This window comes from Brotonthovivens ammoniilytica, assembly GCF_025566885.1.
GTDB classification, from domain to species: Bacteria; Bacillota; Clostridia; order Lachnospirales; family Lachnospiraceae; genus Brotonthovivens; species Brotonthovivens ammoniilytica.
In genome coordinates this window covers 477,290-534,960 of the sequence record NZ_JAOQJQ010000001.1, presented here as the reverse complement: position 1 = coordinate 534,960, position 57,671 = coordinate 477,290, and the positions used below count along the sequence as shown (strand labels likewise).

Genomic DNA, 57,671 nt, shown 5'->3' with positions numbered 1-57,671 from the left:
TCTTCCAAGATTAAAAGCAGCCGAATAGCTGACATCAAATATCCCATTTTCAGAATCGTATATCATTCTGCCATCCGCTGTGAATTTCTCTTCTCCGTTGATTTCGTCATACCTTTCTGAATGATACGGCAGTAAAGGTCCATGATAGAAGGAAAATGTCTTCTCTCCTGTACGCAGGGCATGCGGTTTAAGCTCCTTGTCTTTCACTGTCCCGGAATGTTTTGCCAAACCATTTACCAGGGATACAAATGACTTATCTTCTGTTTTTTCTGAATAGACATTCCAATGATAAATAGAAATAAAGCGTACGAAATCACATTCATCCGGAATCTTTGCATTTAGATACCCGTCCACCGAGACAAGATGAACAGTGCTTTTCATCGTCTTATCCTCAGAAGATGGAATAAATCGGTTTGCTATGACTGTAGAGAACCATCCATCCTGTTTTGCAATTGAATCCTCTGCAGCGGATAAATCAACAAATTTGGAGTGGGCAAGCCACGGGAGGTCTTCCGCATCTGGCATAATCGAATAATAAGTTTCTTTTGGAATGGTAAGTATATGAATATTATCATCATCCCTGCAGCATGTGGCTGTTTTCTCTTTGTATGGGAAGAATACGTTTCTTTCTTTTAAGCCTTTCAACGTTTTATACTTAACATCTGTTTCTCTTGAACCTTCATCTTCTGAAACAACAATGAGTGCAGTCCAGGGAACTCTATGTCCATTAATATCTTCCATCCAACGTTTTATCCACGGATATGTTTTATTTTTCAAAACAATAAATGGCAGTACTCCTGCAAAATCCCCTTGCTGTTCAAACGCCGGATACACGCTGAACACCTCATCCACAGCCATTGTTTCCGTGTTTACAGCAACATAAAAATCCTTTTTTACTGAAAAAGTATCCTTTTGCGGCAGAGTAACCGTCTGGATTCCCTCTGCAATATATTTTCCTTCTTCAAGCCCCGGAATACAATTGTCCGCCAGTTTAAATTCCTTTTCATTTTCTCCCACAGATATCCTCCTTTCTGCATGCTTTCACTTTATCCTATAAAATCAAGATATCTTCAGATAACCAGTTTTCTGCATTTTCCGCAAAAAGCTGTATATCAACACTTTCTGTAATTCCATTCTCTTCTAGAAACTTTTTCCTGCGCCCTGCTAATCCGGTCTCAGCTTCATTTTCTGTAAATCTGTGAATTGAATCTTCCCAGGACAGATGCATCCTCACGTCCTGCAAGAAGCAGTAACAATGAGAAAACTCCAAGGTATTCTTTTTATACAGCTCCTCCAGGGAAATATACCGTGTTCTGGGAAACAGCTCCGGCTGCCCTGTCTTTGTATGAAGCTGCAGTAAAACTCCACACACTGCTGCTTGTACTGCAGACTCCTCTTTTAGACTGCCGCCTGGTCCCGGTTCACGTTTCCACAAAGCTGCCGGGACATTTCGGGTCAAAGGCGTTTTTATAAATCTTTCTTCCAGATCTCTTCCACTGCTGTCACTAATTTTAACTTCCATTTCTGCCTGCAGCGGAACACTGTTTACAGGACGGATATTCCCGTTTTCCGGTATTTGTGAACTAAGAGAGACCGCAAAAGAACTGCCGTCAATAATATCCGCTCCATCCAAAGCTTTGCCAATGCTTCCATCCACCACCAACGTAAGAATATCCGTATCACCGCTTCCGCCATCCCGTCTTTTGTCTGCTTTGTCTGTTAAAAAAGAGTCCTTAAAATTATTCCAATCCATTGCCTCTTTTGAATGATCCTTTCCGGTTGAAAAAGAAATTGTAAAAGAGATGATGAACCAGGAAATATGGACTCTGCCCTGCACCTCAGGTCCCCACAGAGTAAGTTCTGCCGCCAGTTCTATAGAAAACGTTTTGTGGATAAACCACCAGTCTATCCGATAGGAAGCTCCAATGGTTACACCAATGGATGCCCTATAAGAAAACGGTTTCCACGCCATGATAAAATCTGCGTATGCGATAAACCAGGCCTTCAAATTTCCCTGGGAATAAACTGCACTTAGCTTTCCTCCTGCCATGACTGCCCCTGGAGTAAGCGCAAAATATAGTTCTCCTGATATCTTTAAATATGAATCTACATTCCAATCCAGTCCCAGCCGGGGAACCACCGGATAATATTCCGGCTTTTGAAAGGCCGGATGATATCCCCCTAGTGTAACCACAAAATCACCACTGTACTCACTGTTATCAAACCAGAAGTATGCTGCAAAACCGCCGGACAATCTGCAAGAACGGCAAAATATATATGACTCTGAAGTCAACTGTGCTTCCACACTGATAACTCCCTTAGATGGATCATAATTGGCTTTTACGGCAAGCTGGGCCTTCGCAATGGGCGCCGCAGATACATTAGGAGGAACAAAAACCTCAGCAATCCCAAGTACACCCAATTCAAAGTGATTTCCGAAAGAGACATCCAAAAGCAAAAAACCATGGATCATCTTAAATGAGGTAAACTTAACTCCCACAGTCAGGAATTTTTGTTTCTCCTGGTCTTTTATATATTCCTTAAGATCGCTCAAATTCTTCTGGTTAAAGCCAGAAGATGCGGCTGTAATCAGGGGATATTCGGGTACCTCTTCAATCCCCGGAAGTACAAGCTTTTTGTTGTATCCAAATCCCAGCGCCAAACCTGTTACAAAAAAGGCTGGCGGTCCTCCTATTGGTGCCGAAATTGCAAGATATGCCATGAGAGAACCAGAAGAATATTCCCCAATTGCTTCAGCGGTCAATGCTTTAAATTTTATCAGCATAGAACCAGCATAAGATATTGTCTTATCCTCCTGTGTTCTTGAGAAGCTCCCTCCAATGGCAAGCGTACCATTATCAAATGCAATTCCAAACCCTGAAAGATAAAACTTAATATCAGAAAGCTTCGTAAGATCCGCTCCAACACCTGCCCCTGTCAGTACAAAAGAAAATGGGGAAACATTAAGCGCAGCATCCAGAAGAATCACAACTCTTTGTTCATCCAGTCCAATACCGATTTTCGGTATCGTCAATATTGCAAAGGTTTTATCAATCGAGAACCATTTTACAGTCTCTGCCACACCAGAAGCAGTCATAAGATTTCTCTGCTGGGAAGTGTCCGGCTGGTAAAGTTCAAGCCTGCAGGCAGTTCCAAATACCATACACCCCAACATGACCCCCTGCTTGGAAGAAGCCCGTATTTCAAAATCTTTCACTGAGAAATCCGAGGTTTCTGCCAACAGCGGCCTGACTAGTTCTCCGGCAAGAGGCAGTTCAAGCATATTGACCGAAACCGAAGGCGCTGTTTTATAAGAGACATAAAAACCATTTTCATCTCCAGATATTATTTCCGCTGAAATCTCACCGGCGCTTGTATTGACCATGATACAAAACACCTTTTTTGTGAAATTATACTTCAGTTCTAACTCAAATACAGAGAATTCTTTCACAAACTCCGGCAGATGTTTTGTATCGATTCCAAATTCATCTGCTATTTTCTGAAACGTCAGATCCGTAAATTCTGCATTTCCCGAAATAACAAATCCCTCTTCTTCTTTCGACACAAGCAACGCTATTTCCGTTCCACACACAGACAAATCTGCTGTTATTTCAAATGACAGCGGTGTGTCTGCAGAAGATAAAATTTCCAGAGTAAACGCCTGAATAGAAAATTTATCTGATATTTTCAGAATATTTTCCAGGGAAACATATGCCAAAAGTTCGCTGTCTTTCGATTGGTAAGAGACAATAGCTTTTCGAATGCTGACTATAAGCAGTTCCTCAGGAAATGCCCCAGGGTCATAGTTTTCTGAAAGCTCCTGTGCAATTTGTTTCAAAAACGCTCCCAGACTGTAAGCATTTTCTGAATATGCTGCGGCTTCAAAAGAAAATGAACCGTTCTCATAATATGTACCAGACAGATAGAAGGAAAGTCCGCCAAATGACAGCGCTCCGGATATTAAAACATCGTCGAACCTGCCGTCTCGAAAGTCAAGTGCAAACGAAACATCTTCTATCGCTGCTTCTCCCTTTCCCAGACAGAACTTGTACATATCCTCTGCAAATAAATACAGTGAATAATTCCCTCCTGCAGCATCCAAAGTCATTTCCATGTCATTTAGTTTTATCTCCGGGAATTTTATATCCTTTGCAAACAACTCGGCAGCTTCTGCAAAATTCAACACAGAATCCTTTGCAAGCTGAGCTTTTATGATCTGATTTGATCGATAGGAAATATCAAAAACCGTTTTTCCCAATGTCCATTTCCCCAGAACCGTATAATCAATCTGTCTGTATCTGCTGTCAAATGGATATTCTATTGCAATTTCAAAATATGGCTGAAGTGTAATCTTATCATCGAAAATATTCCACGGATTTTCCGCCGTAATGGTGAAGTTAAGATGGCGGAGTGCCACATCATCCATGGAAACCGTCATAGAAATATCTCTAAGTCCCAAAGAACCAAAAATACTCTCTTCATCCGGAAGGACAACTGAAACCGGTATGACATTATCAATTCCCAGAAGTGAAAAAAGATGATTCATGGTAAGGATTTTACCATCCCTGTACACACCGCTGATATACAATAATCCACTTGCAGGCGAGATAACTATCGTTACAGCTATTGTGTCTGTTCCGCTTCCAATTTCAGCCAGAGCAAAAACATATGGATCCGAGAAATCTCCTTCCAGAATACTTTTTATTCCAAGCCGATCTATGTGAACTGCAAGCCGATCTGTAATCTTAATCTCAATATCTGTTTTTACTATTCCAGTAAAGTCAAATCTATCCTCATCTTCAATTACTGTACAGGAAATCTCCTGAATATCTTTTACCGGCGTAATCATTCTAAATGCTTCCCAGAACCGTGCATCTGATACGGACATGGCAGTAAATGTAAATCCGCTTTCATCTAGACTGCCATTTTTTATATCCGTAAAAGTAACTGCAGCTAAGAATGGTACCTTTTCTGCTCCAAGCAGAAACATCGGAAGACCAGAAAAATCCTCCGAAAAACAGTATGTCTCTGTTGATAAGATTTTCTGGTACAGACCAATAAGCTTTTCAGATGCCCCACTGCTGCAAACCATCTGTTGGGGGACAGGGGCTGGAGAATGAAATGTCCGAACATTCAGATTCGAATAACTGCGTATTACCATGCCTTGGAAAGCCTGATCATACAGCGTTTTTTGTGACTGAGGATCCACAATCACAGGCTTTGACCATTGTGGAATTTCATAATCCTTTCTTTCAATCTTCTCTCTCATCTGATCGATTTGCATATCCAGCGCCTGTATAGCTTCCATCGGTTCAAGTTCTTCCTTGTAATACTTATGCTTAATCTGAGCCATAATGCGTACGGAATTTACAATACCAGTCATATTAGGGCCGCCATCAGGATATAATTTCAGTGTATCAAAGGAATCTTCGTAAGCAGACACAGGAGCAAGAATCCACTGCCCCTCATATTCGATGTATCCACTCCTTGTATTTTGAACCTGGGTGCTAAGCTTACCATTTACCTCATGAATCCCCAGAGAATATGCCGCTTCGTAGGTTTCCGCAAGCGTATGTACCCCCGAAATCCTTTTATCATAATATAACCGCCAGAATGAGAACATAGTAGGAAGAATAATAAAACTTACCGGTATGTCCTCTGCGCCAACCTTTATATATTTATTGAGACGACTCGTGTAAAACTCAATGATTCCAGTGGTATGGCCTGACGGGCCTGCCCAAAGAGGCATAAGATAATGCCGGTATGTCATTGTTGCAATATGCTTTTCATCTCGATTCCAACTCCAAAGCAGCGCTTTTTTCTTTTCAGTAATGACAAGCTCCGGGATAAATTCTTTTCCTGCTGCTTCCCTGATGTCACACTTTACCAAAAAATTTTGATCCTCTAAAAAAGCAAGATCTTGCACAGCTGCTAAGGAATACCGCGTAACAACAGCACTGCCTTCTGCTTTTCTTATATAATTAATGAACATTGCGCAACGCATAGTCGGCGGAATTTTTTTAAATTGCTCACGAGCATTTTCTATTATTTGACACACAATTGGATCTTCTGGAACAACATAAACCAGTTTACTTTTACTTTCAATTGCGTCTTCTAATAGTTGAACAAATGCTGACCATTGATAGTCTTTTTTTAATGTTTTCAGATTTGGCAAATAGAAATAAATATATTCTGTATAAATGAAATTGAAGTGTTGTTCCAATGAGATTTTTGGCAGAATTTCACGAATCAACTGTCTCTGCGCTTGTAACAGCTTAGGAGATGAACACAATTCCAAGGCATAGATTTTCTCCAGTTTTTTTGTGGCCCAAGTAGAAATTTCCCCTATAATGGCTCTTGCAAGCTCCATCATGTCCCTGCAGATTCGAACTTGATCCCGGCTGGACTTCATCAGATTTTTAAGCCCTGCACTTCTAGGAACATCCATCATTGCCTTGATCTTGCCTTTTGTTTCTTCATTCATATATTGGGCAGGGAATGAATCCCAATTTTTTAAATATTGATCTTCCTTCGTCTGGGGTCTCATACCTGAACTGACTAGTATATTTCCAATCATGGGATGTGCCCAAAAATCAAATATATTATCAATCACAGGATGAAACTTATGTTTCCCATCATGATAAGCCTCAAAAATATCAATTCGATACTGTGTTTTAAACTGACAATTGATATTAATACAGAGCGGATCTGTCTGCGCTTCATAAAACACAGCTTTTTTGAGCTCATCAAGATTTATAAATTGAATTATTGAATCGGGCAAAACACAGCATGCCTCATTCCATGATATGATCTGAATATTACTCTCAGTAATAACTTCCGTGGAGACCAGAGGAATGGAATATGGTTTTTGTTCTTTCAAACGATTTATCATAAAAAATATCATGAGAGACCTCCATATCTGTCTTCTTTTACCATACATACGCCAATGTTTCTATAAACGATGTAGTCTCCTGGCTGAAACATACTTCACTTCCTTTCTGATTGAATCCGAAAACTATTTTCAGACCATATTATTATATTAACCATTTTTTCAAAAAATTGTAATATTTTTCCAAAATTTATATTTTTTATATATTTCACAAATTTCAATCATAGGGATGTTGTATATTCTGAATATGGAAAAAAATTCCTGTTTCACAACAAACTCCCTTAAAACCCCTTAAAAAACGGACAGAAGCCATTTTCTGACTGCTGTCCGCAAAAAATCCAAACAATTATTTTAAATTGTTTCTGCTGTAATTTTGTATTAATCTGCCCACATTGGACATTACCGAAAATCGATCTGCCGCAAGCTGTTCCTTTAAAGAAGTTTTTTCAAGGAAGAAAAATTCTGTATCCGCTACCTCCTGTAACATCCTCCCCTTTAGCAGTACAACAAATATACTCAATATTCCCCGGATCAGCAGCGATTCACTGTCAACAGTAATCTGAAGTCTTCCTCCATCTTTTCCCAGCAAAATCCATGCCTCTGACTGACATCCTTTGATACGGTTTCTTTCCATTCGATCTCTATCGCTGATAACAGCAGTTTCTCCTGCCAGTTCTAATAAAAATTCATACTGCATCAACCAGTCATCTAGATCATTAAAAACTCTGATAAATTCATTTTGCATTTCATTTATCGTCATTACTTTGTCACACTCCTGATTATAATAAAGGAATCAGCATATCCGTCAGTTCCTGAACAGTTTGTATCTCGGGTGTCTGTTCTGCCGGCAGTTTTACACCCAATTTGTTTTGAATATCAATAAACAGCAGAATTCGTTTAGATAAAACTGCCGGTGCACTGCCACACATCCCCGGTTTATCCATATCTTTTAATTCAGAAACCGAAATATGCATAGCCTTTGCAACATTAATCCGGACCATTTCCGTAATATTATCCGTTACCTCATGGTCTTCTAACAGCATCTTGTATGCAACAAACTTGCGGATGCTGTCTGCAATAGCATAACGGTCAGATATAGAAAGTATTTTTAACCTTTCCAATTGGAAATCTGCACTTTTTTTTGCATCAATCAAACGATTCGCCATTTCATCTATGAACATATTTTCTATGCCTCGACAACTTCTAACCCGACAGATTTTGCAAATAACTTCAATTCATCAGCACAATCACCGTATGTAAGAGGTATATGCTGTCCGAAATCAATCTGTTTCTCATAAAAATCCCGATTGTCTTTTACCTGGAAAATAACTGTATGTGTGCAATTTGGGCATGATTTATAAGCTCCCCCCATAATCGTTCCCTTTGCAACGAATAACTTGCTGCAATCCGGAGAGAGACGGCACATTGTGATTACCTGTCCTTTATCTTCTTTAAAATCGTTGCGCATAGTTGCACCCCAGCCGGAATAAGCAAAGGGCTGTATGCCATAGCTGCTGTCTGGGCCATCCAGACCACGAAGTTTTCGATTGGACACGGAATGAAAAGTAAACATCAAATTCTGCTCACTTTCAATATTCCCCTCTTTCCAGTCATCATTAGGCAGATCTTCCTGAGTCAACGGTGAATACGGTGCTCTTGCAATGCCATGATCATATACCATTGGATTTGTTTCTCCCATATAAGTAGAACATCCGGAAGCATTTGTAAGAAGCTGCATGGATAGTGCTGCAATGGCATCCGCTTCACAGGCAGAAGGAATGCCTATTTCATTGTTCAAAGAATGTGTCAGGCAAAATGTTACTTGTTCTTCATTTGCCCGTCTGGTTGCACAAAACTGAGGACATGGTGCCACAAATGCATTACAGTCATATTTTTTCAGAAACTTTTGTACTATATACCACATTCGTACAGAAATCAAAATTTTGTCTCTTTGTAAGCCAACTTCGTTGGCTCCCTCAATTAATTCATCTGTAATTTTTTCGATTTCCTTTTGGTCTTCCTCTGTAGGATTTAACCCCATACGTCCCGGTGTTGTATGATTAGCCATTGGATCCCCCGGCCGGAACTGATCCAGGATTTCATGAATATTCACAGCTCTAAATCTGGTTCCCAGAATGCGTGTCACCTCATGCTGATTATAAAATGCATTTGACGTAATATCACTTCCTGCTACTTCTCCCATTCGTACAACTTGAAGTATATTTGTATGCGCCATAACTTTTCGAAGACGAAGAGCATGCATTTGCTTAACAGCATCCTCCCAATAGAAATTTGTATATCCTTCTTTTCCGTGAGCCCGCACATGAGAGATCGTCCTTGCATACATACAGCAGGTTTGAGGCTGTATCATTACTGGCTTATTTGTACGTTCTGCTACTTCCACAACAATGTCACCCCGGACCATCTGCAGTGCAAACAGATATAAATCTACATTCTCATTATCTTTTGTAATTGTTTCAAACATTTCTTCTGAATAAGTCATTTCATCATCACGAACAACATAAATAGGATCCATAATATGAATCAGAGGATCATTCTCAAGATGTGCATTTACATCCTCAATAAAATATTTAGACATTTGGGCCTGTGCCATGGACTCAAACTCCGGTGTCAACTGTTCCGTTGGTGCCATACGGCATGGTCCCTCAAAAAAATAGTTGTGTACAAGGGCCAGATATACTGGTCTTACGTTCAGCTTCATTTGAATACCTTTTTTCATTCTTAATACCTCTTCCTTTCTCTTGGTCAACAGTGTCTTATTTCACGATTCCCCCAAATAACTTGGTAACTCTATTAAAACATAGAACATTTATCAGAATAACATACGGATCGTATGAATATTTTTTTATATCTATTGATTTTTTAGACGATACGTCCTATACTTCAAGCAAATATCGTAATACTTTTTAAACTTTACATTTTCCATACTATTTGACAGACATGTTTCACACAAGAATAAAGGAAGGTACATATTATTTATGAAATTAAGCATGTGGATCCTGCATGAATGGCTAAAAAAATACAACCCTGAAAGCAGCATCAAGGACAGCAGGTTAAATATCAGTTCTGTCCGTCTATTTTCACCTGACATCACTATGGACAGCAGCATTCTTTATATAGGCTGTGCAGAAGACTTTTCTCAACCGAAAAATTTCGGTACACTCTGTATACACGGAAACGATACTATACATCTGAAAACCGTCCGAAAGGAAGAAGTTTTAAATGCCCTCCTGCAGGCATTTGATTTCTACTCACAATGGAATGATCATATGTTAGAAATGATTTATTCCGGTCAATCAGCTTCTGATTTGCTTGCTTATACAGAAAAACTATTTCCATACCCGGTTTTTCTGCTGGATTCCAATCAGAGTCTGCTTGCCATGTCTCTGAATACAGATTACAAAACGAAAAACACCCAGTGGGAAAACCTGAGAGAATTTGGCCATTCCGATATCAATTTAATTCTCGATTTTAATGCAAATCATTCCTATGTTTTTCAGTATACCGGACTTTATCATCTGAAATACACAAATTTCGCAGACCATCCTGCTTATTTCTATAATTTCTTTATTAATGAAAATCTGGTAGGACTTGCCGGGCTGGTAGATGATGAAGATAAGTTTTCCAGAGGAATACTGGATGTATTTATCCTGTTATGTCAGTATTTTGATCTCTGGTTTCAGACTCATGCCCAGGAACAAAATACATTATTATTGGAATCCGTCCTTCACCAGGCATTTACCGAACAGCCCTTTGATTCAGATTCCCTGCAAATTCAATTCGAGCGCATGGGCTGGCCTTCTGGCTGCCAAAAACTTTTAATTGTTCTGGAAAATATTTCAGAACAGTTTAATCTGAATAACCAGTTTTGTAGAATCATCAACCATTCTGTCCCTGACTGCTACGCCATATTACACAATCAAAATGTATGTATATTGTGCGGCTGTTCCTCTAGAACAGATCTCCCCATCAGCTGGAAATTAAGAAATTATATAAAGAGCGGAAATTACTATGGATGTTATAGCGATACATTTACAGATTTCAAAAACCTACATGACTACTTTTGGCAGGCATTTGTTACAACAGAATTCTGTCAAAAAAAGCCCGGGCATTTAGCCTCTTACAGAGAATTTACTCTAACATACGCTTTCTCAATTATTCACCGATATATGGATATCCGTTTTGTCCATCCCGAGGTATTGCTTTTACTGGAATATGACCGGGCACACCATACAGAATTCAGCAAGACTCTTCACGCATATCTGAGGTACGAACGGTCTCCGGTTCGAACTGCCGAATATCTGAATATTCATCGTCATTCTCTGGGATACCGTCTAAAACGTATTTATGAATTATGTAATTTTGATCTGAACAATGAAAAAGACAGACTGCATATCTTAAATTCTTATGCATATCTGTCTGATTTTGAAAGCAGCCGGCTGCTTCAATAAGCTGTCCGGCTGCCTTCTTCTTTTACCTTTTTAAATTTTAAATACTATCCATCCCAAATTAACACCATTTACGCAGCATAGCCACCGACTTTTCCATAGCCTGTGCCAGTATATGAATTTCTTCTCTGGTATTATAAAAGGCCGGGGAAAAACGAAGAAGGGATTCGTATCCCAATTTTCGCAGAACAGGCTGGGCACAATGATTTCCCGACCGGGCGGCAATCCCAAATTTGTCCAGGACACTGGCCAGATCATAAGGATGCACTCCATCTACAGAAACGGATACTACACTGTTCTTTGGCTGTTTCCCACCTATAACAGTGACTCCTTCCATCCCGCGCAGGGTCTCCTCCAGCTCATCCGTCAGTTCCTTTTCCCAGGCCGCTATCTCTTCCAGTCCAATTTTGTTCATATACTGCATAGCTTCAGCCAGCGCAATATCGCCTGCATAATTTGGTGTCCCCGCTTCCAGACAATAAGGCACTTCCCCAAAGGTAGTATCCTTAAGATCAACAATATCCACCATTCCTCCGCCAAAACGTACCGGCTGTATCTCTTTTAGATACTCTTTTTTTCCGTACAGAACCCCTGTTCCCGAAGGTCCCAGCATCTTATGTCCTGAAAAAGCTAAAAATTCACAGTCCAGCTCTTTTACATTCATACCTCCGTGACGCATCGCCTGGGCTGCATCCACACAGACCGGTATGCCTTTTGCATGTGCCATAGAAATAATCTGCTGCAAAGGCAGTATCGTTCCTGTTACATTTGAGATCGCTGTTACAGATAAAATAACTGTTTGTTCGTCCAGCTCCTTTTTCAGCCTTTCCAGATCTAATACATCTCCTTCTACAGGGATGACTGTAAATGTACCACCGGCCCTTTTCGCTGCCTGCTGCCATGGAACATAATTTGAATGATGCTCAAACTCAGTTACCACTACTTTTTTTCCAGGTCCCAGACGCGGAAATGCATATCCTGACGCCAGAAGATTCAAACTGTCTGTGGCCCCGCTTGTAAATATAATCTGCCTGGAATCATCGCAGCCTATAAACTCTGCTGTTGTCTGCCTTGCTGCCTCATGCGCCAGAGTAGACTGTTCGCTTAAATAATGAATTCCGCGGTGCACATTGGCATTTTGATGACAATAATGAGAGGTCCAGCACTCCATCACCTGTCTTGGCATCTGTGTTGTTGCGCCGTTATCCAAATAAATTAACGGCCTGTGATTGACCGTTTCACTCAATATGGGAAAATCTTTTCTGATTTCTTCTGTATTCATATCATACCGCCTTTTATGTTTCCGATCTGTACCGGAAACAATTTAATTCTTTACATATGATATCATTTATGCCCGCTGTGCGCCAGCATAATTACAGATTCTTTCAATCAACTTTAACATTCCGTGAAATCGATCTGTTGAAATCTGAGACCGGATTGATGTACGTTCTAAAAAATCCAGCCGGGCATTACAGATTTCCTCTGGATATCGTTTATCAAAAAGCTTTGCTATAACTGCAGCAATTCCCTTTACAATTAAAGCTTCACTGTCTATACGCACCCGAACTCTTCCATCCTCAAAGGATAATACAACCCAGAGCCTGGCCTGACATCCTTCAATCAGGTTTTCCCGTATCTTTTCCTCCGAATATACTACAGGCATATCTGCTGTCAGACCCAGAAGACATTCATATTGTATCATCCAGTCCTCAAGAGAGTTAAAATCCCGGATAAACGCTTCCTGCTCTTCTTCAATTGATATACAATCACATTCCGCCACTGTCTGCCACCTCACTGTGATTCTCTGTATAAAATCTCATCCCTCATGTATTTTTCCGTCTTTCTCTGTTTTTGCTGACAGCTCAAACACTGCCCTTGCAATCAGCTTCGTATCTGTTAATTTCGCTGTCACCTCTCTGGGAAAAGAAATCCCCATCAGCTTTTGTATTGCCATTAATAAAAGAATTTTTTTATTCATTGCGGATGTCGTCCCTTCGCAGGAGGCTTTACTGTCAGCTTTAAAAGCATCTTTTCCAGTCATCTGAATGGTTTTTGCAACACTCATCTGTGCCAGTGTATCCAGGCTGTAAATATCATGACAAATGCCATATAATGAATATTTACACAATATAAACTGATATAGTATTTCATGAAGGCTCTGCCAGTCGGTAAAATTACCGGCTGACAGTATCCTGGCATATCCATCTGCTTTCTTTTTGCAGGACAGCAGATCATCCATATTTTTAATCATTGACATTTCTATTTCTCTTTCAACTGTTTTGTCAAAGCCTCTGCCTGCTCTTCCGTCATAAAATCACGATTATATTCATGTTCATTGATAAACAGGACAAGAATAACAACACCAACAGATGCAATCGCAGCAATCACATAAGACATCCTCAGACTTCCGGTAGCATTCAGGACATTTCCATTTACCATAAAACCAAAAGATGAAACCAGCGCCTGAATGGGAAAAAGTACGCTGTTTACTTTTTTAAATCCGTGACGTCCAAAAACAGCCGCCGGCAGTGATGTAGTAAAATTTGCACTTCCTCCAAGAGCCAGCGCAAACATAATCAGGAATACAATAACCAGTGCAGGAATTTCTGTTACTTCCAGTAATAATGCCGCGGCATACCAGATTCCAAAGAAAATCATTGTCTTTTTCGTTCCGATTTTCTGATCAAGAGCACCTATAATCCAGGAACCTGCAATCCCTGCAAAAGCAAGAATTGTCATAATTTTTACAGCCTGAGCCTGTGTAAATCCCACCTGCTGATTACGGACAACCAGCTGGGTAATAATAATTGTAGAAACAAACTGGAACCCCCCGGATGCCACGGCTACCAGCCAGAATGTTTTTTTCGAAAAAAGTTTCTTTACGGTCCAGCCGCCGTCATCATCGGTCTCGCTGTTAAAATACTGCGAATGATATTCTTCATCAGAAACATTATCCGGATTCACGCCTCTCTCCTGGGGTGTATTCCGCATAAGGAAAAGCCCCATAACTGCAAGAACAATGACTAAAACCGCTGGAATTACCACTGCATTTTTAACTCCAAGTCTGACCACTAAAATAGTAATCAACGGTACAAAAAATCCGGTGGCCATATTGTGTCCCATGGTGGTATATCCCATAACGATTCCTTTTTTCTTTGGAAACCAGGATGCTACCAGTGCTCCCCCCGCAATATATCCTGCGCTCATGGCACCAATGGTACAGACACACAGGGATATCCCATATTGTACCAGACTTCCTGCATGACCCATTCCAAAGTAACCAATTCCCGCAAGAATCAGACAGATAAAAGATGTCATACGGGCACCGATTTTCCGGTTGACCCATCCGAGAATAAAGAAGAAGATAACCCCCACCATAGCTGCAACTGTTCCCATATTCAGAACATTTCCTGCGGGTATCCCCAATCTTTCCGCAACTGCAGGAGCAACAATATTAGAACTGTCATTTACCATGCCCGCATAAAACCAGAACATTAACAGACAGTAAATAATCGTTCCCCACCCTTTACCAAAACCAAATAATTCACTCATATTCCGTTTCATTTTCACACACTCCTGTTTCTTCTCATAATAAGGACTCTGATCAGCAGATTCCTCATGTTTAAGCTTTCGCTTTCAAATTATGCAGTTACTACTTCCATGCCAAGGCACTCTCCAAGCATTTGCAGTTCTTTTACATAATTACCGAATGTAATGATCATGTGATTTCCAAAGTTGATCTGTTTATAGAAGAAATCTTCCTGATTTTCTACAGCAAAGAATACACCTTCATCACAATTCACCCGGTCATAACCGGAACCTGCCACTACTTTTCCCTTTCCCACAAAAAGCCGTTTTGCATCCGGAGCAAAACGCATAAGTGTAATCTCCTTTCCGGCATCCTGAGAGAAGTCATAGCGGATCGTAGCCCCAAATCCACTATATGCAAAAGGTGCAAGACCATAAGAAGATTTTTCTTTCCCATATCCGTGCATATTTCTGTTTGGTGTCGAATGAAATGTGAGATACAGATTTTCCCTTTCATCTGTTATATGCTTCAAATCCTCATCAGAGAATCCCTGAAGCGGAATCATCTTTCCGTCTTTATACATTACAGCATTGGTATTTCCCATATAAGCAGCCTGGTGTGAAAGACTTTCCATTACAGTCATGCCAAGCAGGGCATTGATATCAAATTCGCAGGCAGAAGGAATCCCATTTTCATTATTTAAAGAATGTGTCAGACAGAAAGTAATCTTTTCTTCATTGAGCCGTCTGGTGGAACATGCATCAGGACATGGAATCGTAAATGCATTACATCCATAAACATCCAGCAATTTATTCACAAGATAATATGCTTTTACGGAGGAAATAACCATGTCCCTTTCCATACGTACCTCGTCTGCACCTGCAATCAGTTCATCACTGATTTTTTCAATTTCTATCATATCTTCCGGGGTAATATTATAGGCTTTACGTCCCGGCAGCGTCGGATTTGAAGCCGGATCCACCATATGGAGCTGATCAAACAGCTCATGTACATTCAGATAACGGAACTGTACCCCCAGCTTTTCTGTTACGTAGTTTAAATCTACAAAATTATCCGATGAACTGTAAGAGCGGGAAGAATTAAATCTGCTGGCAAGTAAAACTCTTGTAGATGCCAGAACTTTCCGTGTCCGAAGCACTTTCATATGTACAGTAAGATCCTCCCAGTTACGGTAAGCATAAGCTTCAAATCCTCTGTTACGTACTGCGGAAGTGTTCACTGCCGCTTCACAGCACTGGTAGGGCATTACAGCCTGGGGTTTATGATAGCGCTGTGCAAATTCCACATAAATATCACCACGCCCGATTCCGAAAGAAAACAGATAGAAATCAACATTTTCAATTCCTTCCGCCATTTTTTCAAACATCTCTTCCCGGCTTAAAAACCAGTCATCACGCTCAACATATATAGGCTCTAACAGATTAACTTCTTCTGGCATATGCTTCTTTACATCTTCTTTAAACTGCTTGTAAAGTTCCATATTTGCCATAATATCATAATCTTTTTCCAGCTCCTCTCCCTGGCCAAAACGGCAGGGCCCCTCATACCGGTATTGATGGATCAGACCAATAAAAATCGGTCTTACATTCAGCTTAACATCAGCTAACTTCTGAATCATATTCTTATTCTCCTTTTTTACAGACCCAATGCTCTGTTTAATTATAAAAGTGATTATAAGAATAAACAGCAGAATCGTAAAACGAATTTCCCGCATAACCTGTTCACAATTCTGAATGTTAATAAGAAAATCTTTAGATTCACAAAAAAAACCTTCCTTATATTCCATTTATGAATATTGTTATTCCTTTATTTCCAGGTATCATTTGAATACTGCAAAACTAGTACATACAAAAAAAGACAACATTGCATATCCGTATTTTTTCCGATATAATTGACTAATCGACAGAATCATATTTGGGGGAATATTTATGTATCAGCAGGGTTATTTTCATATTAGTTTACAACAAATCTACTATTTTATTGAGGTTACAGACTGCCGAAGTTTCAGTATAGCAGCACGAAACCTGTATACAACCCAGTCTACCTTAAGCAAATCTATTTCCGCTCTGGAACAGACCCTTGATGTACAGCTTTTTATTCGAAATAATAAACGCCTGCTTCCTACAAAAGCCGGTGAACACTTTTATGAAAAATGGAAAAAAGTATTGATGGATATGGAACAATCCATTAACGAATGTCGAATCCTTCAGGGGGGACATTCTCATTCCCTGTCTATCGGCGTTTTGGACACTCATAAAACAGAAGATTTTTTACAGCCGGTTTTACTTCAGTTTCGGCAGAAATATCCTGAAATAACAATTACTGTTCATGCCAGTTCCGCACAGGATGTGCGCAAACAATTATTCAATGACAGCCTGGATCTGATTTTTACAGTTTTGTATGATATTGAGCAGCTAGATCCCAAAGAGTTTCAGACATTCCTTATTGACGAATGCCCCCACAATGTCTGTATGCTTAAAAGCAATCCTTTGGCCAAAAAAGAATATTTGGAACTAGAAGACCTGAAAAACAGCCGCTTTGTAATAGTCTCTCCTATGTATGTTCCTACTTACAGCGGTATGATTGAAGATCTTTTTGCCGGCACGGGCATCCAGCCGTGTTTTTTCAAGCACACAAACAGTGCCAATGCTCTTCCTTATAATCTGCTGGACGATTCTGATGTATTTATTTGCGACCGCCACTATAAAGACTATGGAAACCCGTCTTTTGCTTTTCGTCCGGTGATTCATACAAAAAGCGGTATCATTGCTACCTGGAAACAAAATAACAAAAATACCGCATTAGAATTCCTAATCAACGAAATCCGCTTATATTGTAAATCTTCTTATTTATGATATGGTTCTCCATGTATAATCCGATAGCTCCGGTATATCTGCTCTAGCAGTATGACCCGCATCAGCTGATGTGGAAATGTCATTTTTGAAAAGCTTAGTGCATAATCTGAACGTTTCAGCACTGCCGTCCCCAGTCCAATAGAACCGCCAATCACAAAAATAACATGGCTTTTCCCCTGAATCCCAAGATGATTTATCTTATCCGCCAGATCTTTAGAACCAATCATCTTACCTTCTATCTCCAATGTAATGACATAGGCATCATCTTTCAAATATCTTAAAATCCGCTCTCCTTCTTTCCTGCGGATTTCCTCTTCTGCCAAAGCGCTGGCCTGGTCCGGTGTTTTTTCGTCATTTACTTCTATGATTTCCAGTCTGCAGTATTTACGCAGGCGCTTGGAATATTCTGCAATAGCGTCTTTTAAATATTTTTCTTTGATTTTTCCAACGGTAATCAATGTAATTTTCATCACTGTCCTCCATGAAGCTTCTCTGCCCGCCCCGGGCAGAAATATTATTTCACACTTTAAATCTTCTTTCAATCCTGACTTTTTTCTCCTGTGTCCATATGGTATAATATTTTTAGAATCCATCTGATTTACAGATACTAAATAAAATAATGAATGTACGAGGTGAATATTTTGAAACTACTGGAAGAAAAAATCCTTGCTGAAGGACATGCATTGGATGAAAACATTTTAAAAGTGGACAGTTTTATCAACCACAAGGTGGATCCCCAGCTGATGAAAGAGATCGGGAAAGAATTCGCAGAGCATTTTAAAAATCAGGGAATTACAAAAGTAATTACTATCGAAAGTTCCGGAATTGCACCGGCACTTACTACTGCAATCGAAATGAATATCCCTCTTGTTATTTTAAAAAAACAGCCATCTCAGGTGCTTAACCAGGATCTTTACCACACTGAGGTTGCATCTTTTACCAAAGGAACCAGTTATGAACTGACACTTTCCATGCACCAGATCGACGAAAATGATCACGTACTTATTATTGACGATTTTCTCGCCAACGGTGAAGCTGCCACCGGCGCCCTTCGTCTGATTCGAAAAGCCCATGCTACCATAGCCGGAATCGGCGTATTAATCGAAAAGGCCTTCCAGCCGGGACGGAGTAAATTAGAGGAGCAGATGATCCCCGTATATTCACTGGCCCGTATTTCAAAATTAGGAAAAGATCTGATTGAATTTGTTTCTGAGCATCAGGAATAACAGATATCATTTCTTAATAGCAAAAAACGAAATGACCCAGACGGAATCTTATCATTCCCTCCGGTCATTTCGTTTTTTATATGGTTCTGACAATCTCTGCTAGAACCTCCTGATTCTTTATTCACTGTCCGATTCCGGATAATAAATAAAATTTGTCTTTAGCACTTCGCTGGATGCTCCGGTTTTATCATTTACTGCAATTACCGATAAAATATTGTTGCCTTCCGGCATGGTTAACGGCCCCTGATATTTCTGTGATTTTACCGTGGGCTCTGTATCATCCCAGGTGTAGTAAACAGATACCCCATCCGGAACGGAAATCGTAATATCCTTTGCACTGGTAAACTGCCCCCCGTCCGGCGACACAACCGGCATATCCGGTATGGCAAGCTCGATCTGATAAGTTTCCTCCAGCACTTCTGAAAAATCTCCGTTCTGATTTTTACTGACGGCTTTCAGAATCGTTTCCCCTTCCTGACGGATGGGGATTGCCTCATCTGCATATTTTTCCCCGCTGCTGACAGGATCGCTTCCATCCAGCGTATAATAAATTTCAAGCTCCTTATTCTGAACGGACAAATTCAGTTCCATAAAATCATTATAGGTGCCTCCCGCGATATCCACAGACGGAACTTCAATGAGATAATCTTCAAACAGCGCCAGAATCGCCTCATCAGAAACGCCGTCTTTCAGGGCGGTAATTTTCTCATAGGAATCACTTGCAGCATACAATTTTAACAGCTCCTGATACCCTTCCAAAGATGCAGAGTCAATGGCCAGAACTTTTTGAAATTCTGCTTCAGCCTGATCTGTCTCTTTCAGCTCTGCATATATTTTTCCAAGAAGCAGATGGCCCTCTAAAGCATTATTTTCTTTTTCCAGAGCCTTTTTCATAATAGTTTCTGCATCTTGATACATTCCGGTATTGTATTTGATTTCGGCCTTTTTATACAAAGAATCAAAAGAATTCATATGCCTGTACCAGAAACATCCGCCAAGGACTGCTGCAAGACAGACCAGAAGCAAGATCAGCATAAGAATCTTCTTTCTCTTTTTCTTCTGAAACTTCTTATTTCTTTCTTCCTTTTCTTCTAATTCCTGCTCTTCTTTTTCTTTTTGCTGTTTCTTTTTTTCTGCTTCCTTCTGTTCATCCAACAGTCTAGACAGATATTCGTCTTCTAAAATCGTATTCTCTGAAACAATCTGAGCTTCTTTCCCGCACACAGAGCAATATACACAGCCAACTTTAAGTTCTGTTCCGCAATTTGCACATTTCATCAATTATCACCACGTCTATTTCCTACAGATCAACTGAATTAACACAATTGCTCATCAGCATTGCAATGGTCATAGGTCCCACACCTCCAGGCACCGGAGTAATGGCTGACACATGAGGTTCTACCTTTTCAAAATCCACATCCCCGCAGAGTTTCTTACCTTCCATGCGGTGTATCCCCACATCAATGACAACTGCTCCCTCTTTTACATATTCATCTGTAATATATTTGGGTTTACCAATAGCTGCAATCAAAATATCCGCCTGTCTGCAGATTTCTTTCAGATTTTCTGTTTTAGAATGTGCTACTGTTACAGTGGCGTTCTCCCGAAGCATCAGCATGGCCATAGGTTTACCCACAATATTGCTTCTTCCAATCACCACACAGTGCTTTCCTTCTATTTTGATATCTGACCGTTTCAGCAGCTGAATAATACCGGCAGGTGTGCAGGGAAGAAAACCGTTTTCTCCAATCATCAAAGCGCCTGCACTCTGAGGATGAAACCCATCTACATCTTTCGCCGGAGCAATGGCGTGAATAATCTCTTTTTCATCAATATGCTTCGGAAGAGGAAGCTGGCAGAGAATCCCATTGACATCCTCACGGCTATTTAATTGGTGAATCAAATCCAGCAATTCTTCCTGGGTAGTCTCCTGTGGCAGTTCATAAGCCAGAGAATGTATCCCAATGTAAGCGCAGGCGTTTTTCTTATTTCTAACATACACGCTGGAAGCAGGATCTTCTCCCACCTGAATCACTGCAAGAGTGACATTTGTTCCTTTTTTCTCATACTCTGCAGTTTTTTCTTTTAATTCATCTTTTATTTCCTGGGAAATTTTTTTCCCGTCAATTAAATACGCCATTTCCTGAGCCTCCATATTTCTTAAATTTACCTGCGGGATAAATAGCTGCTCCCCGCTTCTCTTAGAAAAGTCCCGTAATTACTCCCTGGTTATCTACATCAATATTATTCGCAGCAGGTTTCTTTGGCAGTCCCGGCATTGTCATAATAGCACCTGTAACCGCCACAACAAATCCGGCACCTGCAGACACATATACTTCACGCACATTTACCGTAAAGTTTTCCGGTCTTCCCAGCTTATTCTGATCATCAGAAAGAGAATACTGGGTTTTTGCCATACATACCGGGAACTCACCCATGCCAAGATCCTCAATCCGTTTCAGTTCTTTATTAGCCGCATTGGAATAGGTAACTTTGTCTGCACCGTAAATTTCTTTTGCAACAGTTTCAATTTTCTCTTTTAAGGACAATTTGCTGTCATAGAGAACTTTAAAATTACTTTCTTTGTTTTCTAAAGTATCCAGCACTTTTTCTGCCAGTGCAATTCCGCCCTGGCCGCCTTTTTCCCATACTTCTGATAAAGCAAACTCACAGCTGCGTTCTTTGCAGAACTGTTCAATAAAATCTGTCTCTTCTTTCGTATCAGTTACAAATGAATTTAATGTTACAACAACCGGAACCTGATATTTCTGCAGGTTTTCAATATGTTTCTCCAGATTTACAATTCCTTTTTTCAATGCTTCCACATTAGGTTCACTTAAATCTGCTTTTGCAACACCGCCATTGTATTTTAAGGCTCTGACTGTGGCAACTAACACTACTGCATCCGGTTTTAAACCTGACATTCTGCACTTGATATCAAAGAATTTTTCTGCTCCCAGATCTGCGCCGAATCCGGCCTCTGTAACTACAATATCCGCCAGTTTTAAAGCGGTCTTTGTAGCCCGCACACTGTTGCAGCCATGGGCAATATTAGCAAAGGGGCCGCCATGAACAATAGCCGGTGTATGCTCTAGTGTCTGAATCAAGTTTGGTTTCAGTGCATCTTTTAATAATGCCGCCATAGAACCTGTAGCCTGAAGGTCATCTGCTGTCACCGGTTTTCCGTCAAAGGAATATGCCACGATCATACGTCCCAGACGTTTTTTCAGATCTTCCATATCATCAGCCAGACAAAGCACTGCCATAATCTCAGATGCTACCGTAATAACAAAGTGATCTTCACGTACCATTCCGTCCATTTTGCTTCCAAGACCTACAACGATATTTCTAAGAACTCTGTCATTCATATCAAGGCAGCGTTTCCATACCACCTGTCTTGGGTCAATGCAAAGATGATTTCCCTGCTGAATATGATTATCCAATAATGCAGCCAGCAGATTGTTGGCAGATGTAATGGCATGAAAATCTCCCGTAAAATGAAGGTTTAAATCTTCCATTGGAACAACCTGTGCGTAACCGCCTCCGGCAGCTCCGCCTTTAATCCCAAAACACGGTCCTAAAGAAGGCTCCCGCAGGGCAAGCACAGCTTTTTTCCCCAGCTTCCCAAGCGCCTGGCCAAGACCGATGCTTGTAGTAGTCTTTCCTTCACCGGCAGGTGTTGGATTGATTGCTGTAACAAGGACTAATTTACCATTTTCATTGTCTTTCATCCGGTCCATCAATTCATCGGAAAGTTTTGCCTTATATTTTCCGTAAAGTTCGAGATCATCCTCAGAAATATTTAATTTCTCAGCTACCTTAACGATGTGTTCCATTGTTGCTTCCTGTGCAATCTGAATGTCTGTTTTCATTGGTTTCCCCTCCTGAAAAGTGATTTAAATTTGTAAGATCTATCTGCAAATGAAATATCTTCATTGTGCATGCATTATACATACTCGTCCACGTACTGTTCAAATTCCTCCATACTCATCAAAACTTTACGCGGCTTCGTCCCCTCTTCCGGTCCTACCACACCGGCCTCTTCTAGCTGGTCCATAATTCTGGCTGCTCTGTTAAATCCCACTTTAAACATTCTTTGGAGCATTCCGATAGAACCTTTTTCTTTTTCTATAATAAACTTTCCGGCTTCTGCAAAATAAGCATCTCTGTCATCTGACGGCGCTGATAAACCTCCGCCGCCTCCCACAGAGGAAGCAGCCGCATGTTTCACTTTTTCTTCAATTTCAGCACTATAGCTTACCTGTCCGTTTTTTTCCGTGAGAAAATCCACCACATCCGAAACTTCTCTGTCCGAAACAAATGCACCCTGCACACGGACGGGCTTTTGATATCCCTGAGGATAAAAAAGCATATCACCTTTTCCAAGCAGCTTCTCAGCGCCGTTCATATCCAGAATGGTTCTGGAATCCACGCCTGACGTAACGGAAAAAGCAATTCTGGAGGGCATATTAGCCTTAATCAATCCGGTAATAACATTTACTGATGGTCTCTGGGTAGCGATAATCAGATGAATACCGGCTGCCCTGGCAAGCTGTGCTAAACGGCAGATGGCATCCTCCACATCTCCCGGAGCCACCATCATAAGATCAGCAAGCTCGTCTACAATAATTACAATCTGCGGCATCTTCTGGGGCTTATTTTCATCCTCAATATCTTTTATGGATTCAATCTTCTTATTATACCCCTTCAAATCCCGCACGTTATATTCCGCAAACTTCTGATAGCGGTCTGTCATCTCAGCAACAGCCCAGTGTAAAGCTCCCGCAGCCTTTTTGGGGTCGGTCACTACCGGAATAAACAAATGGGGAATCCCGTTATATACACTAAGCTCAACGACCTTGGGATCAATCATAATTAATTTTACATCATCCGGGTGCGCTTTGTACAGAATACTCATAATAATTGTATTGATACAGACGGATTTACCGGAACCGGTGGCACCGGCAATCAAAAGATGCGGCATTTTTGCAATATCTGCCACAATCACATTTCCTGCAATATCTTTTCCGGCAGCAAAGGATATATTTGAGCTGTGTCCCTGAAATTCATTGGACTCCACCAGATCACGAAAAGCAACCGTTACATTTTCTTTATTGGGAACTTCAATGCCGATGGCAGCCTTTCCCGGAATCGGCGCTTCCATACGGATATCAGCCACCGCCAGATTCAGCTTAATATCATCCGTCAGCCCTACAATCTTGCTTACTTTAACTCCCATTTCCGGCTGGATTTCATACCGGGTTACAGACGGTCCGCAGGTCACATTTGTGACATGAGCTTTGACTCCAAAATTGGTCAGAGTCATCTGAAGCTTTGCAGACATTTCCTGAAGATGCTGTCTGGAATCTCCGGAAGCATTGGGATCTCCTTTTTTCAACAGAGATACCGATGGAAACTCATAATCATATGTATCCGGTCTAGGCGATGCAATCTCTGAAGAAATTTCACTGATTTCTTCTTTTGAAGTCTCTGCTTTTTGTTTTTTCTTTTGGGGAACAGTCTTTTGTTCTGCTTCCCGGGGCTCCTGTACTGCTTTTTTAGATACCGGCATCTCTCCCGCCACATGAATCACCGGTTCAGAGTTTTGGCCCCAGAGCCCTTCTGACTGTCCTTTACTGATCTCTTCCTTTACAAACTCCGACTGCTGCTGACTGACTGCTGCAATATGATTGTCCATATCCAGCTCATGCAGCGGCTCTGTCTCAAGAGGCGGAAGATCAGAATCAATTTTAAGTTCGCTTATGTCATCTGATTTCCTGCTTTTCTTTTCAGGAGGAATAATCGTTGTGTCCACAGCCACTCCGGATACTTTCTGGTCCATTCTGCGCTTTTTACGGGCTTCCTGTTCTGTTTTCCTGCGCTCTGCCCGTATTTCCTGCTGCTGCTTTCTTTTTGCGGCATCTTCTTTTGCAGTTCGGTATACTCTAGAGCTTCCTTTTTTGATTCCGCCAAAAAAGGAGCGTTCTGTCAACAGTACCCCGCTGATAATCAACACTGCAATGGTGACCACATAGGAACAGGCAAGGCCAAAAGCATTCACAAATACAGAGCCCAGCACAATTCCCAGGAAACCTCCGCCATTCTTTGTCTGTGCACAAAGTTTCACCGCATCAAAGAGAAAAACCTTTTCTGTTCCGTTCATCAGCAGATGAATCAGCACACACAAAAAAACAAGCAGCAAAATGCCTGCCGTCGTCTTCATAATCACCTTTCCGGAATGTTTTTGATTTGCCGTCAAAAACGCACTGATAAAAAACAGCCAGAATGGGAAAACATAGGCCATCAGGCCAAAGGCGCCAAAAAAGAAAGCACTGACGCCGCGTCCAAAGGTGCCTCCTTTTCCTATGTTACAAATAAATATAATAATTGATATTGCTAAAATCAGCAGAAGTATAACTTCACTCCTCAAAGAAAAGGCAGTTCCCGAACCTTTGCCGCGTCCGGTGCCTTTTTTTCTTGAGGATCTCTTTCTTACTCCTGATCTCCTTTTTTTTACAGCCATAAAACCTCCAGCTTAAATTACTGTTTACACAAAAAAGTACCCGCCAACAGATAAGGCCCCCACTGCCAGACAGTATATTGCAAAATATGTAAACTTCTTTTTTCGAACTACTACAAGCATCGTCTTAATACAGATATAACCGACCCCTGCAGCTACTGCCATTCCCACCAGATAATTTCGGATTTCCATAGGCGCTAAAGAAACGCTGCCAAGTTCCTTTAACTGCAGCACCAACGCTCCCAAAATAGCCGGTATGGATAAAATAAAGGAATACTTTACCGCAAACTTCCTGTCAAATCCGCTGATCACACACGCAGCAATGGTTGTCCCGGATCTAGAGAGCCCCGGAAGTGTGGCAAGTCCCTGACAAATACCAATCACAAAGGCATTTGTATTTGTAATGTCCCGTGGCTTTTTATGACCGTCCCGGACACGGTCTGAAATCACCAGCAGCACCGCCGTTATCAGCAGACAGATACCGGGAACCAGTAATATTTCCGAAGCTGCCGTGACAAGATCTCTTCCCACAAAACCGATAATGCCAGTTGGAATGGTGGCAATGATAATCAACAGTACAAATTTTCTGTAACTGTTTCTGATAATTCTATGATAACGTACAGATTCTTTTCCGGAAATATTTCTTATAAATAATATGAAATTTAGAACTACATCTATTACCATTTTTACAAATTCGGCAATCAGACGTATAATATCTTTGTAATATACCACAAACACAGCTGCCAATGTACCTACATGAAGCAGTACATCAAATAAAATCCCTGTGTCAGTCTCAACATGGAATAAAATCTTAAAGATCGCCAGATGTCCGGAACTGCTGACCGGTAAAAACTCAGTCAAACCCTGAATCAGCCCCATTAATATTGACTGTATGAGAGACATAACTTCCTCCCCTTCCTGCAATTTATCTGCATATACCGACTGTGAGGCAGCCGGATTCTGGAGTTATTCTATCACAATTTCTAATAATTGTCATCCGATTCATAAATCATCTGATGTAATTTATTGACTGCCTGGGAAATCCCCCCCACTTCATTGATAATCCCCTCCTGTACAGCATCAAATCCTACCAGTATTGTTCCAAGATCTTTTGTCAGCATACTGGTATTCATCATCATTTCCTCAATGCGGGATTCCTTTACCTGACAATGGTCAGAGATAAAACCTGCAATTCTGTCCTGCATCTGCTTGAAATAATCATAGGTCTGGGGCGCACCGATGATGGTTCCGCTCATTCGCACCGGATGAATTACCATAGTTCCGGTAGGCACAATATAAGAATAGTCTGCTGCCACTGCCAGAGGCACTCCGATGGAATGGCTTCCTCCCAGTACCAGCGAAACTACCGGTTTACTTATAGAGGCAATCATCTCAGCGATGGCAAGTCCGGACTCTACATCTCCTCCCACTGTATTTAACAAAACCAAAAGCCCGTCCACATTTTTATCATCTTCAATCTCAGCCAGCTGAGGAAGTACGTGTTCATATTTTGTTGTTTTACTGGTACTTGGAAGGGTTTCGTGTCCTTCTATCTCTCCGATTACCGATAATAAATGGATTTTATGCTTCTGCTTATTATTATCCATACAAATCTCACCGAATTTCTCAATGGATTCCTGTTTTTGCTGCTGTTCTCCCATACTTATTCCTTTCTTTTAAAGTGTTCCTGTATTTTTAAAAACCCTTTCTTTTCTGAAATAAGTATGTATCATTTTCCAATTTCTATTCAGGAAGCAAAATATCATGTGAAGAGTGCTGTTTCATCCGGCTGGAAACGATTGATACAAAAAAACCCAAAAGAGAATGATTCTCAGCCAGTATCAGACAGAACCATTCTCTTTCGCAGCTTTTTAAATACCAATCAGATAATTATATACATCCTCATAACGTTTCGCGGAATTTTTCCAGGAAAAATCTTTTGCCATTCCACGGTCAATGATTTTATTCCATTCCCGTTTATTTTCAAAAAATACTTTTTTAGAATAATTAATTACATTCAGCATATCTTCGCCATTGTAATTTGTAAAGGAAAATCCGTCCCCGGTTCCTTCATATTCATTGTAAGCCTGCACGGTATCTTTCAGTCCGCCAGTCTCCCGGACAATGGGCACTGTACCATAACGGAAAGAAATCAGCTGTGTCAGCCCGCAGGGTTCAAATGCAGAAGGCATTAAAAATGCATCCGCAGCCGCATAAAGTTTATGGGCAAGATCATCATTATAACAGATATTGGCAGATATTCTGTCTCCATACTTCCATGCATAATGACGGAACATATTTTCATACTGCTCTTCCCCTGTACCAATTACAACCAGCTGGGTATGTTCATCCGCAATGCGCTCAATGGCATAATTGATCAAATCCAGACCTTTCTGATCGGTCAGTCTTGAGATCAGTCCAATCATATATTTCTTTTTATCTACAGTTAATCCTAACATTTCCTGCAGTTTTATTTTATTCTGAAACTTCTTTTTCCTGAAATTTTCTACTGAATAATTGGTGAAAATTTTCTGATCTGTCTGGGGATTGTATATCTCGTAATCAATGCCGTTTACAATTCCCTGCATATCATAATGTCTTGCAGACAGCAAACCGTCCAGTCCCTCGCCATAATATGGTGTCTGTATTTCATTGGCATAGGTCTCGCTGACCGTTGTAATATAATCTGAATATACAAGTCCGCCTTTTAACATGTTAGCGTCCTTTTGAAACTCCAGCTTATCAGGGGTAAACAAACGTTCTTCCAGCCCGCTGATGCCTTTTACATACTCTGCATCCCAGACCCCCTGAAATCTCAAATTATGAATGGTTGTAATTGCCTTCATTCCCCAAAAGAACATATTTCCCTGAAATTCATTTTTCAAATACACTGGTATCATCCCGGTTTCCCAGTCATGGCAGTGAATCAAATCCGGCTGAAATCCGATGACCGGAAGCATAGATAACACAGCTTTATCAAAGAAGCAGAACTTTTCGATATCGTATTTAATATCTCCATAGGGAGTAAAACAGGTAAAATACTCTTCATTGTCAATGAAATAGTATGTAATTGTGTCCAATTTGTACTGCAGGACCCCGACATATTTATCTTCCACATACGGCCCTGTTTTCATATAAAAATGTGTTACATACTGAAACTGGCTCCGCCAGGACTCCGGAATGCAGCTGTAGTTGGGAATTACAACTCTGATATCCCAGTACTTCTTATCAAACCATTTCGGCAGTGCCCCGCAGACATCCGCCAGTCCCCCGGTTTTAATAAACGGTACACACTCAGATGCGGCAAAAAGAACTCTTTTCATAATTTGTTTCCCCCAAAATTATATTTTTTCTAAGGCCTGTTTTAAATCGTTAATAATATCCTGTGCATTTTCAATTCCTACTGACAGACGAATCAAATCCGGAGCAATACCGGCCTCCTTTAGCTGTTCATCTGTCATCTGGCGGTGTGTATGGCTGGCCGGATGTAAAACACAGGTTCTTGCATCAGCTACATGTGTTACAATGGCAATCATATGAAATTGATCCATCATTTTTCCCGCCGCAGCTCTGCCGCCTTTTAATCCGAAGGAAATCACCCCACAGGTTCCACCAGGCAGATACTTCTCAGCAAGAGTATGATATTTATTATCCGGAAGTCCTGCAAAGTTTACCCAGGCAACTTTTTCATGATTACTTAAAAACTCTGCTGTTTTCCTGGCATTCTCACAGTGTCTTGGTACACGCAGATGAAGGGTTTCCAGTCCGATATTCAAAAGAAATGCATTCATAGGCGACTGCATAGAGCCAAGATCTCTCATCAGCTGGCTGGTGGCTTTTGTAATATAAGCATTTTTCCCAAACTTTTCTGTATACACAATACCGTGATAGGATTCATCAGGCTGCGTCAGCCCCGGAAACTTATCCGCATTTGCCTGCCAGTCAAAATTTCCGCTGTCAACAATACAGCCCCCCAAAGATACCCCATGACCGTCCATGTACTTGGTTGTGGAGTGCGTCACAATATCGGCCCCCCACTCAAAGGGTCTGCAGTTAATTGGTGTGGCAAAGGTATTGTCAACAATCAGCGGAACACGATGGCTGTGGGCCAGCTTTGCAAATTTCTCAATATCTAAAACTACAAGGGTCGGATTTGCAATGGTTTCCGCAATAACAGCCTTGGTATTTGGCTGAAACGCCTGATGAAGCTCTTCCTCTGATGCGTCCGGATCCACAAAGGTACACTCAATTCCCTGCTTTTTCATAGTAGTTCCAAACAGATTGAAGGTTCCTCCATAAACTGAATTTGAACATACAATATGATCTCCCGCTTCACAGATATTTAAAACTGCAAAATAGTTAGCTGCCTGCCCGGAAGAGGTCAGCATAGCTCCTGTGCCGCCTTCCAGCTCACAGATTTTCTGCGCCACAGTATCACAGGTAGGATTCTGCAGACGAGTATAAAAGTATCCGCTTTTCTCCAGATCAAACAACTGTCCCATTTCATCACTGTTATCATATTTAAACGTGGTGCTCTGACAAATTGGCAGCACCCTGGGCTGTCCGTTTTCCGGCTTCCAGCCCGCCTGTATACATAAGGTATCCAACCCCGGTTTATTCATTGCTTTATCCTCCCGTTTTCTGCAATCAAGACAAATGACCTGCAGATAGCATCAACTGCCGTCTGCAGGTCAAACCTTTACTCTTCCCAGTTATGATAAACCTGCTGAACATCATCATCAGCATCTAATAAATCCAAAATTTTGTTAATGTTTGTCAGATCCTGCTCATCTGTCAGTTCAACATAGGTCTGAGGAATCATAGTAACTTCCGCACTGGCCATTGCCAGCCCCGCATTTTCAAGAGCCAGCCTCACATCGCTGAAGCTGTCCGGATCCGTAATAATTTCAAAGCTGTCCTCTTCTTCTGAAAAATCTTCCGCGCCTGCATCCAGCGCTGTCATCATCAGATCATCAGCCTCCATCTCACATTCTTCCCGGTCAATGATAATCTGGCCTTTTTTGTCAAACATGTAAGAGACACATCCCGGAGTTCCCACATTTCCTTTTCCTTTTGTAAAAGCATTCCGGACATTTGCCGCCGTACGGTTTTTATTATCTGTCAGCGCATCTACAATAATGGCTGTACCGCTGGGGCCATAGCCTTCATAAGAAACATATTCGTAATTTACCGAACCTGCATCTCCTGCAGCCTTTTTAATACCGCGGTCAATAGTATCATTTGGCATATTGTTAGATTTGGCTTTTGCAATAACATCCCGAAGCTTGCTGTTATTTGCAGGGTCCGGTCCGCCTTCTTTTACGGCCACTGCAATTTCACGGCCGATAATTGTAAAAATCTTTCCTTTTGCGGCGTCATTTTTTTCCTTTTTATGCTTAATATTTGCAAATTTTGAATGTCCTGACATAACTTATCTCTCCTCACTTCTGTATATCTTTCTATCATCAGAATCTATCTTAGTTATTTTCTGCCGGTTTCTTCCCAGGGGACTCCGATTCAGCTTCCTGTTTTGTAACCTTTACTCTTTTTATCAGCTTATTCTCCACAAGAAGCACATCAAACCGGTATCCAAAGGCTTCCAGATGAAACTGTTCACCGTCTGATGGAATTTTATCTATTAATGAAACAAGAAAACCATTTAAGGTATCATATTCTTTTAATTCTTCATGACTAATATCCAGCATTTCGCATACTTCATGAAGAGGCGCCATGCCGTCCATCAGATAACTTTCATCGTTCTGACGCACAATGCTTAACTCCTCCTCATCGTGTTCATCCTGAATATTTCCCATAATTTCTTCTATAATATCTTCTAAAGTTACAAGACCTGAGGTCTGACCATACTCATCCACCACAACTGCCATGTGCACCTTGTTGGTCTGCATTCTCTTCAAAAGATCATTAATGCTTCTTGTTTCCGGAATAAATGGAAGTTCATGAATCAGTCCCTCAATCTGGTTTACCGGCTGATCCATCACATCCTTCCGGAGAATAAAGTTTAGAATATCCTTGATATGTATGACACCGATAATATTATCAATATCTTCCTGGTATACCGGATATCTGGAATAATTCTGATCTTCAATGAAAGCCAGCATCTCTCTAAATGTACTGGCCCCGTCCAATGCCGCAATATGCTTTCTGTGTGTCATAATATCTTTGGCATCTTTGTCATCAAACTCAAAAATATTATGAATCATCTCCGCCTCACTGGCAAGAATTACACCCTGCTCATGTCCCTCTTTTACCATAGAAATAATTCCTTCTTCGGTGACATCGTCAGGGTTTTCCATCTGTCCTTTCCTGAACAAAAATCTCCAGCCTTTTTTTATCTGCTTAAGCGGATTCCCGCCATCATCCATTTTTATTCTGCTCCTTAATTATCAATATAATAAAAAAATCTTACCACCGGGTCTCAAATTAGTCAAGTTATGTATCAAGATCTAAGCTGATACAAAGGGCTTTATTCACCTTTTTTAAAATCTGGGCATCCAGATGGCAGATCTTATCTTTCAGTCTTGATTTATCTATTGTTCTTACCTGTTCCAGAAGAATTACGGAATCCTTCACCATATGGTATTTTTCTGCACTCAGCTCTATATGTGTTGGAAGTTTTGCTTTGTTCATCCTTGATGTAATTGCCGCGCATATCACCGTTGGACTGTGCCGGTTTCCCACATCATTCTGTATAATCAATACCGGCCGGACTCCTCCCTGTTCGGAACCAATCACCGGGCGTAAATCTGCATAGTAAATATCTCCTCTGCGAATTATCATTGTTCACACTCCATTTTCTAGGTTTGTTTCCATTATCCCCACTTTTTCTGAGTGTATACCGGCAATTGCAGCATATTTTGTTTTTGTGTGAAAAACAGCTAATCCTCAAAATAATCTTTGCTTCCAACTGTTTTTCCCTGATACTGATAAACTCTTGGAATCCTTTTTCCCAGATCACAGGCAAACTCATAGTTAAATCTGCCGGAAAGCTTCCCAAGCTCCTCCATGGTAATTTCTTCTTCTCCGTCTTTTCCGATCAGCGTTACCTGATCGCCGATTTTAACATCCGAAATGTTCGTAATATCCACCATAAACTGATCCATACAGATTCTTCCGCAGATTGGCGCTCTCTGCCCGTGAATCAGAACGCTTCCTATATTCGACAGGCTTCTTGCATACCCATCTCCATATCCTACTGGAATGGTTGCAATTACAGACTTATGTTTCACCTCATAAGTTCCACCATAACTGATAATTCTTCCAGGCTCCAGTTCTTTTATATGAATCACATGGCTCTTTAATGCAAGAACCGGTTTTAAATCAATTTTTTCTTTCTGCACTTCATCAGAAGGCCATAAGCCGTAAAGAATAATTCCGGCCCGGACAAAATCCAGATTTGCCTCAGGGAAATCAATAATTCCGGCGCTGTTAGATGCATGAAGAACCGGTATGATAACGTTTCTTTCTTTTAACATGGCATCCATTTTTTTATATTCTGAGAATTGAAATCTGGTAAAAGATTTATCTTTTTCATCGGCCTTGGAAAAATGCGTAAACATACCCTCAAGTAGTATATGCGGAAGCTTCCCAATCTGTGCAATCTCATCTGCTGCTTCTTTTGTAATCTGATATCCGATTCTGCTCATACCGGTATCCAGTTTTATATGAACCCGCACATCCCGGCCCGCAAAAGACGCAGCTTTTGAAAGCTCCTGTGCCATCTCCATAGAAAATACCGTGGGACGTATATCGTGCTCTATCATCAGCGGATACTGCTCCGGGAAAGTATAGCCAAGTACAAGAACAGGCTTTTTTAACTGGTGGTTTCTTAGAATCTGCGCTTCATCAACAGTTGCAACTGCATACCCCCAGATCTCATCCATGTGCTCCATCAGCTGTGCCAGAGGAACCGCCCCATGTCCATAGGCATCCATCTTTATAACAGCAGTAATTTTTGTACCGGGCTTTAAATTTTTTTTAATTTCCCTCAAATTATGTTCAAACATATCCAGATCAATTCTGGCATATACACGTTTATAATGTTTCATTTTCTTTGATTCCTTCTTTCAACACCAGACTGACCCCTTCAGTTAAATCCGAAGCAAGCAGTCCATATTCCCCTTTCTCCGATTTTTTCAAATCCCCGGACAGTCCATGAATATAAACCCCCAGAGGGGCAGCAATCCGCGGCGGACAGCCCTGAGCTGCCAGCGCGGCTATCACTCCTGTAAGTACGTCACCGGATCCTGCCACAGCCATACCGGAGTTCCCGCTCTGATTCAAATAGGCCGTACCATCCTTTAAAACCGTAATCGTTCTGACATCCTTTATAACAGTGATGATATGATATGTCTCCGAAAATTTTCTGGCTGTACCCAAAAGATCTTCTTTGATTTCTGCCACAGTCATTCCTGCAAGACGGGACATTTCCCCCAGATGAGGCGTTATAATCAGGTCTGCCCCGGTTGTATTCAATATATCTTTATTTTCTGCCATTAGATTCAAAGCATCCGCATCCACGATACACGTTTTTTCTGTGTACTTCAACACTGTTTCCGTCATTTTTTTTGAAAACACTCCGGTTCCAATTCCTGGTCCCAGTACAATTACATCCGCCCAGTCAAGACAGCTTATTATTTTTTCTGTTTCATCAGCTCTTGTATCATAGGTTGTAAGAACCGCCTCCGGAACCAATGTCTGCATAATTGTCCGGTTTTCCTTGGGAGTAAAAATCCGCACAAGTCCTCCGCCGGCGGCATATGCGGCTCTGGCAGACAGCACGCCGGCTCCTGCCATATCAATGCTTCCTGCCATAATAAGTATTTTACCAAAGGTTCCTTTATTTCCATCCTTCGGGCGCCTTGGCACCATCCTTAAATCTTCCTGCCCTAATGTTTTGACTTTGGGAAAACTTCCCAAAAAACCATAAGTGTCAATTCCAATATCTTTCACAGCCAGCCGTCCTGTATACTGTGCCCCCGGATAGAGAATCTGACCGATTTTTGCAAATCCAAAGGTAACCGTAACATCTGCCCGGAAAGCAGTCCCCATGATCTGCCCATTATCAGCATTGATACCGGAAGGGATATCCACCGCCATTTTAACCCCCGTCATCTGGTTTAACTGCAAAATCAGCTCATAATAACGTCCTTCCAGATTGCGTGCAAGACCAATACCAAAGAGACTGTCAATTACAAGATCGTAAGATTCTTTGGGCAGTTCAGAAACAATCGGTATCTTATACTTTTTTACAATGCCAATCTGCCGCCTGGTCTCCTCCGTGGCTTTCTCCTCCGAACCATAAAACAAAATACAGACATCATATCCTTTTAAATACAATAATCTTGCAATGGCAAATCCATCTCCTCCATTGTTTCCGCTTCCGCAGACAACCAGGCATGTTTGAAATTCCAGTTTGATGTTCTCAAGTTCCTCTATAACACTTAACGCCGCACGCTCCATTAACACAGCTGACAAAACGCCGAAATACTCAATAGTCCCTGTATCGCAGGCCTTCATTTCCCTGCTGTTTAATAAATATTTCATACCATTCCCTCTCAGACGATTTTCGAAAAATTCTTATCTATACAATAAACGCTCTGCCAGAAAAAGGCAAAGCGTTTTTGTGCTTCGTTGTTGTTTATGAAAATAGAAACAAATATTTTTATACTCTGTTCCGTCTGCTGACAATATTGTAGGACAGCTGCATCAAGCTGTCAGAAAGATGAACATTTTCTACAACCACATCCTCCGGAAGCTCCAGGTCCAGATGGGCAAAGTTCCAGATTGCCGAAATCCCAAGTTCCACAAGACGGTCTGCACAGGCTTCCGCCTTTTCTTTAGGCATTGTAAGAGCCGCAATGTCTACTCTGTGGTTTTTAACAAACTCCTCTAGCTCATCCATCATATGTATTTCAATCCCCCGAACGGATAAACCCGCCAGCGCCGGATTGATATCAAATAAACCGGTGATCACAAATCCCCGTTTCTCAAATTTCACATAGTTAGCAAGAGCCTGCCCAAGATTTCCTGCGCCTACTACAATAATATTATGCTGACAGTCAAGTCCCAGAATTTTTCCAATTTCTTCGTACAGATATTTTACGTTATATCCATATCCCTGCTGTCCGAATCCTCCAAAATTGTTCAGATCCTGTCTGATCTGTGACGCTGTCACCTTCATTCTGCTGCTGAGTTCATTGGACGAAATCCGCTCCACACCGGCGTCAATTAACTCACCAAGATAGCGGTAATAGCGCGGCATTCTCCGGATCACTGCCTGCGATATTGTTTTCTGCAACGTTATTTCCTCCCTTATCTGAAAGTCTGTTCCCACTCGTTATACTTTTCTTGTTTCAGATGATTGTATTATAAAGTGTTTTTTATTTATTGTCAATTTTTTATCAATCCAGAAATAGTCTGTATTCATTCCATTTTTGACAGATCAGAAAGAAAAATTCCACACAAAAAATCACTGACAGGCTTATTCCTGTTCAGACAGTCTTTCCCAGTTTTCATAGCATTCATTCAGTTTCAGCTCTAATTCGTCCCGCTTTTTCTGGAGTTCTCCAAGCTTTGCTGAATTGGAAGCATTGGCAGGATCACAGAATGCTTCATCTATATCAGCAATCTGCTGCTCCAGGATTTCGATCTGTTCTTCTAGTTTTTTTATTTCGTTTTCCCTTTTTCTTATGCGGGCCTGCTCCTCCTTTTGCTGCTTCCAGTCTGTTTTTCCGGTGGATTCTCCGCTTTGTGCTGCCGCTGTGCCGGTATCTTCTTTTAGATATACCTGTTCTAGCGTCTCTTTCTTTTCCAGATAGTAATCATAATTTCCAATATAATTAATCACCATTTTTCCGGTAAGATTTAAAATCCGGGTAGCTGTTTTGTTTATAAAATAACGATCATGAGACACAAACAATACCGTGCCTTCATACTGGTTTAACGCAGATTCTAAAATTTCCTTGGAAGTAATATCCAGATGGTTGGTAGGCTCATCTAAAATCAAAAAATTTGCTTCAGACAGCATCAGCTTTGCCAGGGATACCCGCCCCCGCTCACCACCGCTTAAATCCAAGATCCGCTTATAAACATCATCTCCGGTAAATAAAAAAGCTGCCAAAAGGGTCCGGATCCTCGTCTCTGTGAGCTTGGGATACGCATCTGAAATCTCAGAAAATACCGTTTTATCCATATGAAGTACCTGATGTTCCTGATCATAATATCCAACTTTTACTCTAGAACCCAGTTTAAACTCACCGGCATCTGCAGATACCATACCATTCAAAATCTTTAAAATGGTTGTTTTTCCAGTTCCGTTCTGTCCAATCAGCGCCACACGCTCCCCGCGTTTGATCTCAAAATCAATATCAGAAAACAGCTCTGCTCCGTCATAGGATTTTGCCAGTCCCGCAACTGTCAGCACATCATTGCCGCTGATAATTTCAGGGGTCAAAGAGAGATTCATTTCCGTATGCTCCTCTTTTGGACGTTCCAGCACTTCTATTTTTTCCAGCTGTTTTTCCCTGCTTTCCGCCCGTTTTACAAATTTTTCCCGGTTATAGGATTTCAGTTTTGCAATCACTTCTTCCTGATGCTTAATTTCCCGCTGCTGATTCATGTATGCTTTTAGCTGTGCATCCCGCACCTGCTGCTTTTTTTGTGCATACGCACTGTAATTCCCCTGAAAAACCATGGACTGATGCATACTGATTTCCACTACCTTTGTAACAATCCGGTCCAGAAAATACCGGTCATGAGCTACAATTACAACAGCGCCCTTATAGTTCATCAAAAAAGATTCCAGCCAGGTAATAGACCCAATGTCCAGATGATTGGTAGGCTCATCCAGAAGAATGATATCAGGCTTTGTTACCAGAAGCTTTGCCAGTGATACACGGGTTTTCTGCCCTCCGGAAAGCTCATCCATATGTTTTGTAAATTCTTCCTCTGCAAATCCAAGACCTTTTAAAACTCCGGATACTTCGCTCTGATATGCATACCCATCCAAAGCCTCAAATTCATGAAGCACTTTATGGTAAGCTTCCATATGTTCTTCCAGCTCCCGGCCCTTGAAATGATTCATGGCCTCTTCCATTTCCCTGATTTTTGCCTCCAGAGAAATTACATACTGTTTTCCTTCCAGCACTTCTTCATATATGGTCCTGTCACCGGAAATATCCTGATGCTGAGCCAGGTAACCGATGGTTTTCCCTTTTGCCAGAATTACGCTGCCGCCGTCGGCGGACATTTCGTTCATAATAATTTTTAAAAGTGTGGATTTTCCGGCGCCATTCACACCTACGATTGCCGCCTTTCCATATTCTTCAATTCCAAATGAAACATTTTTCAAAACATCTTCCACACCAAAAGATTTACAAATGTTTTGACAGGATAATATCATACTTGTCCCCCTAAATCAGAATGTGCTCTGGCAGACAGACAGGAAGCTCTAAAGCAGATGCTTTAGAGCCTGTTTTATACATTTTTATAATAATGCTTCTAATTTTGTACGGATTGCTTTTATAAAGTCCAGACTGTTTAATACTGTTGGATGTTCAATTTCCGTAATCAAAGCAAGATCCTTTGTCATACTGCCGCTCTCAATAGTATCTATGCAGGCCTGTTCTAGTTTATCTGCAAAAGCGCTTAACTCTTTAAGATTGTCAAGCTCCCCTCGTTTTCTAAGGGCTCCCGTCCAGGCAAAAATAGTTGCTACCGAGTTTGTAGATGTTTCTTCACCTTTTAGGTGTTTATAATAATGCCGCTGTACGGTTCCGTGAGCAGCTTCATATTCATAAACTCCGGATGGAGATACTAATACAGAAGTCATCATAGCCAGAGAACCGAATGCCGAGGAAATCATATCACTCATAACATCACCGTCATAGTTTTTACATGCCCAGATATAACCGCCTTCTGACTTCATCACACGGGCAACTGCATCATCAATCAGCGTATAGAAATATTCAATACCTGCCGCTTTGAATTTTTCATCATATTCTTTATCATAAATTTCCTGGAAAATATCTTTAAATGTATGATCGTATTTTTTGGAAATGGTATCTTTCGTTGCAAACCACAGATCCTGTTTTGTATCTAACGCATAATTAAAACAGCTTCTTGCAAAGCTTTCAATGGAATTGCAGAGATTGTGCTGTCCCTGAATAATACCTGCTCCAGTAAAATCATGGATTAGTTCTCTCGTCTCAGTTCCATCTTCCGCTGTATAAACCAATTCTGCTTTTCCTGCGCCCGGAATTTTCATTTCGGAAGCTTTATACACATCACCATATGCGTGACGGGCAATGGTAATTGGTTTCTTCCAGTTTTTTACACAGGGCTCAATCCCTTTTACTTTAATAGGCGCACGGAAAACTGTCCCGTCTAAAATAGCACGAATGGTACCATTTGGGCTTTTCCACATTTCCTTCAGATCATATTCGTCCATACGTGCAGCGTTTGGTGTAATGGTAGCACATTTTACAGCAACTCCGTATTTTAAAGTTGCATTTGCAGAATCAAAGGTTACCTGATCATCAGTCTGATTTCTGCATTCCAGTCCAAGGTCATAATATTCTGTCTTTAAATCAATAAATGGATGTAACAGTTCATCTTTAATATACTGCCAGAGAATTCTTGTCATTTCATCTCCGTCCATCTCCACCAGTGGTGTTGTCATTTTAATTTTGTCCATTTGAAAATATCCTCCTTATTGTCCTTCTGTTTTTGCAATATTTTCCCATCCGTAATACTCAATATTTTTCATTGTATTCATGATGTGGTTATTTGCCAGGCGCTGCGCTTTTTCTTCATTATGTTCTTTGATGGCTTCTACAATGGCCCCATGCTCCGCAGTAGATTTTACAGAACGCTCCTGAGATGTCAGAGATATTTTACGCACACTTTGTACATAATGATGATAATCATGCAGCAGATTTGCCAGTATTTTACTGCCACAGGCCTCATACAGCTTCTCATGGAATTTGTTATCCAGCTCAAACACCTGCTTTCCATGACCTCTTTTTGCGTGAAAATCTGTCAGATAAATAATTTCCTCAAGCTCAGCAATCAGATCAGGTGCAGCATTTTTTGCTGCCCTTCTGGCGCAAAGCCCCTCCAGCATAGAGCGGATCTCATAAATATCGTAAATATCCTGGGGAGTAAATCCCACTACCTTTGCCCCTTTGTTGGGAATCATGGATACCAGTCCCTCAAGCTCCAGCTGGCGCAGAGCTTCTCTCACCGGTGTCCGGCTGACGCCGTATTCTTCTCCCAGCGCCTTTTCTTTCAATTCTTCATCTTTTTTATATTTTCCGGAAAGAATATCCTCCTGAAGCTGGTTAAAAACTCTGGCACTCAAAGAATATTTATCCTCATTCATGAAAAATCCCTCCCCTATTTATAACACGTAGTTTAGTTTCTGACAACATCTGGTTATTTCCGAAACCAGTTCATCATCTGTCAGAACAGTGACACGTCCGTCATCATACTGCTGATCCACCCAGTCTTTTACCAGATGAACCAATTTCGAATTTTTATCCACCTGACGATTTTTCTCCAGCCGGTAATAAGAATTAATCCAGTGGGCAATCCCCGCCAGCCCGGATGTATTTGATACGGATACCAGCGCCGGACGTTTTAAAAATTTCTCAGTATCAAAAATATTATAGATCTCTTCATTTTTCAAAAGTCCGTCCGCATGAATACCGGCCCTTGTTACATTAAAGTTCTTTCCCGCAAAAGGAGTTCTGCTGGGGAGAGTATAATCTAATTCTTTCTCATAATACTCCGCCAGTTCCGTAATCACAGTTGTATCCATACCGTCTAAAGTTCCCCGGAGCTGTGCATATTCAAATACCATAGCTTCCAGAGGCGTATTGCCGGTTCTCTCCCCGATTCCAAACAAAGAACAGTTAATTCCGCTGGCTCCATACAGCCATGCTGTAGTGGAATTGGAAACAGCTTTATAAAAATCATTGTGTCCGTGCCACTCAATCAGCTCTGATGGAACTCCCGCATGGGTAGTAAGACCGTAAATAATCCCCTGAACACTTCTGGGGATTACTGCTCCCGGATAATTAACGCCATATCCCATGGTATCACAGGCCCTGATTTTAATTGGAATTTTATATTCATCCATCAGCTTCATCAGTTCCAGACAGAAAGGAATTACAAATCCATAAATATCCGATCTTGTAATATCCTCCAGATGACACCTTGGGCTGACTCCGGTCTCCAGACATTCCCGAATCACACTCAGATAATGATTTAAAGCCTCCCGGCGGGTCATCTTCATCTTATAGAAAATGTGATAATCCGAACAGCTTACAAGAATACCTGTTTCCCGAAGACCGATTTCTTTTACCAGCTCAAAATCTTTTTTGCTGGCACGAATCCAGCTGGTGATCTCCGGAAACTTATATCCCATCTCCATGCATTTATATACGGCATCTCTGTCCTTTTTACTGTATAAGAAAAATTCACTCTGCCGGATAATCCCTTTTGGTCCTCCAAGTTTGTGCAGATAATCATATATCTTTACAATCTGATCTGTGGTATAAGGTGCTCTCGACTGCTGTCCGTCTCTGAAGGTAGTATCTGTAATCCAGATCTCATCCGGCATATTATGAGGTACAATTCTGTCGTTAAAAGCAATTTTCGGAATTTCTTCATATGGAAATAAATTCCGGAATGTGTTTGGTTCTTCCACATCTGCCAGCTGATAAAAATGTTCTTCCAGCTGCAGAAGATTATTATGCTTGTTCATAACGACTTTTCTCATTTTACAACTCTCCTAACCTTGAAACTTTTGTATATTTGTATACAATTATACATGTATATTTTTCCATGTCAATCTCTGAAAAAATTTTTTATAAAAAATAGAAACACTGACAAGCAGCCTACATAATATGAACTGTAAAGAAAATTTAATGGAGGCTCAAATATGAGTGATTTAGCTGCTACAAACTGTGGATGTGACTGTGGAGATAACAATGGATGCGGTAACCTTATATGGTTATTCCTGATTCTGTCCTGCTGCGGCGGAAACAATGGTTCCTTCTTCAATGGTTCAGGCTGTGACAACATCCTTCCATTGCTGCTGATTCTTTGCTGCTGTGGTGGAAACGGCGGTTCTTTCTGCTAATCTTTGCTTTACACCTTTGTGTAACCAAAGCAGGGGCGGTGCAAAACGCACCGCCCCATTTTTAGGTCTGCTTTTCATAAAAACTAAAACATCCGGCAGATAAAAAAATCTGCCGGAAAAAAATTACAGCCCTGCACCTATCCTGTCTTGCAATCTGTGCAAAGCTTACATCTGCTTTCTGTCTGAAATCTGTTTTACTTTCTTCTCTCTCTGGCGCTGCCACTGCATCTCCTTTAGCCGCTCCTGTTCTTCTTTCTTTTTCATACACGCTTCATCTATCATATAAACACTGTCACCGTCCTGGATCAGTCTTCTCATATTTAAACTATCTCTCCTGCTGTATTCTATTTAATATATGCCGGGCACAGTAAACTGTCATAATTGCAGAAACATTACATAAACATATAAAAAAAGACAGGTTATAAAACTTTATGAATGAAACAACTGAAAAACCATTGCTGGATACACTGATCGAAAGCCGAGAACTTCAGATCATGAAAACAATGGTTCCATATATGTGCGAAGAACAGCAAAAGAAAATTTCCATGATTATTAAACTTATCGAATTACAAAAAACGGTGTCACTGTTTAATTCTGATAACTCAGCATACACGCAGGAACTTCATGCCTGTGCCGCAGTTTCTGAATCCGAACGTGTTTCCATGATGCTGTCAGCAATCCGGTCATACTGCACCGAAAAAGAACAGGAAACCATAGATACACTGCTTAGTTTCTTCGAAATGTCAAATTCCTATGAATCATTTTTTACATAGAGCATATTCTGAAACTATAAGATCATTTTCTTTTAATTTTTAATATGGAAAGGTAATTTATGAGCAATAATATTTTTCAAAATCCGGCCTTTAGCAATCTTTCTCCTGAAAAGCTGCAGTTTCTGATGGAATTCCAAAACATGCAGAAACCTTCTTCCATGAAAGATGCCGCACCTTTTTTCATGCAGTCCATGAAACAGGCCCAGACCAAGGGCATTCAATTCTCCAACGAAGAATCTTCACTTTTAATTGAAATTTTAAAACAGAATATGTCTCCGGAAGAACAAAAAAAAGCAGATATGATTATGCGCATGATGCAGATGAGACGGTAAAACTCCCGTAGATGCCGGGTTCTTCATAACAACAGCAGGGCTTCAAATCTGAAGCCCTGAATTCATTTTCTCAAATCAAAAATGTGACTGCACACTCCCCTTGCAATACTTTTTATCCCTCCATCACTGCTGTCTGAGGGCCGCTTCCCTTTTGGCGTTCAGCACCGGACTCTTATATGCCTTTATCAGCAGCGGAATCAGCATAAAGAACCAGACAATTGGTTCCGCCCAGATAATTCCCCAATATTGAAGTACAGGAACCAGCAAAAATGCAATGACCATTTTTCCCGCCATCTCAATTGCACTTGATAAAATGGGAGTTACATGATCTCCATATCCCTGCATAGAATTTCGAATAATGGTGATTGGTGTGGCAATAAAATAAAAGACAGTATCTACTCTTAAATAAGTACTTCCCCACAAAAGCACCTGGCTGTCAGTAGAGCTTGCAATAAACTGTATCATCATTCCGGCTCCAAACAGACAGATTAAAATAGCACAAATATCCCAGATCCAGCAGATCATCATCGTTGTTTTTACAGATTTTCTGATCCGGTCCAGCTTCCCGGCTCCAAGATTCTGGCCGGTAAAGGTTGCAATAGCCGATCCAAGAGCGGTCAATGGCAGAAATAAAATTTCCGTTATTTTTCTGGCCGCAGTATGAGCCACAATAATAGAAGTGCCAAGCGTATTAATAGCACTTTGCAGCGCAATGGTTCCAAACCATACAAGGGACATCATAATTCCCATAGACAATCCCGACTGCAGCATCTGTTTTGCTTTTCTTCTATTTACAAATAAATGTTCTTTTTTTACATGTAGAACCGGATATTTGATTTTAATATGTATCAGGCACAGGATTGCAGAGATCACCTGAGACAGCACAGTGGCATAAGCAGCTCCGTCCACATCCATATGAAATCCAACAATAAACCAGAAGTCTAAAACAATATTTAAAACCGTGGCCACTAAAAGATATATTAGTGGTGTCAGCGAATCTCCAATGGCCCTTAAGTTAGCTGCCAGAATATTGTAAAAGGCTGTGGCAAACATTCCCCAGAGCACAATAATCATATAAAGATAAGCCTGCGAAAACTCTGCTTTTGGAACATTCAGCATATGCAGAACAGGCTTTAAAATAACCGCCAGTACAATAACAATCACTGCGGTAATGGAAAGCCCAAGCACTATGGATGCTCCCACAGACCGCTTCAGTTCCTTTTCATCTCCCGAGCCAAAGTTTCTGGCTGCCACAATAGCAAATCCAGTGGAAAGACCTGTAAGAAAGCCAATCAGAAGCGACTGAAGAGGAGAGGCGCTTCCCACCGCTGCCAGTGCCTGTTCTCCCAGTGTACTCCCTACAATCTTAGTATCAATTAGTCCATACAAAAGCTGCAGCGCACTGCATAAAAAAATAGGAACTGCAAATACAATAATCAGTTTTGCCGGATTCCCTGCGGTCAGATCTCTTGCTTTTCCCTGTTTTTCCATATTTCCTCATCCCTTAAATGGTTTTATACCAGATAATTCCGGTATGTTTTCATCTCCATTATACATCAATGATTTCATTATTCAAGGGACTTACGCTGGCTCTCTTCGCAATTTTTTCTTTTCACAATATTAAGAAATACCTGCGAATTATTAACGTTTTTTTAATAAGTCCGCCCCTTTGTTGATTTATCTGTAACTATTGATTAAGATGATTTACAGATTGACATAATTTCTCTAAGTATGTCAGAAATTTTCAAAACGGACGGTAATTTTATGAAAACAATTGCAGTTGTAGACGATGATATTTTTATTGGAAATATGCTGGAAGAAGTACTAACAAAAGAGGGTTATCATGTTTTAAGAGCTTATTCCGGAACAGAAGCAGTCCTTCTGCTGTCCTCAAATCAGCCAGATCTTGTTCTTCTTGACCTGATGCTGCCGGGACTGAATGGTTCAGAAGTACTTGTCCATATCCGTAATATTCCCGTTATTATCATCAGCGCCAAAGTCGATATCCATGACAAAGTAAAACTTTTGCTGCAGGGCGCTGCAGACTATATGACCAAACCTTTTGATATTCAGGAGCTGCTGGCAAGAATTACTGTGCAGCTTCGGAAACAAAACTTACCGGCAGCAGCCCGGACACTGGAATACAAAGAAATCAGACTAGATCTTACCACCTATCAGGTTTTTGTAAATCAGACAGAAATTCATCTTACGAAAACCGAATATGCTATTTTAAAACAGCTTCTTCAGAATCCAAATCAGGTCATTACAAAATCACAGATTCTGGATGCTATCAGTGAAGATACGCCTGACTGTGTGGAAAACTCCCTGAAAGTACATATCAGTAATCTGAGAAAAAAGCTGCGGACTGTACAGAAAAAAGATTACATTGAATCTGTATGGGGAATCGGTTTTAAACTAAATGCAGATTAATCTTTACTGCATCTTAACGATCCCCTTAACCGCTTTCTTAACCATGGCATGATAAGATACAGACAAATAAAAAAGGAGGCACTGATATGGAGTACATCTTAAGTACCAACGGACTGACAAAAACATATCGAAATTACAAAGCCCTGAATCAGCTGAACATGCATGTGGAAAAAGGAAGTATTTATGGATTTGTAGGAAAAAACGGCGCTGGAAAGACGACTTTAATCCGCTTAATCTGCGGACTTCAAAAGCCTGACGGCGGTGAATATATTTTATATGGGAGGAAAAATTCCAGAAAAGATATTGAAAAATCCCGCAGACGCATGGGAGCTGTAGTGGAAACACCTTCCATTTATCTTAACATGACCGCCCGCGATAATTTAAAAGAACAATACCGCATTCTTGGTCTTCCTTCCTTTGAAGGTCTTGACGAACTGCTTAAGCTGGTGGGGCTTTCTGACACCGGTTCCAAAAAAGCAAAAAACTTTTCACTGGGTATGCGCCAGCGGCTCGGTATTGCTATTGCCCTTGCAGGGAATCCTGATTTTCTTGTTTTAGACGAACCGGTAAACGGTTTAGATCCCCAGGGGATTATAGAAATCCGGGAGCTGATTCTAAAATTAAATCATGAAAAAAATATTACGGTTCTGATCTCCAGCCACATTTTAGATGAATTGTCCCGTCTTGCCACACATTACGGTTTTATTGAAAACGGACAGCTCATCAAAGAAATCAGCGCGAAAGATCTAGAAGCTGCCTGCCGAAAATGTATCCGCGTCACAGTATCTGATATGGAAGCACTGGCCAGAGTTTTATTTCAGCTGAAAGCGGACCACCAGATTCTCCCTGATCATCAGGCCGATATCTTTGGAGAAATCAGTATTTCAAAACTTGCCATTGCCCTTGCAAATGAAAACTGCGAACTGCTTTCTGTTCACGAGCGGGACGAAAGCCTAGAAAGCTATTATGTAAATTTAGTGGGAGGTGGCAGACATGAGTAGATTACTGCGTTCTAATTTTTCCAGACTTAAAAAAGATAAGATTTTCTGGTGTGCTGTGATGATTATGGCCGGATACTGTATTTTTATAGCACTTATGTTTTACCGTAGCCTGTTAACTTACGGCGGAAATATTACTTTTGATACTTTATTTTTCCAGGGGTTTGGTTTGTCCGGATTTGCTCTCCCCGGCCTGATTATGGCTGCTGTCCTAAGTCTTTTTATAGGAGTAGAATACAGTGACGGGACAATCCGAAATAAATTAATTGTAGGCCATACAAGACCGCAGATCTATCTGGCAAATTTTATTACAAGCGCAGCCATCGGTATTTTCTTAAACATCGCTTATATGATTACTGCATGTATTATTGGACTGCCGCTGTTTGGAATGCCCACCCTTCCCGTATCTACACTTGTTTTGTTCGCTGCCGACGGAATTTTTATGATGATCTCCTATGCTGCCCTTTTTACTATGACAACGCTGCTGCTGTCAAATAAAACAAGTGCCGCCATTTTAAATATACTGGCTGTTATTGTTTTTATGTTTGTCTGTATCTATCTGATCAATATGATCGCCCAGCCGGAAATGTTAGATACCATTGAAATTGTAAATGGACAGCAAGTACCAAAAACTGTTCCGAATCCTCACTATTTAAGTGAATCTGCCAGAAACGCGGCTCAGTTTTTTATTGACCTGCTCCCCTCCGGACAGAGCACCCAGCTTTCTTTACAGTCACCGGTCCATCCAAAACTGATGATTTTATATTCTGCTGTTATTATCTGTATAAGCAGTACCATCGGAGTCTTCTTTTTCGAAAAAAAAGATATCAAATAATACCAGGAGCCTTATATGAACACTTTGCTTTTTATTCTGTGCGGAATACTTGCCGCCGCACTTATAATATCACTACTCAAAATATTCAGTATGCGCAGGTCTATAGATGAAATCCGTACAGAATTTCAGGCAAAGCTGAAAGAAGATACAAATACTCTGATTACACTTACAACCAGCGACAAAAAAATATGCCGGCTGGCTGCCCAGATAAACCGGCAGCTGGCTGTAATCAGAAAAAAAGAATTGAAATACCGTCAGGGAGACCAGGAATTAAAGGATGCTGTTACAAATATTTCTCACGATCTGCGGACTCCTCTCACCGCAGTCTGTGGATATATGTCTCTGTTAAAAAAAGAACATTTATCTCCTCAGGCTGTTGAATATCTTTCAGTCATTGACAACCGGATAGAGGCTTTAAAAAAACTAACAGAAGAACTTTTTCGTTATTCAGTGATTATATCCATTCAGGAATATCATACAAGAGAGACTGTATCTTTAAACGCATGTCTGGAGGAAAGCATCGCATCATTTTATGTTTCCTTCAAAGAAGCCGGCATTATACCTCAGATCAATATCCCCCAGCAAAAGATTAAGCGCGTTCTAAATAAAAACGCGCTTTCCCGTATCTTTGAAAACCTTTTAAATAATGCCCTGAAATACAGCGACAAAGATCTGTTTATTTCATTAAATCTTCAGGGCGAGATCTATTTTACTAATACAGCCTCAAGCCTTGATGAAATATCAGCCGGCCAGCTGTTCAACCGCTTTTTCACTGTGGAAAACGGAAAGAACTCTACCGGGCTTGGACTTGCTATTGCCAAAATGTTAACAGAAGAACTAGGAGGAACCATAAGTGCATCCTGGCAGAATAAGCAGCTGACAATTAAACTTTGTTTTTAGTCCATCTGCGTATTTCTCCACGCCCTTATACTTCTTCCTGTTCATCTTCATCCGACGGTCTCCAGGCTTTTCCGAATCTCACATCTTTAAACAACGCCGTAAGTCCTGTAATCTGCTTTAACCTTAACACCTCATCCTTATCCATCCCAAGATGTTTACAGATCCAGTCATCAGAACGGCCAAGTTCCTGCAGCTCTTTCACGATATTTCCCATCAGATTCACGTCATGCATACCTCTCGCCCGGTTATGACGAATCGTACTGGCCATCCGCTGGTCTAGGGGCTTATTAATTACAGAAACCGGAATCATTCCATGCTCTCTTTCATAGATATCTTTATGCTCCAGCATAATACGGTAACGGTGAAAACCGTCTACAATCACATAAATGTCTTTTAATTTACTGTAATAGCAGACAATGGGCATTGTATACCCGTCAGCTTTGATACTTTCATAAAGCAGTCTCATCTCAGGCGGCGCAACCGCATTAGGATTATATGTATTGGCCACTACTTTTTCTATCGGAACTGCTATCACATGATAAACAGGACTTTCATATTCCATAATTCATATCCTCTATACTCTCATATTTTCTGCGTATCATATCCACACGGTTCTGCTGCTGTCTTGTCAGACTAAATCCCATAAACCTGCAGGTATGATCATTCTTTAAAATGCAATAGCACATTCTTTTCCAGCTTGGTATGTCTTTTGTAGACTTTATGTTATCGGTATCATCGGGAATCTTCCCTACAAAAACAACCCTGGACTTTTTATTTCTTGTATAATTGGAAAAACCGTTTCGTGCAATCTGATAGCCATTGGCAATCAGTTCTTCTATGGTATCCTCGTCCAGCCCGCCCCCGGTCTCATGCCAGAATTTAATAGATGTATTAAATTTTCTTACATAATTATTTCTGAGTCTTGTGGGCAGCGTATCCAGCAGAAACATTGTATACGACTTCCAGGTATGCCCTTTTGGCAATACAACATTCCGATACCCCATAGCTTTGGTCTTTCCATAGATACAGGCAAAATTTGCTCCCTGCACTCTCCCTACCAGCTTTGTCCAGATCTCCGGATCAATCACACGGTACAGATTCAGAGCATCTTTAGAATAATCATTAAAAGGAGACGCCACCCTCATCTGGGAAGCTTTAAGACCTGCCTTAAAGTACAAATCATACAGCTTATTATAATCATAATCAAATTTGTAGTAGGCATGCCAGATATCCTGCAGCGACCAGTCATAAAGGGGAGATGCACACCAGACATTTTTAAACTGTCCGCTGATCCAGCAGTTTCCTTTATAACCATACTTTTTATTTAAAAATCCGCTGTAACGCTGCATAGACTCCTCAGCCCGGATGCCAAGCAGACAGATGGTCTTCCCTCCACCATGGGAGATACGGTACCATCGGTTAAACTGTTTGGATAGCACTTCCTGATTCATCCGGTATTTATAAGTTGTCATCGGATTATTTTTTAAATTTATGACATACTCTTTCTGAGGCATGGGTCTTACCCAGCAGTCTTCTTTCGTATCATCCCAGGGATACCAATACATTTCATAACTGCTGAGCGCAGTCCTGGTGGCCATGGGCAGGCATACCCAGTATGGTTCCACCTGATTCTTAATTCGCTCAAATGTACGTTCAATATACTCTGTGGTCACTGTATACTGAGCCTCAAAATCCTGATGAAATACTCCCAGGCTTTTATCCGGATAATATTTGTTTCTGAAATCAAGCACCAGATTCAAAAGCAATCCGCTGTCTTTTCCTCCGGAGAAAGAGACAAAAATATTTTCAAATTCTTCAAAAACAAACCTCATTCGTTCCTGAAATGCCTCATACACATCCTGCTCCAAATATTGTCTTATCAAAAAAATTCCCCCTGACTAAACAATTATTTCCAGTATTTACCAGCTATTTGCTTAGTTTAACACAAGTTTTGGATTTATTTCAACAAACTTCGACATTTTTTAAAATCTTAACTATTCAAGAGCCGCAAAAAAAATATTACAAATTCAAATATAAAAGGAATAACACGACTACAGACAGACGGTTATCCCTTTTATAACTTTTTATTTCATTTTCTACCAGGTTTCCTACAGCCACCTGCACATCCTGGCGGAACGTATATTAGATGGGGGATTGACTCCCGCCACTGACACCTGCTTGCTACTCACTGCCTATAGAGACGGGAGTCATCTCACATCTAATATATCATTGCAGCTATCTGATTACAGGGTTTAGGCAAGTATAATCTTACAGCGCTTCTTATAACATGCAATCCCATATTTTAAAACATGGTCAATTCCATCTTCATACAGCACTTCCTCATACCGGTTCTTTTCGATCTGTTCCAATGCAGCCCTACAGCCTGCCTCTAGATTGCCATCCTCCGCGTACTTCAATTCAATGATGATACCCTTTTCTTCCTCACCAATTTCCACCAAAATATCACTGTATCCATCTCCGGATTCCTTATTGAAGGAAACGACCCACGTTTCCTGATATCCCAATAATCCTAACAGAATACCGTGATAAAAGTTTTCTTTTAATTGTTTCCTGGCAAATGTATCCCGAATGCTAATCGTCTTCCTCAGATATTCTGCAAATATTTTCTCTGCTTCCTCTGCTCTTCCTTCACGAAGGGCATCACATAAGGCATTTACCGATTCTCCGTTCTTTTGTATTGTTTCTTTGAAAAATGCTATAATCTGTTCTGTAAAGACTTCACGGATCTCCATATTAGGAATTGCCAGATTTAAACTTTTCCTTTCTTGCTTCCCCCTCTGTGTGAGATAACCTGTCATAAAAAGTACACTCCATATATTATCAATAGAGTTATACATATCTTTATAAGTCATTTCCTGATGAATTTCCTTTTTTATTACCTCGCCGGCAACTAATCTTTCAATCTCATTCTTTGTCGTACCAATATCAGCCCCTTGAATAAATTTTTTGACCACCTCATTATCGCTAGTGTTCGACCAATAATTTTGTGGCTGAACATCATCGTCCACACAGAGCTTGCTGCAGTGACAAATCACATCCCACGGACAATACACTTCTACTTTTCCAAACTGATAACCATCATACCAGTTTTTCATTGTCTGATAGTGTCTGGAAATATCATAATATTCAAGTAGTTCTTTTACCTCTTTATCCGTAAACCCAAAATACTCATTAAATTCCACATCAGCCACGGACAGTATCCTCAAATTGTTCAGACCAGTGAAAATACTCTCCTTTGTAATACGCATACATCCAGTCATTACCGCGAATTTCAGACTATCATTGGTCTTTAGTACCTGTTCAAACAAATTCCGGAGCAATATCACCATCTGATTATAATATCCCTGATCAAATGCTTTTGCCAACGGTACATCATATTCATCAATCAGCACGATCACCTGACTATTATAGTGTTTCTGAAGAAGTCTAGACAACTCCTTCAGACTGCTAAAAAGCGCCACGTCATCCATATCACGTTTCAACAACTCACAAAAACGGGCTTTGTCGTTATCTGTAAGCCGGTCACTCTTCAAAAGATACTGCAGCCGGTCTGCCTCTTCGTTAATAACCCGGATTGCCATCCCACGCGCTGTTTCATAATTCCCGGCATTGATTCCTTTTAAGGATATTGAGATTACAGGAAACTTTCCCATATACGCTTCACATAAAGCTGTCTCTTTGAAAATTTCCAACCCTTCAAAAAGTTCCTTGTCACTTTCAAAAGAAAAGAAATTTTTTAACATACTCATGTTCAGCGACTTTCCAAATCGTCTCGGCCGGGTAAATAGATTCACTTCCGCCCAGTTATCCAGAAGTTCTTTTATCATCTTTGTTTTATCAACATAATAGAAATCTTCTGTGCGAAGTTTTTCAAAATTCTCAATCCCAATCGGAAGTTTCTTTCTACGTTTTTCCATTTGGTCTTCACGCTCCTAACTCTTGCCTTGCATGGAATTACCCTTGCCAACCGATATTCATCTTATACAATAACTCTTTCGTATCATTATAACAGAAGTCCCTGATATATCCCACTAATTCTTATTGTTTTATTTTTTTCTTCCAATAAATGCTTATTTAATGGAAAATATTGGCTGATTATATGGTACAAAAAGAGGGGAATTAAAAGAGCTCGCCACCTTCCGGGCAACTCATATCTTTGTAAAAAGAGCCGACAAACTGTGATTATTACTCACAAATTCATCGGCTCTACGTCTTTACATCTAGCTCTTTGATAATGGTTATATGAATATACTTTACTTGTCACAATAAACCAAAATTGCCTGTCTTACGAATTCTGCTGTTCCTTCTCCACCAAAACGGTCGATATTCTTCTTAAAACGCTCATCGCAAGCATACATCTCGCCCAATCCCTTTAAAATTTCTTTATTGCAAGTATAAAAATTTTTATTTATATAGGATTGTAAAGCGCCCACTTTTTCTTGAACAGTCTGATCCGCAGGCAGAAATTGTTTTATAGCACCGAACCCGGCAAACAGTGACATCATTTCATCGGCAACCCTATCATAGTTACACTTACTTTGAGAAGCATTCCTTTGTTTATACTCTTGATATGCTTCAGAATGTCCCCATTTTACTTTGACTTCTGTCTTATACTGCTCAATTTCATTCGTATCAAAAACTTCAAAATTCATTGTCCTTACTCCTTTCGTCTGAATTGCACGGGCAAAGGAAATAAGCTCACCTATATGCTTATATTGTAATTCTAACAGTTTGATTTGCTGTACTATTGCCTCTTCTTGATTAAAATCAGGGCTATCAAGAATTACTTTAATTTCCTTCAGAGGGAATTGTAATTCACGAAACAATAAAATGTTTTGCAAACGACTAAGGGCTGCATCGTCATACATTCGATAGCCTGCCTCCGTTACTCTTGTAGGTTTCAAAAGCCCAATGGCATCATAATAATGTAGTGTGCGCACACTGACACCTGTGAGTTTACTGACCTCTTTTACTGTCCGCATTTTCATCTCCCCTTCCGTGTAATGTCATTCTAAGCTATAACGTAACGTCAGAGTCAATAGTTTTTTTGAAATTTTCAGGTTTCTTTCATTGCCGGGCAGCACTTAATCCCTAACTTTCTCCATATCGCATACCATTTTATTCTACCGTATCAGCATGGCATCTCCAAAACTGAAAAACCGATAGCCCTGTTTTACTGCCTCTTCATAGGCCGCCAGCACATGCTCTCTTCCTGCCAGCGCAGACACCAGCATCAGCAAGGTTGATTCCGGCAGATGGAAGTTCGTAATCAAACCGTCCAGTACCTTAAACTGATAGCCGGGATAGATAAAAATTTCGGTCCAGCCGCTGGACTCTTTTAATCTGCCGTTTTCATCGGCGGCAGATTCAATGGTCCGGCAGCTGGTTGTTCCCACGCAGATAATCTTGCCGCCGTTTTCTTTTGCCGTATTTATTTTCTCTGCCGCCTCCTGTGAAATCATATAAAACTCAGAATGCATATGATGCCTTGTGATATCGTCTACTTTCACAGGGCGAAAAGTCCCAAGCCCTACATGCAGGGTTACTTCCGCAATTTCCACCCCCGCCCCTCGAACCTCATCTAAAAGCTCCGGGGTAAAATGCAGCCCGGCTGTAGGGGCCGCTGCTGATCCGTTATATTTTGCATAGACAGTCTGATATCTGTTTTTGTCTTCCAGCTGATGTGTAATATAAGGCGGAAGCGGCATCTGTCCAAGCTCATCTAAAATTTCTTCGAAGATTCCGTCATAGGTAAACTGAATGAGTCGGTTTCCTTCTTCTACAACGTCCAGTACTTCTCCTGTAAGCAGGCCGCCTCCAAAGCTGATTCTAGTTCCAGGCCTTGCTTTTTTTCCGGGTTTTACAAGTGTTTCCCAGATATCGTTCTCTTTTCTCTTTAAAAGCAGAATTTCAATCTTAGCCTGGGTTCCTTCTTTTTCTCCGAAAAGCCGGGCTGGGATTACTTTTGTATTATTCAGTACCAGACAGTCGCCGGGCTTTAAGTACTCTGTAATATTTTTAAATATTTTATGTTCATACGCGCCGGTTTCTCTGTCTAAGACAAGAAGCCGGGATGCAGAACGGTCTTCTAAGGGATCCTGTGCAATCTGCTCCTTTGGCAGCTCAAAGTAAAAATCTTTTACATCCATAGAATGCTCCTTTACTGACGAAGCTCAATGTTCAGGCTGCTTAAACCATTCATAATTTTCTTCATTACACCTGCAATATCAGCCTCTTCCAAGGTTCTGTCTTTTGCCCGGAAGGTAAGTGTATAGGCCAGAGATTTATAACCTTCTTTTATCTGAGAGCCTTCATAAATATCAAAGAGCTGATAGCCTTCTAAAATTTTACCTCCCCGAAGGGCAAATATTTCTTCAATATCCCCTGCCAGAACTTCTTTCGGAACAACCATACTTAAATCTCTGGTGACTGCCGGGTATTTGGCAATTCCTTCATATTTTTTATCAAAAGATGCTCTTGATACGATTTCCGGCATATCAAGGACCGCCACGTATATACGCTCTTTTACCGCATAATTTAAAGCGACAGAAGGATGTACCTCACCAAGATATCCAATCACCGTATTTTCATATACAATATCCGCCTGACGGCCCGGGTGAAGGAAGGGATATCCGCAAGCAGGATCGTATGTTACTTTTTCATGAAGTCCTGCGCTTGTAATAATTTCTTCCGCAACACCTTTCATAGTATAGAAATCACCCTCGCCATACATCCCCAGAGTCATCTGCATCCGTTCTTTTGGAAGTTCTGTAACCGGGATCTGTTTTGGAATATAAATATTACCCAGCTCATATAAACGTACATCTTTATTCCGGCGGTTATAATTTGTGGACAGCGAAGTAAGCATTCCATTTAACGGAGTTGTACGCATAATGCTGAAATCTTCTCCCAGCGGATTGGAAATCACAACTGTATTCCGCAGAGGGCTGTCCGGAGGAAGCAGCAATTTGTCAAATACTTTTGGGCTCTCAAAAGAATAACACATTCCCTGACTGAATCCACAGAACTGAGCAACTTCTCTTGCAATCTCTTCTACACGCAGTTTAAAGGAAAGTTTTCCAGTTGTAGCCTCTCCAGCCGGCAGAGTTGTTGGGATATTATCATAACCAAAAAATCTCGCTACTTCTTCCGCAATATCTGCATCCCGAAGAAGATCCTGTCTAAAGGAAGGAACAATCACTTCCTGGGAATCCTCATCAAATCCAAGATCAAGCTTTTTAAAATAACCTTTCATGGTTCCGGCATCAATGTCTGTTCCCAGCATTTTATTGATCCAGTCCGGATTAAAAGCAATTCTTCTTCCCTCTTTTATATGAGGATATACATCAATGACTCCTCCCATTACCTCCCCGGCACCAAGCTCCTCTACCAGCTGGCAGGCCCGGTTCATTGCTTCTATTGCATTGTTGGGATCCAGACCCTTTTCAAATTTGCTGGAAGCATCTGTACGAAGTCCCACTTTTTTACTGGAAAGACGGATATTTGTTCCGTCAAAACATGCCGCTTCAAAAAGCATGGTAGAGACATTGTCCGTTATCATGGAATTTTCTCCTCCCATAATTCCGGCCATGCCAACTGCTTTTTCCCCATCACAGATCATCAAAACAGAATCGTCCAGCTTCCGTTCCTGACCATCCAGAGTTGTAAACTTTTCATCTTTTCCTGCCCGGCGGACAATAATTTCTCTGCCTGCGATAGTATCCATATCATAAGCATGCATTGGCTGTCCGTATTCTTCCATCACATAATTGGTAATATCCACGATATTATTAATTGGACGGATTCCGTGAGCGGCCAGTCTTCTCTGCATCCATTCCGGTGACGGCGCAAGCTTAATATTTTTTACAGCTCTTGCTACATAACGGGAACACAAATCTGTATCTTTTATTGTTACTTTTACATAGTCATTTACATTCTCACTATTTCCTGTTTTGGTGACAACCGGAGGAATAAATTTTTTGTTAAAGGTCGCCGCCGCTTCTCTGGCAATCCCAAGAACACTAAAACAGTCTACACGGTTTGAAGTAATTTCATATTCCACAACAGTGTCACAAAGCCCAAGGTATTCCACTGCGTTTTCACCTACAGGAGCATCCTCTGGAAGAATGTAGAGTCCGTCTTCCGGTGCATCCGGATAAAATTCTCTGGTAGAACCAAGCTCTTCGATGGAGCACATCATACCAAAGGATTCAATACCCCTTAATTTTCCTTTTTTGATTTTAATACCGCCCGGCGTTACTGTACCATCATGTCCTCCGGCTACCCGTCCTCCGTCCAGTACAACCGGTACTTTTGCGCCTTCAAACACATTGGGGGCACCGGTAACAATCTGTACACTGTCTGTTCCTACATTGACCTGACAGATCACCAGCTTATCCGCATCCGGATGAGCCTCTACTTTCGTTACCTGTCCAATGACAATCTTATCCAGATCCTCGTCCAGTTTCTTATATCCTTCTACTTTTGAGCCGGAAAGTGTCATTGCATCCATATATTCCTGGGCATCCACACAAAGATCCGGCACATATGCCTTTATCCATGATAATGAAGTTGTCATGTCTCATTCTCCTTACTGTTTTCTATGTCTGCAGCATGTAACGATTCACCTGCCGCCATTTTCAAGTCTCGCTCTTTTAAAATTGTTTTAAAAAACGGTCATCATTTTCATAAAGAAGACGCATGTCGTCAATCTCATATTTCAGCAGTGCAATCCTCTCAAGACCTACTCCAAAAGCAAAACCTGTATATTCTTTCGGATCAATACCGCTCATTTCCAGTACATGAGGATGTACCATACCGCATCCGAGGATTTCAATCCATCCTTCTCCTTTACAGAAACGGCATCCCTTTCCGCCGCACTTAAAACAGGTTACATCTACTTCTGCGCTGGGCTCTGTAAAGGGAAAATGATGGGGACGGAATTTTACTTTTGTTTCTGCCCCAAACAGCTGTTTTGCAAATTCTTCCAGTGTTCCTTTTAAATCTGCAAATGTAATATTTTTATCAATAACAAGTCCTTCAATCTGATGGAAGGAAGGGGAGTGTGTCGCATCTACTTCGTCAGAACGGAATACACGTCCGGGAGCAATCATACGAATGGGCAGCTTTCCCTGCTCCATAACACGAACCTGCACCGGCGATGTCTGAGTACGCAGAACAATATTCTGATTAATATAGAAGGTATCCTGTTCATCCTTCGCCGGATGATTCTCCGGAATATTTAAAGCTTCAAAATTATAATAGTCATATTCTACTTCCGGGCCTTCGATTACCTCATAGCCCATACCAACAAAAATACGCTCCACTTCATCCAGAGCAATACTGTTTGGATGTGCATGGCCGACACGATTTTTTCTGGCCGGAAGGGTTACGTCAATGACTTCCTCTTTCAAGCGTTTTTCCAGTGCTTTTGCTTCCATCCCTTTTTTTGTTTCTTCCAGTTTTTCTTCAATGGCCGTGCGGGTTTCATTTACAAGCTGTCCAACAGCCGGACGATCCTTTGGTTCAACATCTTTCATTCCTTTTAAAACAGCAGTCAGCTCACCTTTTTTTCCAAGATAAGCAACACGCACATCATTAAGCTGTGCCAGATCTTCTGCCGCTTCCATTGCAGCGATAGCCTCTTCCCTTATTTTTTTCAATTTTTCTTCCATTAAAAAATCTCCTCTCAGATTTATTCATCTTTGC

General features: G+C 40.9%; 48 protein-coding genes (1 of these 48 cut by a window edge). 10 read left to right on the top strand and 38 right to left on the bottom strand.

Going from position 1 to position 57,671, the window contains the following annotated elements:
• The 5 genes from OCV88_RS02400 to OCV88_RS02380 form a co-directional block, all read right to left on the bottom strand.
• Window positions 1-1,017 carry the 5' portion of a hypothetical protein gene (locus OCV88_RS02400; RefSeq protein WP_158424033.1) on the bottom strand. 159 nt of this gene lie to the left of the window's left edge, so 1,017 of the gene's 1,176 nt are visible here — the first part of the coding sequence; its start codon is at window positions 1,015-1,017; its stop codon lies off the left edge, out of view.
• A gap of 34 nt (window positions 1,018-1,051) precedes the next feature.
• Window positions 1,052-6,904, bottom strand: a complete 5,853-nt coding sequence (locus OCV88_RS02395; protein ID WP_158424032.1) for a DUF6603 domain-containing protein — start codon at window positions 6,902-6,904, stop codon at window positions 1,052-1,054.
• A gap of 331 nt (window positions 6,905-7,235) precedes the next feature.
• Window positions 7,236-7,649, bottom strand: coding sequence for a SufE family protein (locus tag OCV88_RS02390; protein WP_158424031.1), 414 nt, complete (start codon window positions 7,647-7,649; stop codon window positions 7,236-7,238).
• Window positions 7,650-7,668: 19 nt separating this feature from the next.
• Window positions 7,669-8,070, bottom strand: a complete 402-nt coding sequence (locus OCV88_RS02385) for a hypothetical protein (protein WP_158424030.1) — start codon at window positions 8,068-8,070, stop codon at window positions 7,669-7,671.
• Between the two features lie 5 nt (window positions 8,071-8,075).
• A complete protein-coding gene (locus tag OCV88_RS02380) occupies window positions 8,076-9,629 on the bottom strand; it encodes a fucose isomerase (RefSeq protein ID WP_158424029.1) in 1,554 nt (517 codons plus the stop codon).
• Between the two features lie 259 nt (window positions 9,630-9,888).
• Here OCV88_RS02380 and OCV88_RS02375 point away from each other — a divergent pair, with 259 nt between their 5' ends.
• Entirely contained in the window at window positions 9,889-11,361 is a 1,473-nt protein-coding gene (locus OCV88_RS02375) for a helix-turn-helix domain-containing protein (protein ID WP_158424028.1), read from the top strand.
• A gap of 58 nt (window positions 11,362-11,419) precedes the next feature.
• Here OCV88_RS02375 and OCV88_RS02370 read toward each other — a convergent pair whose 3' ends face one another.
• The 5 genes from OCV88_RS02370 to OCV88_RS02350 all read right to left on the bottom strand — a co-directional run bounded on the left by OCV88_RS02370 (window position 11,420) and on the right by OCV88_RS02350 (window position 16,526).
• Window positions 11,420-12,640: an aminotransferase class V-fold PLP-dependent enzyme gene (locus OCV88_RS02370; protein ID WP_158424027.1), complete on the bottom strand. Its 1,221-nt coding sequence runs from the start codon at window positions 12,638-12,640 to the stop codon at window positions 11,420-11,422.
• A 66-nt stretch (window positions 12,641-12,706) separates the two neighbouring features.
• Window positions 12,707-13,138: a SufE family protein gene (locus OCV88_RS02365; protein WP_158424026.1), complete on the bottom strand. Its 432-nt coding sequence runs from the start codon at window positions 13,136-13,138 to the stop codon at window positions 12,707-12,709.
• Between the two features lie 36 nt (window positions 13,139-13,174).
• Window positions 13,175-13,615 (bottom strand): hypothetical protein, encoded by a 441-nt coding sequence (locus tag OCV88_RS02360; RefSeq protein ID WP_158424025.1) that lies wholly within the window; start codon window positions 13,613-13,615, stop codon window positions 13,175-13,177.
• Between the two features lie 2 nt (window positions 13,616-13,617).
• The gene (locus OCV88_RS02355; protein WP_158424024.1) at window positions 13,618-14,922 is read right to left on the bottom strand and encodes an MFS transporter; all 1,305 of its coding nucleotides are present in this window, start codon (window positions 14,920-14,922) and stop codon (window positions 13,618-13,620) included.
• Window positions 14,923-14,999: 77 nt separating this feature from the next.
• Window positions 15,000-16,526, bottom strand: coding sequence for a fucose isomerase (locus tag OCV88_RS02350; protein WP_158424023.1), 1,527 nt, complete (start codon window positions 16,524-16,526; stop codon window positions 15,000-15,002).
• 310 nt (window positions 16,527-16,836) lie between these two features.
• Between OCV88_RS02350 and OCV88_RS02345 the strand changes: the two genes are divergently transcribed.
• Window positions 16,837-17,763 carry a LysR family transcriptional regulator gene (locus tag OCV88_RS02345; RefSeq protein ID WP_158424022.1) on the top strand — a complete coding sequence of 309 codons (927 nt, stop codon included), beginning with the start codon at window positions 16,837-16,839 and terminating at the stop codon, window positions 17,761-17,763.
• Here the strand turns inward: OCV88_RS02345 and rlmH are convergent.
• Window positions 17,754-18,233 (bottom strand): 23S rRNA (pseudouridine(1915)-N(3))-methyltransferase RlmH, encoded by a 480-nt coding sequence (gene rlmH / locus OCV88_RS02340; RefSeq protein ID WP_158424021.1) that lies wholly within the window; start codon window positions 18,231-18,233, stop codon window positions 17,754-17,756. The genes OCV88_RS02345 and rlmH overlap by 10 nt on opposite strands.
• Before the next feature lie 171 nt (window positions 18,234-18,404).
• On the opposite strand from rlmH, the gene OCV88_RS02335 reads away from it, so the two are divergent.
• A complete protein-coding gene (locus tag OCV88_RS02335; RefSeq protein ID WP_158424020.1) occupies window positions 18,405-18,989 on the top strand; it encodes a xanthine phosphoribosyltransferase in 585 nt (194 codons plus the stop codon).
• 117 nt (window positions 18,990-19,106) lie between these two features.
• Here the strand turns inward: OCV88_RS02335 and OCV88_RS02330 are convergent, their stop codons facing one another.
• The 18 genes from OCV88_RS02330 to OCV88_RS02245 all read right to left on the bottom strand — a co-directional run bounded on the left by OCV88_RS02330 (window position 19,107) and on the right by OCV88_RS02245 (window position 41,311).
• Window positions 19,107-20,267, bottom strand: coding sequence for a chitobiase/beta-hexosaminidase C-terminal domain-containing protein (locus OCV88_RS02330; protein ID WP_158424019.1), 1,161 nt, complete (start codon window positions 20,265-20,267; stop codon window positions 19,107-19,109).
• A gap of 22 nt (window positions 20,268-20,289) precedes the next feature.
• On the bottom strand, window positions 20,290-21,129 hold the full coding sequence (gene folD / locus OCV88_RS02325) for a bifunctional methylenetetrahydrofolate dehydrogenase/methenyltetrahydrofolate cyclohydrolase FolD (protein ID WP_158424018.1): 840 nt from the start codon (window positions 21,127-21,129) through the stop codon (window positions 20,290-20,292).
• Between the two features lie 61 nt (window positions 21,130-21,190).
• Complete coding sequence (locus tag OCV88_RS02320; RefSeq protein WP_158424017.1) at window positions 21,191-22,861, bottom strand: formate--tetrahydrofolate ligase; 1,671 nt, start codon at window positions 22,859-22,861, stop codon at window positions 21,191-21,193.
• Window positions 22,862-22,935: 74 nt separating this feature from the next.
• Complete coding sequence (locus tag OCV88_RS02315) at window positions 22,936-25,512, bottom strand: FtsK/SpoIIIE family DNA translocase (protein ID WP_158424016.1); 2,577 nt, start codon at window positions 25,510-25,512, stop codon at window positions 22,936-22,938.
• Window positions 25,513-25,536: 24 nt separating this feature from the next.
• A complete protein-coding gene (locus OCV88_RS02310) occupies window positions 25,537-26,412 on the bottom strand; it encodes an undecaprenyl-diphosphate phosphatase (RefSeq protein WP_158424015.1) in 876 nt (291 codons plus the stop codon).
• 80 nt (window positions 26,413-26,492) lie between these two features.
• The gene (locus OCV88_RS02305; protein WP_158424014.1) at window positions 26,493-27,170 is read right to left on the bottom strand and encodes a ClpP family protease; all 678 of its coding nucleotides are present in this window, start codon (window positions 27,168-27,170) and stop codon (window positions 26,493-26,495) included.
• Between the two features lie 210 nt (window positions 27,171-27,380).
• On the bottom strand, window positions 27,381-28,832 hold the full coding sequence (gene glgA, locus OCV88_RS02300; RefSeq protein ID WP_158424013.1) for a glycogen synthase GlgA: 1,452 nt from the start codon (window positions 28,830-28,832) through the stop codon (window positions 27,381-27,383).
• A gap of 18 nt (window positions 28,833-28,850) precedes the next feature.
• Window positions 28,851-30,131, bottom strand: coding sequence for an O-acetylhomoserine aminocarboxypropyltransferase/cysteine synthase family protein (locus OCV88_RS02295; RefSeq protein ID WP_158424012.1), 1,281 nt, complete (start codon window positions 30,129-30,131; stop codon window positions 28,851-28,853).
• 77 nt (window positions 30,132-30,208) lie between these two features.
• Window positions 30,209-30,937, bottom strand: a complete 729-nt coding sequence (locus OCV88_RS02290) for a YebC/PmpR family DNA-binding transcriptional regulator (RefSeq protein WP_158424011.1) — start codon at window positions 30,935-30,937, stop codon at window positions 30,209-30,211.
• A gap of 49 nt (window positions 30,938-30,986) precedes the next feature.
• Window positions 30,987-31,892: a hemolysin family protein gene (locus OCV88_RS02285; protein WP_158424010.1), complete on the bottom strand. Its 906-nt coding sequence runs from the start codon at window positions 31,890-31,892 to the stop codon at window positions 30,987-30,989.
• Window positions 31,893-31,959: 67 nt separating this feature from the next.
• Window positions 31,960-32,307: a type II toxin-antitoxin system PemK/MazF family toxin gene (locus OCV88_RS02280; RefSeq protein ID WP_158424009.1), complete on the bottom strand. Its 348-nt coding sequence runs from the start codon at window positions 32,305-32,307 to the stop codon at window positions 31,960-31,962.
• 98 nt (window positions 32,308-32,405) lie between these two features.
• A complete protein-coding gene (alr, locus tag OCV88_RS02275) occupies window positions 32,406-33,575 on the bottom strand; it encodes an alanine racemase (RefSeq protein WP_158424008.1) in 1,170 nt (389 codons plus the stop codon).
• Entirely contained in the window at window positions 33,562-35,073 is a 1,512-nt protein-coding gene (locus OCV88_RS02270; protein WP_158424007.1) for an NAD(P)H-hydrate dehydratase, read from the bottom strand. Before OCV88_RS02270 ends, alr begins: the two co-directional genes overlap by 14 nt.
• Before the next feature lie 118 nt (window positions 35,074-35,191).
• On the bottom strand, window positions 35,192-35,827 hold the full coding sequence (locus tag OCV88_RS02265; RefSeq protein WP_158424006.1) for a redox-sensing transcriptional repressor Rex: 636 nt from the start codon (window positions 35,825-35,827) through the stop codon (window positions 35,192-35,194).
• 183 nt (window positions 35,828-36,010) lie between these two features.
• Complete coding sequence (locus OCV88_RS02260) at window positions 36,011-37,930, bottom strand: ABC-F family ATP-binding cassette domain-containing protein (protein WP_158424005.1); 1,920 nt, start codon at window positions 37,928-37,930, stop codon at window positions 36,011-36,013.
• A gap of 84 nt (window positions 37,931-38,014) precedes the next feature.
• Complete coding sequence (locus OCV88_RS02255; RefSeq protein WP_158424004.1) at window positions 38,015-39,223, bottom strand: NADP-dependent isocitrate dehydrogenase; 1,209 nt, start codon at window positions 39,221-39,223, stop codon at window positions 38,015-38,017.
• A 15-nt stretch (window positions 39,224-39,238) separates the two neighbouring features.
• On the bottom strand, window positions 39,239-39,910 hold the full coding sequence (locus OCV88_RS02250) for a GntR family transcriptional regulator (protein ID WP_158424003.1): 672 nt from the start codon (window positions 39,908-39,910) through the stop codon (window positions 39,239-39,241).
• Window positions 39,911-39,928: 18 nt separating this feature from the next.
• Entirely contained in the window at window positions 39,929-41,311 is a 1,383-nt protein-coding gene (locus OCV88_RS02245) for a beta/alpha barrel domain-containing protein (RefSeq protein ID WP_158424002.1), read from the bottom strand.
• A gap of 162 nt (window positions 41,312-41,473) precedes the next feature.
• Between OCV88_RS02245 and OCV88_RS02240 the strand changes: the two genes are divergently transcribed.
• A complete protein-coding gene (locus OCV88_RS02240; RefSeq protein ID WP_158424001.1) occupies window positions 41,474-41,674 on the top strand; it encodes a hypothetical protein in 201 nt (66 codons plus the stop codon).
• A gap of 165 nt (window positions 41,675-41,839) precedes the next feature.
• On the opposite strand, the gene OCV88_RS02235 is transcribed toward OCV88_RS02240, so the two are convergent.
• Window positions 41,840-41,992 (bottom strand): hypothetical protein, encoded by a 153-nt coding sequence (locus OCV88_RS02235; RefSeq protein WP_262590603.1) that lies wholly within the window; start codon window positions 41,990-41,992, stop codon window positions 41,840-41,842.
• Between the two features lie 113 nt (window positions 41,993-42,105).
• Here OCV88_RS02235 and OCV88_RS02230 point away from each other — a divergent pair, with 113 nt between their 5' ends.
• Together OCV88_RS02230 and OCV88_RS02225 are read left to right on the top strand one after the other, a co-directional pair.
• On the top strand, window positions 42,106-42,447 hold the full coding sequence (locus OCV88_RS02230) for a hypothetical protein (protein WP_158423997.1): 342 nt from the start codon (window positions 42,106-42,108) through the stop codon (window positions 42,445-42,447).
• 59 nt (window positions 42,448-42,506) lie between these two features.
• On the top strand, window positions 42,507-42,779 hold the full coding sequence (locus tag OCV88_RS02225) for a hypothetical protein (protein ID WP_158423996.1): 273 nt from the start codon (window positions 42,507-42,509) through the stop codon (window positions 42,777-42,779).
• A 123-nt stretch (window positions 42,780-42,902) separates the two neighbouring features.
• Here OCV88_RS02225 and OCV88_RS02220 read toward each other — a convergent pair whose 3' ends face one another.
• A complete protein-coding gene (locus OCV88_RS02220) occupies window positions 42,903-44,270 on the bottom strand; it encodes an MATE family efflux transporter (protein WP_158423995.1) in 1,368 nt (455 codons plus the stop codon).
• A 273-nt stretch (window positions 44,271-44,543) separates the two neighbouring features.
• Here OCV88_RS02220 and OCV88_RS02215 point away from each other — a divergent pair, with 273 nt between their 5' ends.
• The 4 genes from OCV88_RS02215 (at window position 44,544) to OCV88_RS02200 (ending at window position 47,942) form a co-directional block, all read left to right on the top strand.
• Window positions 44,544-45,209: a response regulator transcription factor gene (locus OCV88_RS02215; RefSeq protein ID WP_158423994.1), complete on the top strand. Its 666-nt coding sequence runs from the start codon at window positions 44,544-44,546 to the stop codon at window positions 45,207-45,209.
• 86 nt (window positions 45,210-45,295) lie between these two features.
• Window positions 45,296-46,210 (top strand): ATP-binding cassette domain-containing protein, encoded by a 915-nt coding sequence (locus OCV88_RS02210; RefSeq protein WP_158423993.1) that lies wholly within the window; start codon window positions 45,296-45,298, stop codon window positions 46,208-46,210.
• Entirely contained in the window at window positions 46,203-47,042 is an 840-nt protein-coding gene (locus tag OCV88_RS02205) for an ABC transporter permease (protein ID WP_158423992.1), read from the top strand. Before OCV88_RS02210 ends, OCV88_RS02205 begins: the two co-directional genes overlap by 8 nt.
• Window positions 47,043-47,057: 15 nt before the next feature.
• Window positions 47,058-47,942 (top strand): sensor histidine kinase, encoded by an 885-nt coding sequence (locus OCV88_RS02200; protein WP_158423991.1) that lies wholly within the window; start codon window positions 47,058-47,060, stop codon window positions 47,940-47,942.
• Between the two features lie 25 nt (window positions 47,943-47,967).
• On the opposite strand, the gene OCV88_RS02195 is transcribed toward OCV88_RS02200, so the two are convergent.
• The 7 genes from OCV88_RS02195 to pheS all read right to left on the bottom strand — a co-directional run bounded on the left by OCV88_RS02195 (window position 47,968) and on the right by pheS (window position 57,637).
• Window positions 47,968-48,504: an IbrB-like domain-containing protein gene (locus OCV88_RS02195; RefSeq protein WP_158423990.1), complete on the bottom strand. Its 537-nt coding sequence runs from the start codon at window positions 48,502-48,504 to the stop codon at window positions 47,968-47,970.
• The gene (locus tag OCV88_RS02190) at window positions 48,494-49,774 is read right to left on the bottom strand and encodes a phosphoadenosine phosphosulfate reductase (protein WP_416795180.1); all 1,281 of its coding nucleotides are present in this window, start codon (window positions 49,772-49,774) and stop codon (window positions 48,494-48,496) included. Before OCV88_RS02190 ends, OCV88_RS02195 begins: the two co-directional genes overlap by 11 nt.
• Before the next feature lie 420 nt (window positions 49,775-50,194).
• The gene (locus OCV88_RS02185; RefSeq protein WP_158423988.1) at window positions 50,195-51,880 is read right to left on the bottom strand and encodes an AAA family ATPase; all 1,686 of its coding nucleotides are present in this window, start codon (window positions 51,878-51,880) and stop codon (window positions 50,195-50,197) included.
• A gap of 336 nt (window positions 51,881-52,216) precedes the next feature.
• Window positions 52,217-52,945, bottom strand: a complete 729-nt coding sequence (locus OCV88_RS02180; RefSeq protein ID WP_158423987.1) for a MerR family transcriptional regulator — start codon at window positions 52,943-52,945, stop codon at window positions 52,217-52,219.
• A 141-nt stretch (window positions 52,946-53,086) separates the two neighbouring features.
• Window positions 53,087-54,112, bottom strand: coding sequence for a tRNA preQ1(34) S-adenosylmethionine ribosyltransferase-isomerase QueA (queA, locus tag OCV88_RS02175; protein ID WP_158423986.1), 1,026 nt, complete (start codon window positions 54,110-54,112; stop codon window positions 53,087-53,089).
• An 11-nt stretch (window positions 54,113-54,123) separates the two neighbouring features.
• A complete protein-coding gene (pheT, locus tag OCV88_RS02170; RefSeq protein ID WP_158423985.1) occupies window positions 54,124-56,541 on the bottom strand; it encodes a phenylalanine--tRNA ligase subunit beta in 2,418 nt (805 codons plus the stop codon).
• A 76-nt stretch (window positions 56,542-56,617) separates the two neighbouring features.
• Window positions 56,618-57,637: a phenylalanine--tRNA ligase subunit alpha gene (gene pheS / locus OCV88_RS02165; protein ID WP_158423984.1), complete on the bottom strand. Its 1,020-nt coding sequence runs from the start codon at window positions 57,635-57,637 to the stop codon at window positions 56,618-56,620.
• Between the last annotated feature and the right edge of the window lie 34 nt (window positions 57,638-57,671).

What these genes read in the sequence shown, in the direction of transcription:
- OCV88_RS02395 (WP_158424032.1), bottom strand. Translation starts at nt 6,904, where the DNA reads ATGATATTTTTTATGATAAATCGTTTGAAAGAACAAAAACCATATTCC.
- OCV88_RS02390 (WP_158424031.1), bottom strand. Translation starts at nt 7,649, where the DNA reads ATGACGATAAATGAAATGCAAAATGAATTTATCAGAGTTTTTAATGAT.
- OCV88_RS02385 (WP_158424030.1), bottom strand. Translation starts at nt 8,070, where the DNA reads ATGTTCATAGATGAAATGGCGAATCGTTTGATTGATGCAAAAAAAAGT.
- OCV88_RS02380 (WP_158424029.1), bottom strand. Translation starts at nt 9,629, where the DNA reads ATGAAAAAAGGTATTCAAATGAAGCTGAACGTAAGACCAGTATATCTG.
- OCV88_RS02375 (WP_158424028.1), top strand. Translation starts at nt 9,889, where the DNA reads ATGAAATTAAGCATGTGGATCCTGCATGAATGGCTAAAAAAATACAAC.
- OCV88_RS02370 (WP_158424027.1), bottom strand. Translation starts at nt 12,640, where the DNA reads ATGAATACAGAAGAAATCAGAAAAGATTTTCCCATATTGAGTGAAACG.
- OCV88_RS02360 (WP_158424025.1), bottom strand. Translation starts at nt 13,615, where the DNA reads ATGTCAATGATTAAAAATATGGATGATCTGCTGTCCTGCAAAAAGAAA.
- OCV88_RS02355 (WP_158424024.1), bottom strand. Translation starts at nt 14,922, where the DNA reads ATGAAACGGAATATGAGTGAATTATTTGGTTTTGGTAAAGGGTGGGGA.
- OCV88_RS02350 (WP_158424023.1), bottom strand. Translation starts at nt 16,526, where the DNA reads ATGATTCAGAAGTTAGCTGATGTTAAGCTGAATGTAAGACCGATTTTT.
- OCV88_RS02345 (WP_158424022.1), top strand. Translation starts at nt 16,837, where the DNA reads ATGTATCAGCAGGGTTATTTTCATATTAGTTTACAACAAATCTACTAT.
- rlmH (WP_158424021.1), bottom strand. Translation starts at nt 18,233, where the DNA reads ATGAAAATTACATTGATTACCGTTGGAAAAATCAAAGAAAAATATTTA.
- OCV88_RS02330 (WP_158424019.1), bottom strand. Translation starts at nt 20,267, where the DNA reads ATGAAATGTGCAAATTGCGGAACAGAACTTAAAGTTGGCTGTGTATAT.
- folD (WP_158424018.1), bottom strand. Translation starts at nt 21,129, where the DNA reads ATGGCGTATTTAATTGACGGGAAAAAAATTTCCCAGGAAATAAAAGAT.
- OCV88_RS02320 (WP_158424017.1), bottom strand. Translation starts at nt 22,861, where the DNA reads ATGAAAACAGACATTCAGATTGCACAGGAAGCAACAATGGAACACATC.
- OCV88_RS02315 (WP_158424016.1), bottom strand. Translation starts at nt 25,512, where the DNA reads ATGGCTGTAAAAAAAAGGAGATCAGGAGTAAGAAAGAGATCCTCAAGA.
- OCV88_RS02310 (WP_158424015.1), bottom strand. Translation starts at nt 26,412, where the DNA reads ATGTCTCTCATACAGTCAATATTAATGGGGCTGATTCAGGGTTTGACT.
- OCV88_RS02305 (WP_158424014.1), bottom strand. Translation starts at nt 27,170, where the DNA reads ATGGGAGAACAGCAGCAAAAACAGGAATCCATTGAGAAATTCGGTGAG.
- glgA (WP_158424013.1), bottom strand. Translation starts at nt 28,832, where the DNA reads ATGAAAAGAGTTCTTTTTGCCGCATCTGAGTGTGTACCGTTTATTAAA.
- OCV88_RS02295 (WP_158424012.1), bottom strand. Translation starts at nt 30,131, where the DNA reads ATGAATAAACCGGGGTTGGATACCTTATGTATACAGGCGGGCTGGAAG.
- OCV88_RS02290 (WP_158424011.1), bottom strand. Translation starts at nt 30,937, where the DNA reads ATGTCAGGACATTCAAAATTTGCAAATATTAAGCATAAAAAGGAAAAA.
- OCV88_RS02285 (WP_158424010.1), bottom strand. Translation starts at nt 31,892, where the DNA reads ATGGATGATGGCGGGAATCCGCTTAAGCAGATAAAAAAAGGCTGGAGA.
- OCV88_RS02280 (WP_158424009.1), bottom strand. Translation starts at nt 32,307, where the DNA reads ATGATAATTCGCAGAGGAGATATTTACTATGCAGATTTACGCCCGGTG.
- alr (WP_158424008.1), bottom strand. Translation starts at nt 33,575, where the DNA reads ATGAAACATTATAAACGTGTATATGCCAGAATTGATCTGGATATGTTT.
- OCV88_RS02270 (WP_158424007.1), bottom strand. Translation starts at nt 35,073, where the DNA reads ATGAAATATTTATTAAACAGCAGGGAAATGAAGGCCTGCGATACAGGG.
- OCV88_RS02260 (WP_158424005.1), bottom strand. Translation starts at nt 37,930, where the DNA reads ATGATATTATCCTGTCAAAACATTTGTAAATCTTTTGGTGTGGAAGAT.
- OCV88_RS02255 (WP_158424004.1), bottom strand. Translation starts at nt 39,223, where the DNA reads ATGGACAAAATTAAAATGACAACACCACTGGTGGAGATGGACGGAGAT.
- OCV88_RS02250 (WP_158424003.1), bottom strand. Translation starts at nt 39,910, where the DNA reads ATGAATGAGGATAAATATTCTTTGAGTGCCAGAGTTTTTAACCAGCTT.
- OCV88_RS02245 (WP_158424002.1), bottom strand. Translation starts at nt 41,311, where the DNA reads ATGAGAAAAGTCGTTATGAACAAGCATAATAATCTTCTGCAGCTGGAA.
- OCV88_RS02240 (WP_158424001.1), top strand. Translation starts at nt 41,474, where the DNA reads ATGAGTGATTTAGCTGCTACAAACTGTGGATGTGACTGTGGAGATAAC.
- OCV88_RS02235 (WP_262590603.1), bottom strand. Translation starts at nt 41,992, where the DNA reads ATGAGAAGACTGATCCAGGACGGTGACAGTGTTTATATGATAGATGAA.
- OCV88_RS02230 (WP_158423997.1), top strand. Translation starts at nt 42,106, where the DNA reads ATGAATGAAACAACTGAAAAACCATTGCTGGATACACTGATCGAAAGC.
- OCV88_RS02225 (WP_158423996.1), top strand. Translation starts at nt 42,507, where the DNA reads ATGAGCAATAATATTTTTCAAAATCCGGCCTTTAGCAATCTTTCTCCT.
- OCV88_RS02220 (WP_158423995.1), bottom strand. Translation starts at nt 44,270, where the DNA reads ATGGAAAAACAGGGAAAAGCAAGAGATCTGACCGCAGGGAATCCGGCA.
- OCV88_RS02215 (WP_158423994.1), top strand. Translation starts at nt 44,544, where the DNA reads ATGAAAACAATTGCAGTTGTAGACGATGATATTTTTATTGGAAATATG.
- OCV88_RS02210 (WP_158423993.1), top strand. Translation starts at nt 45,296, where the DNA reads ATGGAGTACATCTTAAGTACCAACGGACTGACAAAAACATATCGAAAT.
- OCV88_RS02205 (WP_158423992.1), top strand. Translation starts at nt 46,203, where the DNA reads ATGAGTAGATTACTGCGTTCTAATTTTTCCAGACTTAAAAAAGATAAG.
- OCV88_RS02200 (WP_158423991.1), top strand. Translation starts at nt 47,058, where the DNA reads ATGAACACTTTGCTTTTTATTCTGTGCGGAATACTTGCCGCCGCACTT.
- OCV88_RS02195 (WP_158423990.1), bottom strand. Translation starts at nt 48,504, where the DNA reads ATGGAATATGAAAGTCCTGTTTATCATGTGATAGCAGTTCCGATAGAA.
- OCV88_RS02190 (WP_416795180.1), bottom strand. Translation starts at nt 49,774, where the DNA reads ATGAGGTTTGTTTTTGAAGAATTTGAAAATATTTTTGTCTCTTTCTCC.
- OCV88_RS02185 (WP_158423988.1), bottom strand. Translation starts at nt 51,880, where the DNA reads ATGGAAAAACGTAGAAAGAAACTTCCGATTGGGATTGAGAATTTTGAA.
- OCV88_RS02180 (WP_158423987.1), bottom strand. Translation starts at nt 52,945, where the DNA reads ATGCGGACAGTAAAAGAGGTCAGTAAACTCACAGGTGTCAGTGTGCGC.
- queA (WP_158423986.1), bottom strand. Translation starts at nt 54,112, where the DNA reads ATGGATGTAAAAGATTTTTACTTTGAGCTGCCAAAGGAGCAGATTGCA.
- pheT (WP_158423985.1), bottom strand. Translation starts at nt 56,541, where the DNA reads ATGACAACTTCATTATCATGGATAAAGGCATATGTGCCGGATCTTTGT.
- pheS (WP_158423984.1), bottom strand. Translation starts at nt 57,637, where the DNA reads ATGGAAGAAAAATTGAAAAAAATAAGGGAAGAGGCTATCGCTGCAATG.